Raw genomic sequence first — 54,862 nt, 5'->3', positions numbered from 1 at the left:
TGCTCGACGGCTGTGGGCTGCCGCTCGGCACCGACCTCGGGTGCGTGCACGGGACGGCCTGGTACGCGCGCTCGCTCGGGACGCGGTTGCTCGCGCGGATGCTGGACGGTCTCGGCCCGCAGGCCGGGCCGCCCGTGGCGCCGCCGGAAGGCGTGCACCGCCCGGCGCGGCGCCCGCTGGTGGCGCGGCTGGCCGGGGCCATCGCGGACGTGGCGGCCGCGCACCGGGCGAGCTGCGACCTGGGCGTCCCGACCACTCCGGCGGCGACGGTGCTGGCGGTGCGGGTCCGGGGCGACCTGGTGGACTACCTGGTGCTGGCCGACTCGACGATCCTGCTGGAGCGCGTCACCGGCGAGGTGGAGGAGATCACCGGCGGTCCCTATTACGCGGCGGCGGACCCGGGCGCGGCGGACGCGGCCATCACCGGCACGGTCCCGCTGGGGGAGCTGCGCCGGGTGCTGATGCTCACGGACGGCGCGACCCGGCTCGCCGACATGTTCGGCGCCACCGGCTGGGACGGCCTGGCGCGGCTGGCCGCCGAGCAGGGGCCCGGCGCGGTCGTCGAGCGGACGCGCGAGGTGGAACGCACCGACCCGCAGGGCCGGCGCTGGCCGCGCCACAAGATCCACGACGACGCGACGCTCGCGGTCTGCGCGTTCCCCGGCTCCTGAGCCCCGGCCGCGACGACGCGACGACGCGACGACGCCACGGTCGCCGTCTGCGCGTTCGACTCCCGCCGACGATCGCCGCAGACCCGAGTGGACTCCCGTGCGGTCAGGTACCGACCGCCCTGTGGCATTCCCGCGTGACCAGCATGCATATCGCCGTTCAGTGACGTCGAAAGAGTCATGCGGATGGGTGCCGCCGAACGATTCTGTGAAAATTGCGTTCACTCCGAAGATCTCCATCGATCTGTTGCGAAAGTGCTCGCCGGCAGGACAGTACCGAGCATGGATCGCATACGCGGCAGCGTGTGCGGCCAATCGATCTCTCAACCGGGAGGAACGTTGTCCACACGCCTGATGGCCCGCCGGATCGGTGTGGCCGCCGCCGGGGTGGCGGCGGTCTCGCTGCTGGCCCCGACCGCGGCCTATGCCGACGGCTCCAAGCGTGTCAAGTTCGACGTGCAGGCCAAGCTCGCGCACGGCGACCCGTATTCGTCGCGCGCCAAGGGAAAAGCCTGGTTCTATGACGGCCTCATCGGGGACCGCGCCGGATGGGACATCTACGTCTACGACCGCTCGAAGACCGGCAGATGGTGCGGAAAGGTCAAGGTGGTGGCCGATCTCCCCGCGCAGGTCGACGTGCAGTACAACGGCCCGAGGGTCTGCGGATACAACAAGAGCAAGCACTGGGTGGTGAACAAGACGACGGCGTGGACGCTGATCCGCGGTCTCAAGATCCAGCTCTGCGAGATCGAGCCGGTCAGCCAGGCCAACCAGAAGTGCGTGACCAAGAAGTATGTCAAGAACCCGTACTACTGAGCCGAGCTGAATCCGCGGATCACGAGCCGTTCGCGGGCGACCGGAAGCGGCTCTTGATGCGGAGAATCCTGCTTGCAGAGGCAGTGTGACAGGGCGATTCCGCCGAGTCACGGCGTGCCGTTGCCACCGCCGATGGCAACGGCACGCCCGCCGCCTCTTGGTGGTCCGGCTCGGTCGCTCTGCCGAAAGATCCCCATGCGTCGCGGACGTATGCCATCGGCGATATCCGGATGTCTTTTCCATCCCTTTGTGAGAGTTCTGTAAGGAGCTCTTTCCTGTGCCGCCTGTTCTGCAGGGCGTACTTGACGGCCTGGATCCTTTGGAACTGCTCGTCCGGGCCGCGGCGATCCGGGTGCCGGTGAGGTGGTCGGCCGGGGCGGAACGCGCCCGCGTCAGAGCCCGCGGAGGATGAAGGCGAAGAGCGCGTCGGCGAGCGCGGCGTTGGCGGTCTGCGGCATGTCGCGCAGAGGCCCGTGGTTGCGGAGCATCGCCATGCCGTGGACGCAGGACCATACGGTGAACTCGGCGTCCGGGCGCCGCTCGGCAGGAAGCGCGCCCGCGGTGACGAGCTCGTCGAGGACTCCGCTCAGCACCGACAGCGGCGTCCTGCCCTCCGCGTCGCCGTCGGACAGGCCCTCGGCGAACCTGAGGTGGCCGGGGACGGCGAAGACGGTGTCGAACAGGCCCGGCTCGGACGCCGCGAAGCCCAGATAGGCGGTGCCGACGGCGCCGAGCCGGGCGACCGCGCGGTCCTTGCTTCCCGGCCGGGCGGTCACCAGCCCCAGCTCGTGGTCCATCCGCTCGACGAGCGACCGCATCGCCTCGGCGCACACGGCGTTCAGGAGCGCGTCCCGGTCGGCGAAGTGCCGGTACGCGGCGTTGGGGGCGACGCCGACGATCCGGGTCGCCTCCCGCAGCGTCACCGCGCCGGGGCCGCCCGACCGGGCCAGCTCCACGCCCGCCCGGACGAGGCCCGACCGGACCACGCCCTTCGGCCGGCGGCCGCTCCGCCGCTCCGCGCCGGCCGCCGCGACGCCGTCCTCGCTCACGCTCCCGCCCCTCTCACCGTGGCCGAGCCCCTGCCGCTCGCCGCATTTAGTGGACGGTGTCCACATTGCGGCGTAAAGTGGACGGCGTCCACATAGATGGGAGCCGCCGTGACCACCCTCGACACCCTCCTCGACCGGAACCGCCGCTTCGCCGCCGCGGGCCCGCCCGCGGACCTGCCATTGTTCCCCAGGCTGAAGACGATCGTGATCTGCTGCGTCGACCCGCGCGCCGACCCGGCCGCCGTCCTCGGCCTCGGGCTCGGCGACGCCCTCGTCATCCGCAACCTCGGCGGCAGGTTCACGCCCGGCACCTTCCGGACGATGGCGGCGCTGCGGGCGATCGCCGAGGCCGAGGGCACCGATCCGGGGCCGGGATGGAACCTCGTCGTCCTGCACCACACCGACTGCGGGATGACCCGCCTCCGCGAGCACACCGGCCTGCTCGCGGACGTCTTCGGCGTCGACCCCGGCGACCTCGGCGGCAAGGCCGTCGGCGACCCGGTGGCCGCGGTGGCCGCCGACGTCGCGGCGATCAAGGCGAACCCGTTCCTGCCCGCCGCGTTCCAGGTGTCCGGCCTCGTCCACGACCTCGCCACCGGCCTGGTCGACGTCGTCGTGCCGCCGGCCCCCCTCCGGCCCGGGGCGGACGCCGCATGATCGCCGGGAAGTAGGGTGGCGCCGACCGAGGGAGAGGAGCCGCCGCATGCGGCTGGGCATCACCATGTTCGCGACCGACCTGACCATGCCGCCGCACGAGCTGGCCAGGGAGGCCGAGGCTCGCGGCTTCGCCTCGCTGTACGTCCCCGAGCACACCCACATCCCGGTGGCGCGCAAGACGCCGCCGCCGACCGGCGACACGGCCCTGGCCCCCGAGTACGCGCGCACGCTCGACCCGTTCGTGGCGCTCGCCGCGGCGGCGGCCGTGACCGAGCGGATCACCCTCGGCACCGGCATCATGCTGCCCGCCCAGCGCGAGCCGATCGTCACCGCGAAGGCCGTCGCGACGCTCGACCGGATCGCGGGCGGCCGGATCGCGCTCGGCGTCGGCTACGGCTGGAACGCCGAGGAGGGCGCCGACCACGGCGTCCCCTGGACGCGGCGGCGCGAGGTCGTGCGCGAGCACGTGCTGGCGATGCGCGAGCTGTGGACGCGGGACGAGGCGTCGTTCGAGGGCGAGTTCGTGAGCTTCGAGCCGAGCTGGTCGTGGCCGAAGCCCGCCGGCCGCGTCCCCGTGCTGCTCGGCGGCGCTCCCGGCCCGACGCTGTTCGCGCACATCGCCGAGTACGGGGACGGGTGGATGCCGATCGGCGGCGCGGGCATCCGCGAGGCGCTCCCGGACCTGCGCCGCGCCTGCGCCGACGCGGGGCGCGACATGGTCCCGGTCGTGCCGTTCGGGACCGTCCCGAGCGAGGAGAAGCTCGGCTACTACGCCTCGATCGGTATCGAGGAGGTCGTGCTGCGGGTCCCGGGAGGCGGCCGGGACGCGGTCCTGCCGGTCCTGGACGAGTACGCCCGCACCTACCTGTGACCCGGGGCCCCGGTCCCCGGGCCGCCGGCTAGCGGACCATCCGGAAGCAGAAGAAGGTCGGGAACCGGTAGAACTCGCCCTTGCCGGCCTTGACCGCCCCCAGGATCAGGAACACCCACTGGCCGATCAGCGCCTCCAGGTACGGGAAGACGATCGGGATCAGGAACGCGGGGGCCTTCGCGATGATCGCCGGCGGGACGCAGACCGCCATCACCGCCAGCAGATGGATCAGCAGCGTGATCTGCACGTTCAGCGCCTGCGCCGCGTGGAAGCGGACGAACGGCGACTCGCGCTTCTTCACCAGGTAGATGATCAGCGGGGCGAGGAACGAGATCACGAGCGTGCCGACGTAGGCGAAGATCGCCCAGGTGTTGTCGTCGTTGCGCGGCGGGGCGTACTGCGGCCCGTGCGGGACGCCCGGCGGCCCGTAGCCCCAGCGCGGGTCGTACGGTCCTCCGGGCGGGGGTCCCGGAGGCTGCCCGTACGGCTGCCCATAGGGCGGTGGCTGCTCGGTCACGGGGGTTTCCTTCGCGGCTGCGGGGGTCGTCGCATGAATCATAAAGTGCGCCGCCCTCGCCGCCCGCTGAACCGCGGCGAACCGCCCCCCGCGACGGCCGCCGCCGGAGCCCGTTCGCGGCCGGATCCGCCCGCTGGGCGGGACCCGCCGCACCGGGCATCCCGCCCCGCAACTTAGAATCTCGTTCGGCTCAGAAGGAGGCTGAATGAGCGGGGCGACCACCGAACGGCACATGCTCGGCGAGGACGAGGCGGCACCGCTGGCCGGGCTCGCCGCCCGGGTCCGCGAGCTGACCGAGGCGGCCGTCCTCACCGGCGTCGGCGCCGGCGAGGCGCGCGCCGTCGCGGACGAGATCGCCGCGCTCACCGAGCGGCTGCGGGCCGTGCGCCGCGACGCGCCGCCGTTCCTCGTCACCGACGGGCACCGCATGGACCGGCAGGGCGGCAACCCCGTCACCGGCGTCCTCAACCCCATCGCGCCGCCCGTCGACCTCGACGTCGCGCCCGACGGCATCGTCCGCGCCGAGTTCACCCTCACCGACGTCTACGAGGGGCCGCCGTCCTACGTGCACGGCGGCGTGTCGGCGATGGTCCTCGACCAGGCGCTCGGCATGGCCGCCGCGCAGACCGGCACCGGCGGGATGACCGCGACCCTCGAACTGCGCTACCGGCGGCCCACCCCGCTCGGCGTCCCGCTGACCGTCGAGGCCAAGGCCAGCCGCGTCGAGGGCCGCAAGATCTACGCGTCCGGGACGATCGCGGGCCCCGACGGCCGCGTCACCGTCGAGGCCACCGCGATGTTCGTCACGCCGCAGAACTTCCTGGTCCACCAGCGCTGAGCGCGGGCGGTCAGGCGGGCGCGCCCGCCTCCCGGACGGCCCGCGCCCGGGCCGGGTCCGGCAGCAGCGCGAGCGCGCCCAGCGTCAGCGCCGACGACACGACCATCGCGACCGCGATCGCCCACCAGCCGTAGTCGTGCAGCAGCCACATCGAATCTGCGCCACGACCACGGCGATGACCGCCACCGCGCTCGGCGAACAGCGGCGTGTCCATCACCCGGACCCGCACGAACAGCCCGCATCGGCCGCCTCATGGCTTCTCATCACGACACGGCCATCCACCACCCGATGGCCCTCGGCAGGACACCAGGATCCACCGGACAGGCTCTAGCGCTGCCCGCCATCTCTCTCGTGCCTGCGGCAACCAGCCTTGGGTGAGGTTTGAGGGGCCTCGGGTCTTCCCGTAGGCCACGCATCCCCGCCAGACGCCGGCGGCAACCTCGCCGCAGCCCGGTATCGGGCCCCGCCGGCATTGCCCCTAACGCCTCGAGCTGCATAAAAACATCAATCGACTCTTGCTGATATCTCAACTCGCTCTTATTCTGATCCCAATTGCTCGCTCTGCGAAGGAGATGCCCGTGCCTCCCAGTCACGATCCCCGACCGGCCGGCTGGCGGGTCGGCGCCGACATCGGCGGCACCTTCACCGACGTCATCGCCTTGGGCCCTGCCGGTGAGGTGGTCCCGATGAAGGTCCCGTCGACCCCGCCGGACTACGGGTCGGGCGTGGTGGGGGCGACCACCGCGGTTCTCGCGTCCGCCGCGGCCGCACCGGAGGACGTGATCGCGATGCTGCACGGCACGACCGTGGCCACCAACGCGATCCTGTCGATGAGCGGCGTCCGGACGGCCGTGGTCACCACGCGCGGTTTCCGGGACGTGCTGGAACTCGGCCGCCTGCGCCGGCCGGTGCTGTACGACCTGTCCTGGTCCAAGCCCGAGCCCCTCGCACGGCGCCGGAACCGGTACGAACTCGACCAGCGCATCACGGCAGCCGGGCGGCTCGAGCCCCCGGCCGGTGAGGACGAGGTTCGCGCGCTGGCCACGCGGCTGCGTTCGGACGGCATCGAGGCGGTGGCCGTGTGCCTGATCAACTCCTACGCCCGGCCTGACGAGGAGCGGCGGGTCGCCGATCTGCTGCGGGCTGCGCTGCCCGGCGTCTATGTCACGGCCTCGGTCGATGTCTCTCCGCAGCCGCAGGAGTTCGAGCGCACGAGCACGGCGGCGGTCAACGCCTACGTCGGTCCCGCCGTGCACGGCTATCTCACCCGTCTGGAGGCGGGGCTGCGGGCGGCGGGTGTGAGCGCCCCGTTGCTGGTGATGCAGTCCAGCGGGGGACTGCTCGACGCGGCGTCCGTCACGCAACGGCCGGTGCAGATCATCGAGTCCGGCCCCGCGGCCGGCGTCACCGCCGCGCAGAAGCTCGCGCAGATGATCGGCTTGTCCACGGTCGTGGCGTTCGACATGGGCGGGACCACGGCGAAGGCGTCGCTCATCGAGCACGGTGAGCCGTTCGTCTCGGCGGAGTACGAGGTGGGCGGGGGCATGAACGTCGCCCGTGGACTCGGGTCCGGTGCCGGTTATCCGGTGCGGGCGCCGTCGATCGACATCGCCGAGGTCGGCTCCGGTGGCGGCAGCATCATCTCCGTCGACGCGGCGGGCGCCCTGCACGTGGGGCCTGCCAGCGCGGGGTCACGCCCCGGCCCCGCCTGCTACGGGCAGGGCGGTGAGCTGCCGACGCTGACCGACGCGAACGTCACGCTGGGATACCTCAGCCCGAAGTCCCTCGCCGGGGGTCGCGTGGTGATCCACCCCGATCTCGCGGTGAAGGCGCTGTCGCCGGTCGCCGAGCGGCTCGGCGGCGACGTGCCGGGCACCGCTCGCGGCGCGTACCAGGTCGCCGTGTCGAGCATGACCACTGCGGTCAAAGCCGTGACCAGCGAACGCGGCCGTGATCCGCGCGAGGCGACCATGGTCGCGTTCGGCGGCGCCGGTCCGCTCTACGCGGCGGCACTGGCTCGTGAGCTGGGCATCTCCACCGTGATCGTGCCGGTGCACCCCGGGTTGTTCAGCAGCCTCGGTCTGCTCGTCGCCGACACCGAGCGCCACGAACTCGCGCCGTACCGGCCGGAGTTCGCCGAGGTGAGCGCGCTCGGCAGGGAGTTCGCGCGGCTCACCGCGAAGGTGACCGCCGAGCTGGGAGCGGACGCGATCGTGGACCGGCTGTTGGACATGCGCTACCGCGGTCAGCGGTTCGAGCTGCGCATCCGCGTGCCCGAAGGCGCCCTCACCGATGAGCTGCTCGCCGCGACGCGGGCGCGATTCCATGCCGAACACGAGCGCACCTACGGCCGGGCCGGTACGGACGAGCTGGTGGAGCTGGTCAACCTCCGGGTACGCGGCAGACTGCCCGCATCCGGGTCCATCGCGGACGTGCTGGGCCTTCCCATCACCGCGGGAGGCGAGCCGACCGTCCGTGAATGCCGGTTCGCGGAGACCGTACCCACGGTCGTCGTGGGGCGCGGCGACCTCGGCCCCGAGCCCCTCGACGGACCGTTGATCGTCGAGGACATGGACGCCACCACTCTCGTCCCCCCTGGCGCGCGAGTCCACCGCGACCGGTTCAACAACATCGTCATCACCTGGAGTGCCGAATGATCCGCGACGCCGTGACCTTCGAGGTCTTCCGCAACGCCGTCACGGGGCTCGCGGACGAGATGGCGATCACGATCCTGCGTACGGCGCACTCGCAGCTCGTCGCGTCCAGCATGGACTTCTCCGCCGCCCTCTGCGATGCGCGCGGAAGGGTGATCGCTCAGGCCAACACGCTGCCGGTGCACCTGGGCTCCATCCCGGACGCGATGGAGGCGATCTTCGACGAGTTCGGCGGCCGGATCCAGCCGGGCGACGTCTACCTGCTCAACGACCCGTCCCTGGGCGGCATGCACCTGCCGGACATCTTCGCGGTCGCTCCGGTGTTCGCGGGGGAGGCCCTGCTGGGGTTCTCGGTCACGGTCGTCAACCACACCGACGTCGGGGGCTGGGCGGCCGGCTCCATGGCCGTGCAGTCGAAGAGCATCTTCGCCGAAGGGGTCCAGATTCCCCCCTCGCGCCTGGTGGACGCCGGTGTCATGAACGAGACGTTCCTGCGGTTGATCCTGCGCAATGTCCGCGAGCCGGAGTTGCTGCGCGGCGACCTCGAATCCCAGATGGCGGCCTGCCACACCGGGGCCGAGGGCCTGCGCGCCCTCGCGGAACGGCATGGTGTGGAGGGACTCGCCGTCCTCATCGACGAACTGCTCGACTACGCCGAGACCCTGCTGCGCGCCGCACTCGCCGAAGCGGTCCCGGGCACCTACGAGTTCACCGACCACATCGACGACGACGGTCTCGGTTCGGGGCCCATCCCGATCCGGGTGAGGGCCACGCTCTCGGAGTCCGGGATAGAACTCGACTTCACCGGCTCCGCGCCGCAGGTCGACTCAGCCTTGAACGCGACGGCCTCGTTCACCCGCTCCGCCGCGTACGCCGCGCTGCAGGGAGTGCTCGCCGCCGACATCCCGGCCAACAGCGGCTTCTACCGGCCGTTCTCCTTCGTCATCCCCGAGGCCTCGATCCTCAACGGGCGACGGCCTGCCGCGCGCGGCGCCCGAGGCCTCGTCGGCTTCCGGATCATCGATGCGGTCCTCGGGGCGCTCGCCCCGGTGTTCCCCGACCGGGTGCCCGCCGCGGGTGACGGCGGACCCGATGGGATCGCGATCGGCCTCGTCGCCGACGGCGGGGAGTCCGTCGTGCTGTGGGACCCCCTGGCCGGAGCATGGGGCGCCCGGCCCGACCGCGACGGCGTCGACGGGATCAGCTCGCTGGGCGCCAATCTGACGAACACCCCCGTCGAGGAACTGGAACGCTCCGGACACCTCCGCATCGACGGATACGGATACCTGCCGGACTCCGGCGGAGCGGGCCGCTGGCGCGGGGGGCTGGCGACCTTCCGGGACATGACGCTGCTGGCGCCCGAGGCGAGCGTGCAGATCAGGTCCGACCGGCGCAAGTTCCTGCCGTACGGGCTGGACGGCGGTGCGCCGGGGACGCCCTCGCTCAACGCTCTCGACCACGGCGGACCCGGCGAACGTGTGCTCGAGTCCAAACCGCACTTCGTCATGACCGCCGGAACCCGCCACCGGCATGTGACCGCGGGCGGCGGCGGGCACGGCAGCCCGTTCGAGCGCGCCGTGGAGCGGGTCCGCGAGGACGTCCTCGACGGCAAGGTCACCCCCGAGGGCGCCGCACGGGACTACGGCGTCGTCATCACGGAGGCCGGCGTCATCGACGCGGCCGCCACCGCCGGACTGCGCGAGACGGCGCGCTCCGGGGCCCCATCCCTCCCGACCGACGGGACAGCCAGATGAGCGCGACCGCCTCCGAGCCCCAGACCACCGTGACGCCCCGGACGTGGCGCAAGGTCGGCATCCGGATCGTCCCCCTGATCGGCCTGGCCTACGTGGCCAGCTACATCGACCGCGCCAATGTCGGCTACATCGCCGCACCGATGAAGCGTGACCTGCACCTGTCCAGCAGCCAGATCGGCCTCGCCGCCGGGCTGTTCTTCATCGGCTATGTCCTCATCGAGGTGCCGAGCAACATGATGCTGGTCCGCTTCGGTGCGCGGAAGTGGATCGCCCGGATCATGATCACTTGGGGCCTGGTCACCGCCTCGACCGCGGCCGTGCACTCGGCGGCCACGCTGTACATCGCGCGGCTGCTGCTCGGGTTCGCCGAAGCCGGCCTGGCGGCCGGGATCCTGCTCTATCTGACGTTCTGGTTCCCCCGCCGCCAGCGTTCCTGGGCGTTGTCGGGCTTCTTCCTGATGACCCCGATCTCCGCGGTCATCGGTTCGCCGTTGGCCGCCGCTCTGCTCGCCTGGGGGCGGGACCTGTTCGGCGTGGCGGGCTGGCGGGCGCTGTTCCTCGTCGAGGGCGGCCTGACGGTCCTGGTCAGCATCCTGATCTTCGTCCTGCTGCCGGACCGCCCCCGGGACGCGCGCTGGCTCGACGACCGGGAGAAGGCCGCGATCGAGGAGACCCTGGCGACGGAGGCCGCCGAACACCGCACCCATGGCGCGCACACCGGGATGCGCCAGGCGCTGACCAGCGGCCGGGTGTGGGCGATGGCCGTGTCGTGGTTCGCGATCGCGTTCGGCCTCTACCCGCTGGCGTACTTCCTCCCTACGATGATCGCGTCCATCACGGACAGCATCGGCGGCGCGGGCGACGTCAGCAGTGTGCTGCTGTCCGCGATCCCGTACGCGGTGGCCGTGGTCGCGCTGCTCGCGTGGGCGCGCTTCGCCGCCCGGCGGTCGGCGGTCACGGCCACGGTCGTGCCGATGTCGCTCGGCGCGCTGGGCCTCATCCTGGCGACCTTCACCAGCAGCGGCCTCCTGTTCATCCTCGCGGTCTGCCTGAGCGTCGCCGGAATCATGACCGCGATGCCCCAGTTCTGGCGGATACCGGCCATCGGCCTGACCGGTGCCGCCGCGGCGTCCGGGATCGCGCTCATCAACTCCGTCAGCAACCTCAGCGGGTTCATCGGTCCCTACATCACCGGGAGCATCGAGGACGCGACCGGCAGCTTCACCTACGCGCTGCTGGCCATCGCGATCATCATGGTGGCCGGGATGACCGTCCTGCTGACCACGGGACGGCGGATGGAACGACTCGACGGGAGCCTGTCATGACCACAGCACTGATCATCGGAGACGTCCAACGGGGCATCACGACCGGCTACCCGTTCGCCCGGCGGGTCGTGCCGCCGCTCACGGATCTGCTCCCGCGCGCCCGCGCGGCCGGTGCGCTCGTCGCGTTCGTGCACTTCGCCTTCCGGCCCAATGGGGCCGACCTCCCGCCGGGCAATGCCATGTTCAGGTCGTTCTACGAGGCCGGGGACGCCTTCCTTGAGGGATCGGCCGGAGCGGAGATCGCTCTGCCGGTCGCCGAAGAGGACGTCGTCGTGCTCAAGCGCCGCGCCAGCGCGTTCGCCGGCACGGACCTCGACCTCGTGCTCCGCGCCGGCGGCGTCGACACGGTCGCGGTCGCGGGAGTCGCGACCAGCGCGATGGTCGCCGCGACGTGCTACGACGCGGCGGACCGCGGCTACCGGGTGACCGTCCTGCGCGACGGCTGCGCCGATGGCGACGCGGCGATGCACGACTTCTTCATGGACGCCGTGTTCCCCAGCCGGGGGTTCGAGGTCGTCACCTGCGCCGGCTGGCCAGAGGGACGGGAAGAGTGAGCGGCACGTTCCTGGAGCGGCTGCGCAGGGAGCTCGACGAGCGCCGAACGACGGCCGGCCTGCGCCGCGACCTGATGGTCTCGGGGCCCCAGGGACCGACCCTCGGCGTGGCCGGCGAGAACCTGGTGAACCTCGCGGCCAACGACTACCTCGGGCTCGCCGCCGACCCCGAGGTTCTGGAATCGGCCCGGCGGGCGTTGCGCGACATGGGGCTCGGGGTCACCGCGGGGCGCGTGCTCTGCGGCACCCGGGCGATTCACGCCGAGCTCGAGGCGGGTATCGCGGAGCTGGTGGGAGCCGAGGACGCCGTGCTCTACTCCTCGTGCTTCGATGCCAACCTCGGCGTCTTCGCCGCACTGCTCGGCCCGGACGATGCGGTCTTCAGCGACGCCCTCAACCACGCGAGCCTCATCGACGGCATCCGCCTGTCGCCCGCCCGGCGGTTCGTCTTCGTGCACGCGGACCTCGACGCGCTCGAGTGCCGGCTCGCCGGCAGCGCGGGCACCCGCAACCGGCTCATCGTCACCGACGGAGTGTTCAGCATGGACGGCGACGTCGCCGCGCTGCCTCGGCTCCGCGAGCTGGCGCGCCGCCACGACGCGGCCCTCATGGTCGACGATTCGCACGCGACCGGAGTGCTGGGCGCGACCGGTGCGGGTACGGCCGAGCACTTCGGGCTGCGCCGGGGCGCGGATGTGCTGACCGGGACGCTCGGCAAGGCCCTGGGCGCGGCGGGAGGCTTCGTCGCCGGGGACCGCGCGATCGTGGAGACGCTGCGTCAGGCGTCGCGCCCGTACATCTTCACGAACGCGATGGCCCCGCCGCTGGCCGCAGCGGCGCTGACCGCGATCCGCATCGCCCGGGAGCGCCCCGAACTGCGCGAGCGCCTCGCGGCCAACACCGCCTGGCTGCGCGGAGCGCTGCTCGACCTCGGTTACGACGTCCCGGCGGGCGAGCACCCGATCATCCCTGTGATGTTGCCGGGTGGCTCGGTGGCCGCCGACGTCGCCGGGGCGCTGCGGCGCGACGGCGTCCTGGCCTTCGCCCTCTCGCATCCGGTCGTCCCGGCCGGCGAGGAGCGGATCCGGGTGCAGGTCTCGGCGGCGCATACCGCCGACCAGCTCGAACGCGCGGTGACCGCGTTCGGTCGGGCCCGCGCCGTGCTGGCCGGCTCATGAGCGGTCGGGAGGGGTTCCGGGCGCCCACCACCGCCGACGGCCGCGAGTTCCAGGGCCGGGTCGCGATCGTGACCGGCGGCGCGAGCGGCATGGGCCTTGCGACCGTGCACGCGCTGGCGCGGCGCGGAGCGACCGTCGCGGTGTTCGACCTCACCGTACCCGGCGACGCGGAGCTGGCTTCGACGCTCGCGGTGCCGGCGGACCGCGTCCGGTCCTTCGCGGTGGACGTCACGAGCGCCGACCAGGTCGACCGGGCGTTCGCCGCGCTGCTCCAGGACGAATCGCGGCTGGACATCCTGGTCAATGCCGCGGGCATCGCACCGCCGACCGCGGCCGAGGACATCACCGAGGACGAGTGGGACCGTGTGCTCGCGGTCAACGTGGACGGGACGTTCCGCTGCTGCCGCCGAGCGCTCCCCGCGATGCGCAGCGGCGGCTGGGGACGGATCGTCAACTTCTCCTCCACGGCCGGCAAGACCGTCAGCACGGCCGGCGGCGCCCACTACACGGCGGCCAAGCACGGCGTGCTCGGACTCACCCGGCATCTGGCGAAGGACGCGGGCCCCGACGGGATCACCGTGAACGCCGTCTGCCCGGGCCTCATCGACACGCCGATGGCGCGCGGTCTGCTGCCCGAGGAAGCGCTCGACCGCGCCGCCCGGTCCTTCCCGGTGCCCCGGCTGGGGCGGCCCTGGGAGGTCGCGGAGCTCGTGGCGTTCCTCGCGTCCGAACGGGCCGCGTACATCACGGGCGCCGCCGTCGACATCAACGGCGGCGACTTGATCGTCTGAAGCGGCGGCACCCGGACGAGGTGCACGACCGTGAGGCGGCGGAGCGCAGCCGCCGAACGACCCTGGAACCACGAGAAGGTGAGCAGCCCTGTGAGCACAACGGTAGTCAGCACGATCCAGCACCGGATCGGCGGCCGGGAGACCGCCGGCGAGTCGCACCGCACCGCCCCGGTGTGGAACCCCGCGACCGGCGAGCACCAGGCCGACGTGCTGCTGGCCGAGGCCGCGGACGTCGACGCCGCGGTGGGCGCCGCGCGCGCCGCCCTGCAGGGCTGGGCGGACACGTCGGTCATGCATCGGTCGCGGCTGATGTTCGCCTTCCGCGGCCTCGTCGAGAGGCACCTCGACGATGTCGCGCGGATCGTCACCGCCGAGCACGGCAAGGTTCTGGAGGACGCCAGAGCCGAGGTCATCCGCGGCCTGGAGGTGATCGACTTCGCCTGCGGGATCCCGCAGTTGCTCAAGGGCGAGTACTCCGACCAGGTCTCGACTGGCGTCGACCTCTTCTCGTTCCGGCAGCCGCTCGGCGTCTGTGCCGGGATCACGCCGTTCAACTTCCCCGCGATGGTCCCGATGTGGATGCACCCGATCGCGATCGCGACCGGCAACACGTTCGTGCTCAAGCCCTCCGAACGCGACCCGTCGGCGGCGAACCTGGTCGCCGACCTCTATGCCGAGGCCGGCCTGCCGGACGGCGTCTTCAACGTCGTGCACGGCGACAAGGTCGCGGTCGACGCGATCCTCGACCATCCGGACATCGCGGCGGTCTCATTCGTCGGCTCCACACCGATCGCACGGTACGTGCACGACCGCGCGGCCGCGAGCGGCAAGCGCGTGCAGGCGCTCGGTGGGGCGAAGAACCATGCCGTCGTGCTGCCCGACGCCGATCTCGATCTCGCCGCCGGGCATCTGGTCGCGGCCGCCTACGGCTCGGCGGGCCAGCGCTGCATGGCGATCTCGGTCGCGGTGGCGGTCGGCGACGTCGCGGAGCCGCTCGTCGAGCGCCTGAGCGCGAAGGCGGCGGCGATCGAGGTCGGGCCGGGGCTGACGGCCGGGTCCGAGATGGGCCCGGTCGTGACCCCGGAGGCGCTCGAGCGCATCAGGGCCTCCATCGGTTCCGGCGTGGAGGCGGGCGCCCGGCTCGTGGTCGACGGGCGGGACATCGATGTCCAGGGCGATGGCTTCTTCGTCGGCCCGACGCTGTTCGACCGCGTCACGCCCGAGATGGACCTCTACCGGGACGAGATCTTCGGTCCCGTGCTCGTCGTCGTGCGCGTCGGCTCGCTGGAGGAGGCGATCGACCTGATCAACGACAACGCATGGGCCAACGGCACGGCCATCTTCACCTCCAGCGGCCGGGCGGCGCGCGTCTTCCAGCGCCGTGTGCAGGTCGGGATGGTCGGCGTCAACGTCCCGGTCCCGGTGCCCATGGCCTTCTACTCGTTCGGGGGCTGGAAGGAGTCGCTGTTCGGCGGCCATCACATCCACGGTCCCGAGGGCGTCGCGTTCTACACGCGCGGGAAGGTCGTCACGGGCCGCTGGCCCGAGGCGACCGCGGACGGCTCGCCCGGAGCGGGCGGGCTCCACTTCCCGACGGCGGACTGACGAGCCCCGGCCGCCGGCTCGACCGAGCGGATCGAGCCGGCGGCCACGTCACACCGTCCCGGCCGACGGGATCTCGATGTTCGCCCTGCTGACCGAGGTACTCCTCGCCAGAGACCGGAGCACGTCGCGGCGCACACGCTCGCATCGCCTGCGCGTCGCCTCGAGGGCGCCGTCCTCGTCTCGCGCGCGCACCCGCTCGAAGACGGCCTCCAGCTCCCCGGGCGGACTCGCGGTGTCGGGAGCGATCAACGAAGCCATCCGCAGGACCCGCTCCAACTCGTCGACCACGTCGACGACCGCCTTGCACAGGCGGTTGTTGCCGCTGAAGTTGGCGATGATGGCCTCGAACTCGATTCCGGCCCGCAGTGACTCCTCGAGTTCCACCTCGCCCTCCGCCAGCGCGAAAGGCACCTTGGACAGCACTTCGAGCCGCTCGAGCGCGGGTTTCTCGACACCGTGGCGCGCGGCGGCCGCCGCCGCCTCGCCGGACAGGAGCGTCCGCAAGGCACAGAGATCGTCGGTGTCCTGGAGCGTGACCGGGCTGACGACGTAGCCCGCCCGGGGAAGCGCCGTGACGAGACCGTCGCGCCGCAGTCGCGCGAGCGCTTCGCGCACCGGAGTCTTGCTGATCTGCCACTGCTGCGCGAGCGACGATTCGGTGAAGCTGCTGCCCGGCGGCAGTGTCAGATCGATGATCTGGCGCCTGATCGCCCGGTAGGCCTGGCCGGTCCGGTCGAGGGTGGCCTCTTCCCTGCCTGCGAGCAGCAGGGCCGGGACATGAGGCGTGCCGCTGATCACTGTATGAATATCGCTCACGTCGGCAAGCGTATCACTTCATAATATTGATACATCAACTCATCGCCATAGGGCGGTTGAGAGATATCAAGTATTGTAGCTGATATCTTAGTGTGCGATGCTGGCTCTATGCAGCGCAACAATTCGACCTGGGCCATCCCCGCCGTGAGCGACCTTCCGACCATGGGCGCAATGGCCGCACACGATCGCGCCAAGCGGAGTGCGCGCGGCGGCGTGCGAATGCTCCCCCTTGTGGGAGCCCCTGTCCTCCCCATGCCCGAGCACGTGCGGCAGGCGGTCGTGGACGCGATGGAACAGCCCGACCCGCGCGACGGCCGCGGTCTCCCGAGGCTCCGGGCGGCGATCGCCGCCGAACTCGGGCGCGAACACGGACTGAGCGTCGATCCCGACCGCCGTCTCCTGATCACCCACGGAGCAATGCACGGGCTCTCGCTCGTGCTCCGCACGGTGCTCGCACCGGGCGACGAGGTGATCGTGCCGACTCCCACCTTCTTCTTCGACGGCTCCATACGCGAGGCCGGCGCGACGCCCGCGTACGTCCCGTCCCGCGAATGCGATGGATGGGCACTCGACATCGAGGGAGTGGAGGCCGCCATCAGCCCGCGCAGCCGTGCCGTGCTCCTGTGCAATCCGAACAATCCGACCGGTCAGATGCCCGACGCCGCGACGATCGGAGCGGTCGTCGACATCGCGGCACGCCACGGGCTCCTGGTGATCTCCGACGACTCTTGGCGGCACTTCACCTTTGACGGCCGCCGATACCAGCCGGTGGAGGGCTTCGCCGATCGCTGGCCGCACATCGTCACGGTCATGAGTCTCAGCAAGTACTACGCGCTCGCGAGCTGGCGGATGGGCTATGTCCTGGCGTCGCCACCGGTCATCGACGCGCTCGAACGCCGCTTGCAATGGGAGGCGGTTTGCTGCGGCATCGTCCCGCAGAGCGCCGCGGCCGCCGCCCTTACCGGACCTCGCGACTGGCTCGACCAGGCACTCGCCACCTACCAGGCGAAGCGCGACCTCGTGTGCGACGGCATCGCCGCCGCCGGCCTCCCCGAGCCCGTGCGTCCCTTGGCCGGCGCCTTCCTGCTGGTCGACTGCGCGCAGCTGGGCGACACACCGGCGGAGGTCGACCGCGCCCTTCTGCGCCGAGGCATCGCGGCCGTCCGCGGCGCCGATATGCACGCCCCCGACACGCATGTCCGCCTCACCTTCGGTTCGGACGAGAAGGTGCTCGGCGAGATGCTCCACGGTCTTGCCCAAGCCCGCCGGGAGAGCGGCTCGACCTCATTTCGGGCCTTCTAGGGGGAGGTCTCGGCGACGACTCGGAGCAAAGGCCGATCACGGTCACCTCGATGGGGTCGCCGTTCCTCAGCAGGGTGCACCTGCAACCCGGCTCGTTACCTTGCGGCCAGGCCAGGACCGAAGCCGCCGCCCGGTGGCGCGGCGCCTACGGCAGTGAAGCGGGCGCTGAAAGAAGGACTTGGGGTTTAGGTGAGCGGCGCCGACAGGTCGCTGTCCGTCAAGGTGGTCCTGAGCCCAGTTGGTCGCGGCGGCGGGTCAGGTAGGCGGTCTCGGCGGTGTTGCCGGCCAGGTCGATGGCCTTGTCGTAGGCCGCGCGCGACTGCCGGCTCCGGCCCAGCCGGCGCAGCAGGTCGGCGCGGGTGGCGTGGTAGGCGTGATAGCCGGCGAGCTTGTCCTCGAGGCGGTCGACGATCGCCAGCGCCACCTGCGGGCCGTCGAGTTCGGCGACCGCGATGGCCCGGTTGAGGGCGATGATCGGCGAGGGGTCGAGGCGGACGAGCTGGTCGTAGAGCGCGAGGACCTGCGACCAGTCGGTGCCGCGGACGTCGCGGGCGGAGGTGTGCACGGCGTTGATCGCGGCGAGGATCTGGTAGCGGCCCGGAGCGACCCCGGCGGCGGCAGCGGCCAGGCGCTCGCGCACCAGCCGGTGGCCCTCGGCGATCAGCGCCGCGTCCCAGGCGCCGCGGTCCTGCTCGGCCAGGGGGACCAGTTCGCCGCCGGACGAGACCCGGGCGTTGCGGCGGGCCTCGGTGAGCAGCATCAGCGCCAGCAGCCCGGCCGCCTCCCCGTCGTCCGGCATCAGGGCGTGGACCAGGCGGGTGAGCCGGATCGCCTCGGCGGTCAGGTCGCGGCGCACCGGGTCGGTGCCCGGGCCGGTGGCCAGGTAGCCCTCGTTGAACACCAGGTAGAGCACGGCGAGCACGCCGGTGACGCGTGCCGGGAGATCCTCGGCGGACGGCACCTGGTAGGGGATGCGGGCCGCCTTGATCTTGGCCTTCGCGCGGGTGATCCGCCGCTCCATGGCGGTCTCGGCCACCAGGTGGGCGCGGGCGATCTCGGGGACGGTGAGGCCGCCGAGCATGCGCAGCGTCAGCGCCACGCGGGCCGGCATCGCCAGCGCGGGATGGCAGCAGGTGAAGATCAGCCGGAGCCGGTCGTCGTCGACGGCGCCCGCGGGCTCGGGCGGGGCGGTGTCCTGCACCATCCGGGCCTCCCTGTGCTTGCCGTCGCGCTTGCTCTCACGGCGGATCCGGTCGATGGCCTTGCGGCTCGCGGTGGTGGTCAGCCAGCCGCCGGGATTGGGCGGGACGCCGTCGGCCGGCCACCGCTCGACGGCGGTGGCGAACGCCTCGGCGGCCGCCTCCTCGGCGATGTCGAGGTCACCGAACCGCCTGGTCATGGCGGCGACCACCCGCGCCCACTCGTCTCGGTGGGCCCGGGCGACCGTCTCGCGGACGTCGAGCGCGCTCACCGGAACGGCCGCACCTCGATCTTCCGGTCGCAGACCTTCGACGCCTCGGTGGCGAGCTTGAGCGCCACGTCAAGGTCGGGCGCCTCCCACACCCAGACGCCGGCGAGGTACTCCTTGGACTCCAGGAACGGCCCGTCGGTGAACACCGGCTGCTCGCCCCGGTTGTCGACGACCGTGGCCGCGTCGGTGTCGGCGAGCCCGCCCGCGAAGACCCAGTGGCCCTCGGCGATCAGCCGTTCGTTGAACGCGCTGATGGCGGGCTGCCTGTCCGTGCTGCCGGGATCGCTCTTGTCATCGATCACGGAGACCAGGTACCGCATCTGAAGATCATCTCCTGTGGTGCCGCGAAGGCGTGGTCCGGTGGCCGGGGACGGCCGCCCGGTAGAGATGGATTGTCACGCAAGGCAGGTGGACCCGCCCAGCCCCGTCCACCCCGCGTTGCGGCGCCGGGGGGCACCCGAGCCGCCTCCGGCGGGCGGTCAGGCCGTGGTGGTGGCGGTTCGGCGGTCGAGGTCATTCCTCGATGGCGCCGCCCAGAGCACGCAGATGGGCGCGGAAGGTCAGTGAGGGATCCCGCTCGCGTTGGGCCAGGTAGTCGTCGAAGCGCAACTGGCTGCGAAGGGTGGTGCCGCCGCGGATCCGCTCGGCCTGGTGCCTCTCGGTGTCACGGATCGCCTCCGCGCGGGCGACGAGGTCGCCCGCCGCATCGGCGGGGAGGAAAAGGACGCCGTCGTCGTCGCCGACGACCAGGTCGCCGCGGTCGATCGTCCACTCGCCCACGGCGGCCGACGTCAGCGCCTCCGGGTGGCGCTCATCGAGCCGTTGCGGACCGGTCGGGAGGGCGCCGGTGCTGAACACCGGCAGGCCGATCGCGAGGAGGTCGGCGGTGTCGCGATGCAGGCCCCAGATCACCACTCCGGCCACCCCCGCGGCCCGGGCCTCCAGGACGGCCAGGTCACCGACGCATGCCTCGTCATCGCGCCCGCCGTTGTCGACCACGAGCACGTCGCCCGGGGTGGCGTGCCCGAACGCTTCGAAGAAGACGTCGACGCTGCCGGCATGGCGAGCGGGAAGGGCGCGGCCCGCGATCCGGGCGCCGGGTGTCATGGAACGCACCGACGGGGGCGCGCAGCGCACGGGCACGCCCAAGCGCAGGCACGCGTCGGCGAGGTGGGCACTGGTCAGCGCGGCGCAGCGGCGGGCGAACTCGTTGTCGTCCATCGGTCACCGCGGCCACAGGACGAGCTGGGTGCAGCGGAACACCGCGACCGTCCGGCCCTGGTCGTCGGTGACCGTGGCATCCCACAACTGCGTGGACCTGCCCCTGTGGACGGGCACGGCGCGGCAGCGCAGGACGCCTTCCCTCGCCGCGCCCAGGAAATTCGTCTTCAGCTCGACGGTGGTGAACCCGTCGGCCCCGGCGGGAAGCGCGGACATGCAGCCGTACCCGCACAACGTGTCGGCGAGTCCGATGAGCGCGGCGGCGTGCACGAACCCGTTGGGGGCGAACAGCTCAGGCCGGATGGGGAGTTCTCCCGACACCTCGCCGTCCGTGCAGGACGACACCCGCACGCCGAGATGGCCGGGCAGCATGCCCCCGCCGAGCGCGGTCAGGCCGTCCGGGTCCCGTGGCATGGTGGAGACCGTCAATGTCCCTCTCCTTCCTCCGGCCCGGTGGTGTTCCCGGCCTGGTGATCCGTTCTGTTCCGGCGCCGTCGCGGCCGGGCCGCGGCGTCCAGTAGCGGGGCGAGCTCGGCCGCGGCGGCGTCCAGCGGACCGAGGTCGCGGCGTGCGCGGGCCAGCACGATCGCGCCCTCCAGCGTGGAGAGCATGAGCAGTGCCAGCGAGTCGGAGCGCGCGGCGGGCACGCCCAACTCGATCAGCGCGGACGCGACGGAGGAGTGCCAGCCGTCGAACGCCCGGCTCACCGCGGCGCGCAGGTTCTCATTGATCGCCACCGTGTCCGCGGTGGCGGCCACCAGCGGGCAGCCGGCCGCGTAACCGGCCGAGCGGAACTGCCCGCGCCACTGGTCGACCATCGCGGTGAACAGGCCGCCGGGGGTGGGCGGATCGAGACGGTCGACGGCCCGGACCACCCGGCCCGACGCGTAGGCCGCCGCCCACAGCAGCGCCTCGGTGACCAGTTGCTCCTTCCCGTCCGGGAAGTAGTGCTGCAGCGACCCGCGCGGGGCGCCCGCCGCCGTCACCACCTCGCGCAGGCTGGTGCCGGACACCCCCTTGGTGCGGATCATCTCGGAGGCGGTGCGCACGATCCGCTCCCGCATCGAGGTCGGCCTCGGCGGGCCCTGTCCGGCATCAGTAGTCATGACAAGCGACATAATAGGAGAGGTGAGAAGGGAGGCCAAGTGTCGCCGGGTCAAGCTAATTTCCATGGAGTTCTCGCTCATCGGACTATGTCATCTGTCATGGTTGTGTCGGGCACCGGCCGGGAGTTCGCCCTTGCCGCCGAGTGGGGGACGGCGGCCGGAACGGACGCGCCGATGACCTCCCGGCTCCGCGTCACGGCCGTCGCCCGCAGCCGACCGCGTGTGCCCCGCACTCCCTGGCCGTGATCGGGTCGACCGTCGTGGAACCGCTGCGCACTCGCCCTCTCGATGAAGCCGACCTGCTGGCCAGGATGGAAAGGAACCTGGCCGAACACGCCTGTCACCTGCATCGGGGGATGAGGGGCGCCACCGTCGCGGAGCCCGGCGATCTGCTGATCGCCGACAGCGGGCTCGACGACGACACGTTCAACATCGTCGCCGCGGCCCGGTTCGGCCCCTCGTCCGCCGCGGCGCGCATCGCCGAGACCGTCCGGGCGGTCGCCGGCACCGGCCGCGGCTTCTCCTGGTGGGTGGGCCCGGCGTCGACGCCGCCGGATCTGAGCGCCCGCCTGTCGGCCGCCGGCCTGCCGGCGACCGAGCACGAGACGGCGATGTGGGCCGAGCTCGATGGCACCCTGCCCCTCCCTGGAGCGGAAGGACTGGAGATCCGGTCGGTGTCCACGCCGGATCGGCTCCGCGACTACGCCGAGGTCGTCGCCGCGAACTGGAGCCCGCCCAGCGGCACGGTGCGCCGCTTCTTCGCACAGGCGGCTCCGTCGGCACTCGCCGAGGACTGCCCCGCCCGTTACCTGGTCGGATACGCCGCGGGCCGTCCGGTGTGCTCGGCCGAGGTGTTCCACCACGCAGGCGTCGCCGGGATCTACAACATCGCCACCCTCGCCGGTCACCGCCGGCGCGGCTTCGGTGGAGCCGTCACCCTCGCCGCGCTCCACGCGGCCCGGGAACGCGGCCACGGCATCGCGGTCTTGCAGGCGTCCGAGGACGGCGCGCCCGTCTATCGCCGCCTGGGCTTCCGCTCCTGCGGCCGCTTCACCGAACATGCCGTCGATCCCCGGACGTCCGCTTCCCGCGCATGACCGATGGCCGGTGCGGGCGCTCCGTGCCGGCGTAGCAGCGGCGAGATGCTCGCCTCGCCGCCTCCGGGAGGGCGCCGGAGGCGGCGGCCATCCGGCATTTCGCACCGAAAGGCGCAAAAGATCGGCCGTTGAACGCCCGGTGGCGGCGGCCGGGGCCGGGGCGAAAATTCCGAGCATATCCCGCGCCCCGCGCGGGCCGACCCCCGGGGAAATACGGGGTTCGCGGCGGCCCATATCGCGATCTTCGTGCCGTGGACACCGAAACGCGCGATGCCGCATTCTGTGGTGAACCATCGTCGCCCGGCCGGCGTCCCATACGGTGGTTCGTCTTCACGCGGATGCGAGGTCCGGAGTTGATCGAGGCTTTTGTGCTCGGGGTGATCGGAAATGTCCTGAGCAATTACATCAGCGGTCTGCTGAGCAACAGGCAGACCGAACGGAACCGCGGGGAACTGGTGGCGCTCATCGAGAGCCGGATCAAGGAGAACCGGGCGCTGGAGAGCCGGCAGGCCATGGGCGTCGCGGTCCGCGAGCTCGACGCGGTGGTCGACAAGGACCGCGACCTGACCTGGCGGGACGACCGTCTGGTCATCCGGCCGTCCGGGCGGATCCGCAAGACGCTGCCCGAGCCGCAGGCGGCGCTGGAGGAACTCGTCAACAGCGTGACGGCCCGCCGCCGCGAACTGGGCCTGCCGCTCACCGGCGACGAGGCGGCCGCCGGTTCGGCGGGCGCGGCGGGGACCGTTTCCGGCGACGCGGCGGCCGTTTCCGGCGAGCGGGCGATGGCCGGTTCCGGCAACGCGCCCGCCGCCGGTGATCTGATTCCCGCGGACGAGTCGGCACCGGACGATTCCCGGCCCGATCTGCGCGCCGAGATTCTCGGGCTGCCGGCCGAGGTGCTGCGGGAGAAGGAACGGCGCCGGAGGGAATCGGGAACGTGACCGAATCGATCGCACGGCGTTTCTCCGACGTCGTCGGCCTGCATCTGATCGCCAATTTCCAGCCCGACGCGCGACCGGGCACCCCGCTGCTCCTGGGCGTCCAGGGGCCGCCGGGCGAGGGGAAGACCTATCAGGTCGAGCGCATCCTGGAGAACGCCGGAATCCACGCCGTCCTGCTGTCCGGCGGCGAGCTGGAGAGCCCGAACGCGGGGGCGCCCGCGGCCCGGATGCGGGCCGCCTACCTGGAGGCCGGCGGCTACGCCGAGGCGGGGACCCCGGCGGCGGTGCTGCTCAACGACGCCGACGCCGCGATCGGCAGCTGGGGCGAGCTGACGCAGTACACCGTCAACACCCAGAACCTGATCACCGAGCTGATGCACCTCGCCGACTACCCGACCCGGGTGGAGGGCAAGCGGATGCGCCGGGTCCCCATCATCCTGACCGGCAACGACTTCACCCGCCTGTACGCACCGCTGCGGCGCAGCGGCCGCATGCGGATCTTCAGCTGGCGCATGCAGCCCGCGGAGCGCGCGGCGGCGGTGCACTCGCTCTTCCCCTGGCTGAGCGGGGAGCAGGCCGCCGACCTCGTGGGCCGCTTCCCCGACGAACCGATCTCCTTCTGGGCGGCGGTGCGGCGCCGCATGGACGACACCGCGCTCACCACCGCCCTCTACCGGCACGGCCTCGGCGACCTCGCCAGGAGCCTGATCTCGCGCAGCCGGGTCAGAATCGACGACCGCCCGCACCCGGTCGAGGACATCCTCGCCGTGGCCACGGGCATGGCCGCCGACACGGCACACGACTTCCTCTCCTCCTAACCCCCAAGGAACACGCATGGTCATCGCCAGGACCGCGACGTACACGGCGACCTACGCCCGCGCCGAACTGATCAAAATGCAGGTCGAACGCGTCCTCTCGCGCAGCTCGCGGGACCGCGACTTCGTCCGCCGGCTTCTCCTCGGCGTCGACAGGCGCTGGATCAAGGAGATCTCCGTCTACGGCCTCGACGGCGACGGCGCGTGCCATGTCGAGCTGTTCATCAAGATCGACTGGGAGCGGAACGCGGTGCACATGTCGGCCGGCCGGGACATGGTCCAGGTCGACGCCGGCTGGGACGGCGGGGTCTCCACCGAGATCGACCTCGCGCTCCAGAAGTTCGAGCTCGTCACCCGCGAACTCGGGCTCCGCAAGGTCGTCCACTCCCGGTACGCCGCCGGCGTCGACCGGGCCACGGCCAACCGGGAGCTCGGCTTCCGCAACGCGGACCCCGTGCAGTGGCGCAGCGGCTTCTACGGCACCACGATGAGCATCCCCGAGCTGGACGAGGTCACCGTCGGCGTCAACCTGGCCGGGCAGGGCTGAGCGCTCCGCTCCACTCCGCTCGTCGCGCGCCGCCCGCGCGGTCCCGGCGCGCGACGAGCCGCGCGTATACCGGACGTGTACCGGCATCCGTCATCGTGCTCGCCGAGGCTCTGTCGGCGATCGGAGGAATGATGGACGGAGCGGCGACCACGATGATCCCTCCCGACGACGTGGCCGGCGCGGCCGCGCGGCACGGGCTCGGCGCGCTCTCCGACGTCCGGCGGGAGGTCACCGCGACGACCGCCGTCGTCCTCGGCGGCGCGACCGCGGCGGGATGCCTACTGCTCATGTGGCTGCTGTCCCTCGTCCCCGGCTCCACGGACGTCTTCTCCTGGGTCCACTCGCTGACCTACCCGATCCACTTCGTCCTGCTGATGGGCTTCCTCTGGGGGATCGTCTACGCGATCCGCGGCCTGACCGTCGGCTCCCGGGCGACGTACCTGTTCGACGGCGGCCTGGTCGCCAGGCGCCGCACCGGCCCGCTCGTGATCGCCTGGGGGGACCTCGCCGCGGTGAAGGCCGTCTACAAGCGCAAGCAGGGCGACGAGGGCAAGGTCGCCGGCTACAAGGTCGAGGGCCGCGACGGCACGACCATCCCCGTCCCGCTGCTGCTGACCGGCGGCAGGGACGCCTTCATCGACCGCATCATCGCCGAGGCGCGCTCGCACGGCCGCCCGGTCACCTGAGGGAGAGCACCATGACCGAGCCGCAGCCCGCCCCGCACTACCAGCAGCCCCCGCAACCGGCTCCGCACTACCAGCAGCCCCCGCAACCGGCTCCGCACTACCAGCAGCCCCCGCAACCGGCTCCGCACTACCAGCAGCCCCCGCAGCCCGCGCCGCAGTACCAGCAGCCGCCGCAGCCCGCGCCGCAAGACCGGCAACCGCCGCAGGACCAGCAGGTCCCGCATTACCAGCGGCCGGCGCAGGACGCCCCGCACTACCAGCAGGTCAGCGACGAGCAGCGGCGCATCTGGGACACCAAGGGCAAGCGCGGCATGGGCTTCGGCGCCGCGTGGTTCCTCGGCGGCCTGCTCATCACGCTGATCACCTACAGCAACGCCTCCGGCCCGAGCGGCGGCGTGTACGTCGTCGCCTGGGGCCCGATGCTCTACGGCGCGTACCGCCTCATCTCCGGCTACCTGATGGTCAAGAAGAGCCAGCAGTAGCGGTCGCGGACCGATGGCGGGCGGCCGGTGCACGGGCCGCCCGCCTTTCCGCGCACCCGCCCGGGGCCGTCTCCGCTCAGTACTCGTACACCTTGACCGCCGGCGGGCGCTGGCCCCAGGTCGCCACGATCGACGACGTGTGCTCGTCGGTGAGGAAGTCGACGCGCAGCCAGCCGTCCGCCTCCGTCACGCGCGTCTCGTATCCCGGGTTCGGCGTCGCCGACACCAGCTTCACGCGACCGCCCGTGAACGCCAGCGCCGCCTGCCCGCCGCGCGTCGCGAAACTGCGCACGTTGCCGGGCGGCTTCTGCTTGGACGGCTTCCCGGACGGCGACGGCGACGGGGAGGGAGACCTGCTGGGCGTCGGGCCCTGGTCCTCGCCCGTCGCCGGACGAGGCGCCGACGTCGGCGACCCGACGCTCGTCGGCGGACCCGGCAGCGTGGACGGGCTGCCGTGGATGACCGGCCCCGCGATCGGCGGCGGAGCCGACCGCTCCGACACCGCGCCGCGCACGACACCGCGCACCCCGAGCCAGGACAGCCCCACCGCCACCGCGGTCGCGACCGCCCACGGGGCAACATACGACATCGCCCGACGCATCGACACATGGTGGCATACGGTTCCGGCATGGCGAGTGTTCTGGTTGTCGAGGACGACGCGAACGTCCGTACCGCCTTGATCCGCGAACTCAGCGCGCGCTCGCACGTCGTGCGCAGCGTCGGCACCGCGATGGACGCGCTCCGCGAGGTCACCCAGTCGCCGCCGGACGTGGTCATCCTCGACCTCGGGCTGCCCGACCTCGACGGAGCCGAGGTGCTGAAGATGCTGCGCGGCGTGTCCGACGTCCCGGTCATCATCGCCACCGCCCGCGACGACGAGCCCGAGATCGTCCGGCTGCTCAACGCCGGCGCCGACGACTACCTCATCAAGCCGTTCTCCGCCGAGCACCTCAGCGCCCGGCTCGCCGCGGTGCTGCGCCGCTCCGCGCGGTCCGGGCCGTCCGCCGAGATCAGCGTCGGCGGGCTGCACATCGACCTCGACCGCCGCGAGGCGCGGCTGGACGGCGCGCCGCTGGAGCTGACCCGCCGCGAGTTCGACCTGCTCGCCTACCTCGCCGCCCGGCCCGGCCGCGTCGTCGCCCGCCGCGAGCTGCTCGCCGAGGTGTGGCGGCAGGCCTACGGCGACGACCAGACCATCGACGTGCACCTGTCCTGGCTGCGCCGCAAACTCGGCGAGACCGCGGCGAAACCCCGCTACCTGCACACCGTCCGGGGGGTCGGGGTCCGCCTGGCCGAGCCCGGCCCCCGCGCATGAGACGCACGCTGGTCCTGGTGTCCCTCGCGGTCACCTCGATGGTCGCGCTGGCCTTCCTCATCCCGCTCGCGCTGACCGTCCGGGAGATCGCCCGGGACCGGGCCCTGACCACCGCCGAGCGGCAGGCGAGCGCGCTCGGCCCCGTGCTCGTCGTCACCGAGGACCCGGCGGCCCTCGAACGCGCCGTCGCCAGCACCCAGGCCGGCGCCGCCGGACGCATGACCGTGCACATGCCGGACGGCACGCTCGTCCCGAAGCCCGGGACCGGCGACCCGTCGGCGGGTCCCGAGCAGCTCATGGAGGCGGGCCGCCGCGGCCGCTCCTACACCGCGCGCGTCTCCGGCGGGTACGCGCTGCTGCAGCCGGTGTCGCTGGACGCGGGCCGCACCGCCGTCATCGAGGTGTTCCTGCCCGACGGCGACCTCACCCGCGGGGTGTGGAAGGCGTGGCTGGTGATGACCGCCGTCGCCGCCGCGCTCGTCGCCGGGTCCGTCGCCGTCGCGGACCGGCTCGGCAACCGGATGATCCGCTCCACCCGCCGGCTCGCCGAGGCCGCCGCCGCGTTCGGCGACGGCGAGATGTCGGTCCGGATCGAACCGGACGGGCCGCCGGAGCTCGTCGAGGCCGGCCTCGCGTTCAACGCGATGGCGGACCACGTCGTCCAGCTGCTGTCCGCCGAACGGGAGATGGCCGCCGACCTGTCGCACCGGCTGCGCACCCCCCTCGCCGCGCTGCGGCTCAACGCCGAGGCGCTCGGGAAGGGACCCGTCCCCGACCAGACCCGCGAGGCCGTCGACCGCCTCGAACGCGAGGTCGACCAGATCATCCGGACGGTCCGGCGCCCCACCGGGCGCGGCAGCTGCGACGCGTCCAAGGTGCTCCGCGACCGCGTCGGGTTCTGGTCCGTGCTCGCCGAGGACGAGGGCCGCTCCTGCGAGCTGATCGGCGCCGAGGGCCCGGCGCCGCTGCCGCTGCCCGGCAGCGAACTGGCCGCCGCCGTCGACGCGCTGCTCGGCAACGTCTTCCGGCACACCGCCGAGGGCACCGGCTTCGTCGTCACCCTGCACCAGGGGCAGGGCGTCACCGGCATCCTCGTCGCCGACGGCGGACCCGGCATCGCCGACCCGGACGCCGCCCTCAAACGCGGCAGCAGCGGCGGCGGCTCCACCGGCCTCGGCCTCGACATCGCGCGCCGCGCCGCCGAGTCCACCGGCGGCTACCTGCGCATCCACCGCAGCGTCCTCGGCGGCGCGCAGGTCCAGATGTGGTTCCGCACCAAGTGGCTGCCCCCGGCCCGGCGCTCTCGCCGCCTCGTCCGGCGCCGCCACTCGCGCACCTGATCAGTCCCGCACGTGGTCGCCCGTCGTCCCGTCGAGCAGCTCCCGGAGGACGTCCATGTGCCCGGCGTGCCGCGCGGTCTCCTCGATCATGTGGATCAGCACCCAGCGCAGCGACACCGTCGGCCCGAACCAGGCCGTGCCCGTCGCGTCGAGGTCCAGCTCGTCGATCACCGCGTCCGCGCCGGCCCGCGCCCGCTCGTAGAACGCGAGGATCCCCTCGGTGGTCTCGTCCGCCTCGACCCGCAGGTCCATCTCCGGGTCGTCGTCGGCCAGCGGCAGCGGCTCGGTCTCCCGCCCGAACGTGTGGCAGAACCAGAAGTACTCCATGGCCGCGAGGTGCTTCGTCAGCCCGAGCAGGCTCGTGCCCGTCGGCGTCATCCGCCGCCGCGCCCGCTCCTCGTCGAGCCCGTCGAGCTTCCACGGCACCACGTCCCGATGCCGGTCGAGGCTCGCCCGCAGGCTTTCCTTCTCATCGCCGAGAAAAGGCACATCCTTCATCGCTGGACCGTACCAGCGCCGGGCCGGCGCCCGCCGGGACGGGCGCCGGCCTACCGCCTCAGTGGCAGTCGGAGTACCGGACGTACCACTTGCCGTTCCCGTCGCCGGTCTTGTAGTCGGCGATCCAGAACCTGTCGGGGAGCCGCACCCACAGGTACCCGTCCCTGCGCTGGACGGTGTCCCAGTCCGTGGTGACCTGGCTGTTGTGCGGGAGGATCCGGACGACCTTGTACTGCAGCCCGGGCCCCTCCCGCAGGTTCAGCCCGCCCGACGGGAGGACGCGCCCGTGGCACCACCGCTGCCGCAGCTCGTCCCGCACCATGAGCCGGTGCATCGCCTTCGCGGCGCCCTTGCGCCCGACCTTGATGCCACCCGTCCCGTGCCCTTCCTCGGCATCACGCGGCGGCTTCGCCCAGACGCCCAGTGCCGCCACCTGCTGGACGGGCAGCGCACCCTCCTGCGCCGGCCGCAGCGGCTGCTGCCGCTCCGCCGCGCCCGCGACCGCCCCGCCGCCGCTGAGCGCCGTCCCCGCCAGAGCAACGCCGGCCACCGCCGCGCCGCCCCTCACCCGTACACGCATCTGTCCCTCCAGTCCCGTACGAACGACACGCTCGAACGCTACTCAGCGTGACAGGTGAACAGCCCTGAGTAACAGCACCAATTGGCTCGCCTTCCCTTCCCACCCTTTCCATCCACCCCAGATAAGCCCTCCTCAGCCCTTCCCTAAGTGAGGCTTAAGGGGGTTCTGGGGTGGGCGGGGGCGGCTTAGCGTTGGGCTTGTTCACATCGGAAGACGGCGGAGGTGCACAGGCGGAGAGCAGAGCGAACGTCGACTGAGGTTCCTGTTTGAGACAGGTCTCTGGCCCGCACGGCCCCGTTACCCCGCTCTGGGGCCGTGCGGGCCAGAGGCCTTTCTCAGTCGCGGGGGAGGGCGCCCAGGAGGAGGAGGCGGAAGGCGTCCGCGGTGCCGGTGGCGGCGGTGTCGCCGGTGGCCAGGCGGCGGACGGCGAGGCCGTAGAGCATCGCGACGATCGCCGGGGCGTGGCGCTCCGCGTCGGGGATGCCGAGGGCGGTGAGGACGGCGGTGGCGAGCCGGTCGTAGGCCTCGACGGAGCGGGCCGAGGTGTCGCGGATGGCGGGGTCGCGGGCGGCGTGCAGGTGCAGTTCGAGGTTGGCGATCTGCTCGGGGCCGTAGGCGAAGTCGACGACGGCCTTCTCCACCAAGTCGGCGGCGTCGACGGGGGCGATGCCGGACTCGCGCAGGCCCTCGGCGTAGGCCGTGATGCGGGCGATCTCGGTGTCCACGAAGGCGCGCAGCGCCTCGCGGAGCAGCTCGTCCTGGCTGGGGAAGTGGTACGTGAGGGAGCCGAGGGAGACGCCGGCCGCGCGGGCGACCGCGCGGTTGGTCACGGCGCCGATGCCCTGCTCGCCGATCAGGCGGAGGGTGGCGTGGAGGATCTGGTCGCGGGCGCTCATTGCTGCACAGTCTTCCCCAAACACGGCGCGGACGCTATCGTTCGTTCGAACGAACGATACTCCGGAGGTGGGCGTGGAGCTGGGTCTGGCCGCTCAGGCGGACGCGCTGCGGAAAGGCGAGGTGTCCTCCGCGGAACTGGTGGAGGCGTCGCTGGACGGCATCCGGCGGCAGGAGTCCCTCGGGGCCTTCCGGGTCGTGCGGGAGGCCGCGGTGGAGGAGGCGCGGGAGGCCGACAAGCGGCTGGCGGAGGGGGAGCGGCTGCCGCTGCTCGGGGTGCCGGTCGCCATCAAGGACGACACCGACATCGAGGGGGAGACCACGCCGTTCGCGGTGGCCGGCGACCACCGGCCGGCCGTGCGGGACGGCGAGGTGGTCCGCAAGCTGCGGGCCGCCGGCGCGATCGTCGTGGGCAAGACGACGACGTGCGAGATCGGGCTGTGGCCGTTCAGCGAGTCGCCGGCGTACGGGGCCGCGCGGAACCCGTGGAACCCGAAGTACACGCCGGGCGGGTCGTCGGGCGGGTCCGCGGCGGCGGTGGCGGCGGGGATGGTCGCGGGGGCCGTGGGGTCCGACGGGGCGGGGTCGATCCGGATCCCCGCGGCGTGGACCGGCCTGGTCGGCATCAAGCCGCAGCGGGGGCGCGTTTCCGGTCATCCCCACACCGATCCCTTCAACGGGATCACCGTGTGGGGGCCGCTGGCGAGGAGCGTCAAGGACGCGGCGCTGCTGCTGGACGTGCTCTCGGGCAGCCATCCGGAGGACGCGTACCAGGTGGGGCGTCCGGTGCTGCCCTTCGTGCACGCGACGAGGCGGGAGCCGGGGCGGCTGCGCATCGCGGTGTCGTACCGGACGGCCTTCGGGGTGAGCGGGAAGCTCGATCCGGAGATCCGGGCGGCGGTCGAGCGCATCTCCCGGCGCCTGACCGAGCTGGGGCACAAGGTGTTCCCCGCGGATCCGGACTACGGCCTGGTCGGCCTCGGGCTGATCCCGCGCGGGACGGCCGGGGTCGCGGACTGGCTCGACTCGATCCCGAACGCGCGGCCGGAGGCGCGGACGGAGGCCGAGGCGCGGATCGGGCGCCTCGTCGGCAAGCGGCTGCTCCCGCTGGCCAGGAGGATGGACCCGTACCTGCAGAAGAAGGTCGGGCGCATCTTCCGGTTCGCCGACGTGGTGCTGACGCCGACGACCGCGCAGCCGCCGTTGAAGGTCGGTGCCTTCGACGGCGCCGGCTACCAGAAAACGCAGTCGGGCGTCGCCGCGGCGTGCCCGTATGCGTGGACGTGGAACGTGCTCGGGTGGCCCGGCGTGAACGTCCCGGCGGGCTTCACGAAGGACGGCCTGCCGATCGGGGCGCAGCTGCTCGGCCATGACTCCGACGAGGCGACGCTGATCTCGCTCGCGGCGCAGCTGGAGGTCGTCGAGCGGTGGACGGAGCGCCGTCCCCGATGAAGGCCCGCGTCGGGCCGCCGGTGCGGGGGTCCCGTCCGTCACCGGCGGCCCGGCGCGCTCAGTAGCCGGCGCCGGTCAGCAGGCCGCCGTCGACGAGGACCTCGCTGCCGGTGCAGTACGACGAGTCGTCCGACGCCAGGTAGACGACCAGGCCGGAGACTTCCCTGGTCTTGCCCATCCGGCCGAGGGGGAGCGCCTTCATCAGCGCGTCGGCGCTGTCGGCCTTGGCCGCGATGATGTCGTCCTGCATGAACAGCGGGGTGACGATGCCGCCGGGGTGGATGGAGTTGACGCGGATGCCGTACTCGCCGAGCTCGCGGGCCGCGGACTTGGTGAGGCCGCGGACGCCGAACTTGCTGGCGCTGTAGGCGGCGAGGCCGTCGGCGCCGACGAAGCCCTCGGTCGAGGAGACGTTGACGATCGAGCCGCCGCCGGCCTCGCGCATCGCGGCCGTCACCGACTTCACGCCGAGCCACTGGCCCATCAGGTTGACGTCGATGATCTGCCGGAACTCGTCCAGCGACATGTCCTCGATGGTCTTGTAGCGGATGATGCCGGCGTTGTTCACCAGGACGTTCAGCGCGCCGAACGCCGACGTCGCGGTGCCGACGGCGTTCTCCCAGTCGGCGGGCGACGTCACGTCCATGCGGACGAACCGGACGTCGTCCCCGAGCTCGGCGGCGAGCTTGCCGCCCTCCTCCTCCAGGACGTCGCCGAACACGACCTTCGCGCCCTCGGCGACGAAGCGCTTCACATGGGCCTTGCCCATGCCGCGCGCCCCACCGGTGATCAGCGCCACCTTGCCGTCAAGCTGCCCCATCAACGCTCCTCGCTCCCAGCGGCGACCGCGACCGCGGCGCCCCACCAAACTAGCGAACGCTTGGTTCGGCGAACAAGGCGGCCCGGAGCGGCGGGCGCCGGTCAGCGCGTGCGCAGCCCGTCGAACAGCAGCGCCAGCATCCGGTCGGCGTACCCGGCGGGGTCCTGGGCGCGCTCGGCCGCGACGCCGATCGCGTTGGTCAGCCGCAGCAGGTCGGCGGCATCGGCGTCCGCGCGGATCGCGCCCGCGCGCTGCGCCCGCTCCAGCAGCCCGCCGACCGCGTCGCGGATCGCGGCGGCCGCGGAGCCGAGCCGCGTCGCCGACCACCGCGGCGACATCGCCTCGATGAGCACGGTCGAGGTGCCGCGCGGCGTCATCGCGCCCGCCAGGTAGCCGCGCAGCCAGTCCGCCAGCGCCGCGTCCGCATCGGGCTCGCGCATCAGCGCGGCGGCGTGCGCGAGCAGCCCCTCGATCCGTTCCCGGAGCACCGCGTGCAGAAGGTCGTCGCGGGTGGGGAAGTGCCGGTACAGCGTCCCGGACCCGACGCCGGCGCGCCGGGCGATGTCGTCCAGGGACGCGCCCGTGCCGTGTTCCATGAAGGCCGCGCGGGCCGTGCTGATCAGTCGTTCGTAGTTGCGGCGGGCGTCCGCCCGCATCGGGCGCGGTTGCATGGGCACCGTCCAGCGGTGGCGCGGACGGCCGGACCGGCCGCCGCGTGTTACCGAAGAGCCTGCCATCTCCCCGCGCCGACGTCGAGGAAGGCGCCGTCTCGCCCCATCAGCCTCCGAGTGCGTCGCGGGACAGCCGGTCCGCCCGGCGAGTCGTCTCCGGAAGGCGGTACTCGGGCGTCACCGCGAGGACGTCGCGGCACGCCGAGTCGAGGTCGGTGCGGTGGCCGACCGACACGAACACCGGCTTCACGTCGTCGCGGGTCCGCAGCACCCGCCCGACCTCCTCGCCGCCGTCCACCAGCGGGCTCGCGTCGCCGCGCCGCCGTCCGGGCGGGTCGTAGGCGCCGACGAACGCGGTCTTGGCCACGCCGATCGTCGGCAGCCCGGTCAGCACCCCGAGATGGCACGCCAGCCCGAACCGGCGCGGGTGCGCGATCCCGAACCCGTCGCAGACGAGCAGGTCGGGCGTGGTCTCCAGGGCGCGGAGCGCGTCCAGCAGGGTGGGCAGCTCGCGGAACGCGAACAGGCCCGGGACGTAGGGGAACGCGGCCGTCCCGACGGCGACCGACTCCTCCACGACGTCGAGGGTCGCCGCGTCGAGGACGACCACCGCGGCGGCCAGCCGGGCCCCGGTCCCGCCGCCGTCGCCCGCGTACGAGACGTCCAGCCCGGCGACGGTGCGCGGGTTCGCCGGGCCGGGGACGCCGAGTTCGAGCATCGCGCGCAGCCGGTCCTGGATCGCCTCCGCCTCCTCGGGCGTCGACGGCCACGGGTGCAGGTCGCGTACCTCCATGAACCGGCACGCTACCGGCCCTCTGCGGCGCGGACGCGGGCGGCGGCTACGGTGAGGGCACGAGCGGCCGGAGCGGAGGACCGATGGACGGCATGACCCTCGACGGACGCACCGCCGTCGTCACCGGCGGCGCGGGCGGCATCGGCCGGGCGATCTGCGCCGACCTCGCCGCGCTCGGCGCCCGCGTCGTCGTCGCCGACCTCGACCTCGCCGCCGCCGAGGACGTCGCGGAGCGGACCGGCGGCGCCGCCGCCCGCGTCGACCTCACCGATCCGGCGTCCATCGACGCGTTCACGGCAAGCGCCGGGCCGGTGGACGTCCTCGTCCACAACGCGGGCGTCAGCATCGTCGAGCCGTTCGCCGACAGCGACCCGGCCGACTGGGACCTGATGTGGCGGGTCAACCTGCGCGCACCGATGCAGCTCACCCGCGCGCTGCTGCCCGGGATGACCGAGCGCGGGTGGGGCCGGCTGGTGTTCGTCTCCTCCGACGGCGCCCGCGCCGGCGCCGGCGGCGAGGGCGCTTACGCGGCCACCAAGTCCGGGCTGTTCGGGCTCGCCAAGTCCCTCGCCCGCGAGGCGGCGGGCGGCGGCGTCACGTCCAACGTGGTGTGCCCCGGGCCGACGGACACGCCGATGGTCCGGGCGGTGTCCGACCGGCACCCGGACCTGCTGGCGAAGCTCGCCAGGCAGATCCCGCTGCGCCGCATCGGCCGCCCGGACGACGTCGCCGGCCTGGTCGCGTTCCTGTGCACCGACCGCGCCGGCTACATCACCGGCCAGACCGTGTCCGTCAGCGGCGGCATCACCATGCAGTGACCCGGCCCGGCCGAAGCGGCGGGCGGGCGCGGCTCAGCCCAGGGAGGCGTACGCGGCCTCGGTGAGGCGGAACGCCCGCAGGTCGCCCGACACCTGCTCGCCCATCCGGTTCGGCAGGTACGCCAGCGCCAGCCCGGCGTCCGGGTCGCCGAGCCCGATCGAGCCGCCCGCGCCGGTGTGGCCGAACGCCGTCTCCCGCGCCGCCTTCGGGACGAAGAACGTCTGCGACGGGCGCATGAACCCGAGCCCGAACGAGCTCTCCACGATGAGCGTCCGGTCGGGGCCGGACACCCGGCGGCGCAACGCCTCGCGCAGCGTGTCCGGGCGCACGATCCGGCCCGCCACCAGATCGCGGTAGAACCCCGCGAACGCGGGCGCGGTCGCGAGCATCCCGGCGGACGGCCAGCCGGCGCGCAGCACCACCGGGTTGTTGTAGCCGCCCTTGCCCGGATGGGGGTTGTTCAGCGCCCGGTTCATCTGGCTCTGCGGGTCGCCGTAGGCCGCGGCGATCCGCTTGAGCACGTCGCCGGCCGCGGTCTTCGGACCGTCGGCCGCACCGGACACGCGGCCCCGCGCGGTCATCTTCGCCGCGCGTTCGATCACCTCGTCCGGCGCCCCGATCCACATGTCCAGGCCGCCGGTGAACTCCTTCTTCACGAACGCGCCGACCGGCGTGCCGGACAGCCGCCGGACGATCTCCCCGGCCAGCCAGCCGTAGGTCAGCGCGTGGTAGCCGTGCGTCTCGCCCGGCGTCCACTCCGGCGCCTGCGCGGCGAGCAGGTCCGCGAGGGCCTTCGGGTCCGCCGCCTCCTCGGCCGACACGGGACGGTCGAACGCGGGCAGCCCCGCCTGGTGCGACAGCAGGTGCGCCGCCGTCGCGGCGTCCTTGCCGTGCGCGCCGAACTCCGGCCACCACGCGGTGACGGGGCCGTCCACGTCGTAGGCGCCGCGCTCGGCGAGCAGCAGCGCCGCCGCGGCCGTCACCGCCTTGGTGCAGGAGAAGCCGAAGCACGGCGTGTCGGCGGCCCAGGCGCGCCCGGTCCGGTGGTCGGCGACGCCGCCCCACAGGTCCACGACCTTGCGGTCCCCGGCGTACACGGCGACGGCGGCGCCCAGCTCCCTGCCGTCGGCGAAATGCTGCTCGAACACCTCACGGACGGCGGCGAACGCCGGATCGCAGTGCCCCTGCACAGTGCTGCTCATGCCCGGTCCTCTCCACGGGGGTTTCTAGAATCATGCTCGAAGATTCCAGAAGTCCGGGCATCGGTCCCGCGTCATTCCCTCCGGACGGTCACCAGCGGTCGCGGTGCACCACGTCCTCGAACGCCCGCCGGGCCGGGTTCCGGACGGGCTTCAGCGGACGGCCCGCCGGGTACCCCAGCGCGACCAGGTAGGCGCAGTAGCGGTCGTCCGGCAGGCCGAGCACGCGGCGCGCCACCGACTGGTCCATCACCGTCGCGTGCCCGCTGCCGATCCCGAGGTCGACGGCCGCGAGCATCATGCTCAGCATCGCCTGCCCGAGGTCGAACCGCGCGGTCTCCCGCTCGGCGGGGTCGTCGTAGTCGCGCATGACCAGCGCTATCGTCGCCGCCGAACCGGGGACGTGCGCCGCGTACTCGCCCGCCGCGGCCAGCTCGGCGAGCCGATCCCGGTCCGTCACGACGACGAAGTCCCACGGCTGCCAGTTCTTGGACGACGGCGCCCGCCGCGCCGCCTCAAGGACGCGGTCGAGGTCGTCGGGCGGGATCGGGTCGTCGCGGTACTCCCGGACGTTGCGCCGGGACGTGATGGCGTTCCAGGTCTCCACGCGAGTGCGCTACCCTCCGCCCACCTCGGGAAACGGCCGGGTCGCCGACGGCGCGCGGCGGGGAGCGGCGCGGGTCAGGGCCAGCCCGCGCCGGGCACCTCGACATCCGCGGCGAGGAGGCGCCCGCTGCCAGGCCGCACCGGCTCCGGCTCGGTCATGCCCTGCCACTCCGCCGCCGTGATGAACAGCGTCGTCCCGCCGGGGCCGCCCAGCGCGCAGGCGAACGCGCCCCGGTCCACCTCGACCGCGTCCAGGACCGCGCCGCCCTCGGCGACGCGCACGCACCTCTCGTGCGGCACGTCCGCGTACCAGACGGCCCCCTCCGCGTCGGTGCAGATGCCGTCCGGCGTCCCGTCGCCGAGGTCGGCCCAGACGCGCCGGTCCGACAGTTCGCCGCCGGCGCCGATCGCGAACGCCACCAGCTCGCCGCGGTAGGAGTCGGCGACGATCAGCGTCGACCCGTCCGGGGTCACCGCCATCCCGTTGGGGAACGCGACGTCACCGGCGACCTCCCGGACCGTCCCGTCGGGCGCGGCCAGGAACACGGACCCGGGACGGAACTCCTCCCCGGCCATCGGGTCGAACCCGGCGCGGTTGACGTAGGCGTTGCCGCGGCCGTCCGCGACGATGTCGTTCCAGCCCGTCCGGCCGAGGTCCGCGTGCACGGTCCGCGTCCCGTCGCCGTCCTGCCGCAGCAGCCGCCCGCCGGGCGAATCGACCAGCAGCAGCTCGCCGTCCGGGAGCCACGCCGTGCACAGCGGCAGCGACTTCACCCGCGCGACCACCTCGCATCGCCCGTCCGGATCCGCGGCGAGGACCTCGCCCGCCGTCCAGTCGGAGAAGTACACCCGCCCGTCGTGCCACCGCGGCGACTCCACCAGCCCCCGCCCGCCGACCAGCGTCCGGATCTCCCGCATCGTCATCACCCTCGCCCCTCGTCGGGAACATTCCACCCTCTACACGAACGACCTCCGCCGGTATCGACAGCGTCGCGGCGGAGGTCGTCTCGGGTCGGGGGCGCGGGGACCGCTAGCGGATGTAGTGGTGGACGGGTTCGGTGACGGGCTCCTCCGCGGCGGACGCCGGCTTCGTGCGGCCGAACTCCAGCGTCAGCAGCGCCGCCGCCAGCCACACGATGTCGAACCACGACCGGAAGACGATGCTGCGCGGCTTGTAGGCGGGCCGGAACTTCTTGTCGAACAGGTACAGCGACTCGACCGCGATCAGCGGGTCCAGCAGGTGCAGGGCCTGGTAGCCGGCCTTCTCCAGCGCGCCGCGCTGCTCGGCGTCCAGCAGCTCGCGGAAGGCCGCGAAGTTCAGCGAGACGAGCGCGTGGCCGTGCTCGCCCGCGTACTCGATCATCTCGACGATCAGCCGCTCGTTGACGCCGTTCGGCCCGCCGGGGGAGCGCCGCATCGCGTCCAGGCTGATGCCCTCGCCCGCCGTCACGTACCGCTGGAAGGCGATCGGCTTCTTGTCCTCGTCGTAGGCGACCGCGACGACCGCGCCGGGGTGGTAGCCGGTGAGCAGCTCGTCGAGGTTCATCGAGAAGCCGCGCTCGGCGGCGCCGCCCAGCGAGCCGGACGCGACCTCCAGCAGCGCGGCGCGCAGGTCCGCGGACAGCTCGCGCTCGGGCAGGATCTCGGTGGTGACGCCGGCGTTGACGGTGCGCTTGACGGCCTGCCGGACGTTGCGCATCTGCCGGCCCGACAGCGTGAACTCCTCCGGCCGGACGACGACCTCGTCGCCGAAGCCGAACGAGCGCAGCGGGCCCCACTCCGGCAGCAGGTCGGCGCTCGCGCCGAGCACCGCGGGCCGCCAGCCGGTCCTGCGGCACAGCTCCAGGAACTCCGCGATGGCGGCGGCGTGCGACCTCGGGTCGCCGACGGGGTCGCCGCCCGCCACCGCGATGCCGAACAGCACCCGGTAGCCGATCGCGGCGCGCCCGTCCGGGCTGAACACGTACGCCTTGTCGCGGCGCAGCGCGAACGGGGCGAGGGTGTCCGAGCCGGGGTGCGCGACCAGGCCGGCGACGCGGCGCCGCTCGTCCTCGTCGCCGGGCGGCGGCGCGGGGTCGGGCGCCAGCAGCGTCATCACCAGGGCGAGCAGGCCCACCGCGCCGGCCAGGCCGAGCACGCCGGGCAGCCAGGACGCGCCGTCGATGCGCGCGCCGGTGGCGCCGAGGCCGCTCGCGACGACCCGCACGGACCGCACGGAGACACCGCCGACCAGCACCGACCCGACCACCGCGCCGATCACCAGGAGCGCGCCGGTCTTCACCGCGGTGCGGACCCGGTCGGGGTGCGGGCGGACGGGGAAGCGGTCGCGCTCCACCCAGAGCCCGACCAGGACGGCCGCGAGGAGCGGCACCCGCCACGGCGCGTCGTCGCCCGCCACGACGGCGAGCAGGCCGAGGACGACCAGCGCGACCAGGCCGTACCAGGCGGCCCGGCGGCGCAGCAGGACGCCGCGCGCGATCAGCAGGAGCACCAGCCCCAGGGAGACGGCGTGCGCGGGGGCGAGCGGTGTTCCGGTCACCACCGCCGACAGTCGGTCGAGCCAGTGCGGGGACCATGCCATGGCGGGCACGGCGATCAGGACGGCGACGAACGCGGCGACGAGCGCCAGCGGCCAGACGGGCAGGGGCTCGCCGCCGGCGCGTTCGGCCGATTTCGCTGCATGCACGAGAAGGACACCTCCGCTGAGCCCCAACCATGATCCTTTGGAACTCATTCCCCGGATCGGACGTTATCTTTGGCCGCTCATGGTCAGCGTCGTCCGGACACCTCCTATGACGTCGCGTTCGGCGACTCCGGCGGTCCTCGTCCCCACGACGGCCGTACCCGGCCACCCGAGGGGAAACTGGTTAGTCTCGTGAGGGTGAAGAGGCTCCTGCTCGTTCATCACACGCCCTCGCCGTCCGTCCAGGCGATGGTCGAGGCGGTGCGCGCGGGGGCGCGCACGGACGAGATCGAGGGCGTGGAGGTCGTCTCCCGTCCGGCGCTGACCGCCTCCGCCGTGGACGTCCTCGAGGCGGACGGCTACCTCCTCGGCTCCCCTGTGAACCTCGGTTATCTCTCCGGGGCGCTCAAGCACTTCTTCGACCAGATTTATTACCCGTGCTTGGACGAGACAATCCGCCGGCCGTTCGGGGCGTTCCTGCACGGGAACAACGACGCCGCCGGGGCGCTGCGCGCGCTGGAGTCCATCACGACGGGGCTGAAGTGGAGGGCGGTCCAGCCGCCGGTGGTGGTGATGGGGGAGCCGGGCAAGGCCGACCTGGAGGCGTGCTGGGAGCTCGGCGCGGTGGCGGCCGCGGAGCTCGGGACCGTTTGAGCCCGCCGCTTCTCGGTAGCGTGCCCGCATGAGCGGTTTCCGTCACGTGGTGATGTTCAGGTGGGCCGAGGGCACGACCATCGGCCAGCAGGAGGAGGTCGCGGCGAAGCTGCGCGAGCTGACCGGGGTCATCCCGGAGATCCGCGGGTACAGCGTCGGCCTCGACGCGGGCGTGAACCCGGGGTCCTACGAGTTCGTCGTGGTCGCCGACTTCGCGGGCAAGGACGACTACCTGGTGTACCGCGACCATCCGGCGCACCGGGCGGTGATCGACGAGTTCATCACGCCGATCGTCGCGGAGCGGGCCGCCATCCAGTACGAGACCTGACGCGCGCCGGGCCGGGACCGGGGCGGCGCGATGTGCGCTGTCCCACACAACGCTTACCGAGCAAGCGCTTGTGTCGAAGCACATTTCAGGTTAGTTTCACAAAACGCCCGCCGGGAACGGATCGCGCCCCGTTCCCGGCGGACGGCCTACGCCCGCCCTCCTCCGTCCTCCGGCGGCGCCCTCGTGGGAACGGTCCGATTCCTCCCGCGGCCCGAATCGTCGTACGGTTGCGCCGTCGCATCCGGGCCGGACGGGGGCCCGGCGGACGGGGGAGCAGGCGTGATCACAGTGGTGCTGGCCGACGACCAGTCGCTGGTGCGGGCCGGGTTCCGGATGCTGCTGTCCGGCGAGGACGGCATCGAGGTCGTGGGCGAGGCCGAGGACGGCGACGCGGCGGTGGAGCTGGCCCGCCGGCTGCGGCCCGACGTCGTCCTCATGGACCTGCGGATGCCCGGCACCGACGGGCTCGCCGCCACCCGCCGGATCGCCTCCGACCCCGCGCTCGACGACGTGCGCGTCCTCGCCCTCACCACCTACACCGACGACGAGCACATCTACCTGGCGCTGCGCGCCGGAGCGGCCGGCTTCCTCGTCAAGGACATGGAGCCCGTGGAACTGGTGAACGCCGTCCGGGTGGTCGCGGGCGGCGAGTCGCTGCTCGCCCCCGCCGTCACCCGCGCCGTCATCGAGGGCTTCGTCGGCGGCCGTCCCGGACCCGCCCCCGCCGCCGTCGGCCGGCTCGAGAGCCTCACCGGCCGGGAGCGGGAGGTCGTGCGGCTGGTCGGGCGGGGGCTGTCCAACGCCGAGATCGCGAGCGCCCTCGCGGTCAGCCCCCTCACCGCCAAGACGCACGTCAGCCGGGCCATGAGCAAGCTCGGGGTGCGCGACCGGGCCCGGCTGGTGGTCCTCGCCTACGAGTCGGGGCTGGTCACCCCCGGGTCCGCGAGTTGAGGATCTCGTCGCGGAGCTGCTGCGGAGTGGGGGCCTCCAAAAGCCGCGGACCGTCCCGCAGCGGGACCAGGGCCCACCAGGACCCGGTCGCCTCGCCGAACCAGACGCGCACGCCCGGGAACTGCTCCTGCAGGCCGCGCGCCGTGGCGGCGCGGAACGCCGCCGGCGTGGGCTCGTCCCGGCCGGCGCCCTGTGGAGCCGTCATGCCGCCCTCCCCCCGATGATCTCCTCAGTAACAGCGTCCCCACGGACCAATGCGTCACCCCTACTCGGCAAATTGTGACTAAGCACACTATGGAGGTTCGGGGGGCCCAACGGTGGGATACCGCGCCGGATGTACTCCTGCGGAAGTAGCGGGCCTCCCGGAAGACGCCGCCCGCCCGACGACGCGGACCGGGTGCGCGAGCCACGCTTTCGGGAACGACGTGTTCTCTACCCGCGGACTCCCGCGAAGGTGGTTCCCATGAAACTGGCCAGGCTCGCCCGGGTCTGCTATCGGAGGCGATGGCTCGTCGTCGCCGCCTGGATCGTCGGCGCGCTCGCCGTGCTGGTCCTCGGCTACGGCTTCGCCGTCAAGCCGCTCAACGACTTCACCGGAGGCTCCTCCCATTCCGCGACCGCGAAGAAGCTGCTCGACGAGCACTTCCCCAAGCGCAGCGGCGACACGATCACGCTCGCCGTGCGGGCGGACGCCGGAGTGCGCTCGGCCGCCGCGAAGGAGCGGGTGACCCGGGCCATCGACCGGCTCGGCAGGACACCGCACGTCGCCTCCGTCACCTCGCCCTATGACGTCCCCGGCCAGATCTCCAAGGACGGCCGGACGGCGTTCGCCACCGCGAACCTCGACGTCCCCACCAACGACGTGCCCACCACGGACGTCACCAAGCTCATCGACGACGTCCGCAGCGACTCCGGGCCCGTCCGGATCGAGCTCGGCGGCGCCGCGATCGACAACGCCGAGACCGCGGAAGGCGGGTCGTCGGAGGGGATCGGCGTGCTCGCCGCCATCGTCATCCTGCTGATCGCGTTCGGCTCGGTGCTGGCGATGGGACTGCCGATCGTGACCGCGCTGTTCGGCATCGGCTCCGGGCTCGGGCTCATCGCGCTGATCGCGCACCTGCTGCCCGCGCCGTCGTTCGGGCCCATCGTCGCCGCGCTCCTCGGCATCGGCGTCGGCATCGACTACGCGCTGTTCATCGTCACCCGCTACCGGGAGGAGCTCGCCGCCGGGAAGGAACCGGAGGAGGCGACCGTCACCGCCGTCACCACGGCCGGACGCGCCGTCCTGTTCGCCGGCAGCACCGTCGTGATCGCCCTGATGGGCCTGTTCGTCATGCAGCAGAAGCTGTTCAACGCCGTCGCCGTCGCCGCCGGCGTGGCGGTGCTGATGACGATGCTCGCCGCCGTCACCCTGCTGCCCGCGCTGCTCGGCTTCACCGGCCGGGCCATCGACCGGCTCCGCGTGCCGGGCCTCGGCCGGGCCCGCCGCCCCCTCGCCGAACGCTGGGCCCGGGTCGTCCAGACCCACCCGGTCGTCACCGGGCTGGCCGCGGCGGCCCTGCTGCTCGTCCTCGCGGTGCCGGCGCTGTCGATGCGGCTCAGCCTGCCCGACTCCAGCACCCAGCCGCACGACACCAGCGGCTACGCCGCGAACCAGATCATGGCCGAGGGCTTCGGGCCCGGCACCGCCGCGCCGCTGGTCATCGTCACCCGGGGCGGGAACCCGGCGCCGGTCGCCGCGGCCGTCGGCGCCGCACCGGGCGTCGCGGCCGTCCAGCCGCCGCGCACCAGCCCCGACGGGGCCGTCTCGCTGATCATGGCGTTCCCGACCACCGGCGCGCAGGACGAGGCCACCCCGCGGCTGGTGCACCGGCTCCGCGACGACGTGCTGCCCCGCGTCACCCGCGGCACGGACCTGCGCGCCTACGTCGGCGGCCAGAACGCGGCGTCCATCGACTTCGCCGACGACGTGCAGAACCGGCTGCCGCTGCTCATCGCGATCGTGGTGGGGCTGTCGCTGCTGCTCCTCGTCGCGCTCGTCCGCTCGCTCACCGTGGCGCTGCAGGCCGCGCTGATGAACCTGCTGTCGATCGCCGCCGCCTACGGGGTGCTGACCGCCGTCGTGCAGTGGGGCTGGGCGGGCAAGGCGCTCGGCTTCCCCACCTCGATGCCGGTCACCACCTGGGTGCCGCTGATGATGTTCCCGATCCTGTTCGGGCTGTCCATGGACTACGAGGTGTTCCTCGTGTCGCGGATCCGCGAGTCGCACGAGGCGGGCGTGCCCACCCGGGAGGCCGTCGCGCGCGGCCTCGCCGGCACCGCGCGGGTCATCACCGCCGCCGCCGCGATCATGGTGATGGTGTTCCTGTCGGTGCTGCTCGGCGCGAACGTCGCCGTCAAGCAGATCGGCCTCGGCCTCGGCGTCGCCATCCTGATCGACGCGACCGTCGTGCGGATGGTGCTCGTCCCCGCCCTGATGGAGCTGTTCGGCGAGAAGAACTGGTGGCTGCCCGGACCGATCGCGCGGCTGCTGCCGCGCCGCCGCCTCGAGAGCGCGCCGGAGCGCCCGGGCGTGCCGGTACGGGGATAGCGGGCCCCGCCCGCCGGCGGGGGACGGCGGGCGCCGGGCCTGCGGGCCGCAGGCGTCCGCCCGGGGGCTAGTGGGTGTTGATCCCGTCGAACATGACCTTGATGTAGTGCTCGCCGAGGCTCTGGGCGTCGAGCCGTCCGCCCGGCTTGAACCAGCGGACGGCCACCCAGATGGTGTCGCGGATCATCCGGTAGGTCAGCTTCGGGTCGAGGTCCTCGCGGAACAGCCCCTGCTCCTGGCCGGCCGCGATGGTCTCGACCCACATCTTCTCCACCTCGTCCTCGGACTTGGTGAGGTAGGCGAAGCGGTCCATGCCCTGGAGGTAGTTCCAGTCGTTCTGCATGACCGTGATCGCGGCGCGGTGCGGCTCGAGGCTGTTGAACGCGATGCGGACGAGCCCGGCGATCGTCTCCCGCGGGTCGCGGCCCGCGTCGATCTCGGCCCGGTAGGCGGCCATGATCTCGTCGAAGAAGCCGGTCAGGATCTCGTCCACGATCGACTCCTTGGAGTCGAAGTGGTGGTAGAGGCTGCCGGACAGGATGCCGGCCTCGTCGGCGATGTTGCGGACCGTGGTGGCCTGGAAGCCCTTCTCCGCGAACAGGTCCGCGGCCAGCCTGACCAGGTGCTCGCGGCGCTCCGACGCCAGGGCCGGCGAGCCCTTGCCGCGGCGGCGCGCGCCGCCCTCGCCGGCGGCCCGGGGCCTCGCCCGCCCGGAATTCGCGCTCGTGGTCGTCACCCTCTCATTATGCCGTGCGCGCCCAACCGCTTGCTCAGTCCGCGCGTCAACGGCAGTTTACGGTGTGCCCAAGCGCTTGTTCCATCACCCGGGGCTCCCGCGTCGCGACGCGGCGCGACGTCCGCCGCCCCGCGACGCCCGCACCGGGCCGCCCCGCATACCCTCGGACCATGCCCGATGTGATCGTCTTCGACCTGTTCGGCGTCATCGCCCGCACCCAGACCCCCGAGGCCGTGCGGGAGATCGAGGAGATCGCCGGGGTCTCCGGCGCCCCGTTCTGGGACGCGTACTGGGCGCTGCGCCCCGCCTACGACGCCGGCCAGGAGAGCGCCGCCTACTGGGCGGACGTCGCCGCCGCCCTCGGCACCGCGTTCCCCGACGTGCCCGCGCTGATCGACGCCGACCTGCGCAGCTGGACCAACGCCGACGAGCGCATGGTCGCCCTCGTGCACGAGCTGGCCGACGGCGGGCGCACCCTGGGCCTGCTCTCCAACATCATCGCCGACCTCGTCCCCCGCTTCGAGGCGCGGCACGGGAGCTGGCTGTCCCGGTTCGACGCGCTCACCTACTCGTGCGCCATCGGCGTCGCCAAGCCCGACCCGCGGGCCTACCGCATCTGCGCCGAGCGCCTCGGCGTGAAGCCAGCCGACGTCCTGTTCATCGACGACACCGAGCGCAACGTCCTCGCCGCCCGCGAGACCGGCATGGCCGCCGAGGTCTTCACCGGCCCCGACCAGATCCGCGCCCTTCTCGGCTAGAGGCGCACGACGAGCTTGCCGGTCGCCTCGTCGGCCTCCATGTACCGGTGCGCGTCGGCGATCTCGTCCAGCGCGAAGACCCGGTCGACGTTCGGCCGGAACCGGCCGCTCCCGACCTCGTCCACGAGCCGCTGGAGCGTCGCGGCGCCCGCCGCGCCCTGCACGTCGTCGCTGTGGAACACGGTGAGCCGCGTCCCGCTCCGCATCGCCTGCATCGGCTCGAACTCGGGAAGCACCCACGCGCCGCCCAGGATGCCCGTCATGCACACCGTGCCGCCCTTGCGGACGAGGCCGAGCGAGTCCACGAGAGTGGACGCGCCGACGAGTTCGAGCACGTGGTCCGGGCCGTCCGGGACGATCGCCCGCACCCCGTCCGCGATGCCGCCGTCGTCCAGGACGACGTGGTCGGCGCCCGCCGCCTCCAGCGCCTCGACCTTGCCGGGGTTGCGAGTCGTCGCGATCGTCCGCAGGCCGAGCCCCCTGGCGAGCGACAGCGCCGCCATGCCGACCGACGACGTCCCGCCCCGCACCAGCAGCGTCCCGCCGTCCGCGCCCAGCGCGTCCAGCGACCCCTGGGCGGTGAGGTAGGTCTCGGGCAGCGCCGCGAAGACCTCCCAGTCCAGCTCGGTCGTGACGGGGATCAGCAGGTCGTCGGGGAGCAGCGCGTACTCGGCGTAGCCGCCGTCGAACGCGCGCCCCATCTCGCCCATGACCGCCGCGACCCGCGTCCCCGGCGCGAGCACCCCGCCCGCGGCGACCTCCCCGACGCACTCGATCCCGAGCACGCGCGGGAACCGCACGCCGGGGGAGTGCCCCTGCCGGGTGAACATCTCCGACCGGTTCAGCCCGAACGCCCTGACCTTCACCAGCGTCCACTCCGGCCGCGGCTCCGGAACCGGCACCTCGCGCACCCGCAGCACGTCCGGCGGCCCCGGCCGCTCCGCGACGGCCGCCCGCATCATGATCGACTCCACCCCGAGAACAACTACCCGCCCCACCGGGATCATCCCGGCCGGCCGCGCATGGGACGGGAGCTCCCGGGCACTGGTGCCCGCAGAGCGTCTGGACGTAGTGTCCAATAGGGGCGGGGGCGCGTTGGAACCCTGGGGGTGACGGTATGCGCGCTTCTCGGACGCGGGGCCGGGTGCCGGTGCGGGCGGCGGTGCAGCGGTGGCGGGTGCTGCTCGACCTGTGGCTCATCGCGAGGCCCGCGATCTGGCTCGTCTCGCTCGTGCCGTTCTACGTCGGGCACCTGCTCGCGACGCGGTGGCTGATCGCGGGCCAGGACGCGTGCGTGCCGATGAGCGGACGGTGCCTGGACGCGGCCGCGCCTGTGCTGACCGGGCTCGTCGTGTGGGGGCCGCTGGTCTGGCTGGCAGTGCTGGCCATCAACGACGCCTTCGACCTGGACGGCGACCTGAGGAATCCGCGCAAGGACGACGCGCCGCTGGTCGACGGGCGGCTGAGCGTGCACGGCGCGCTGGTCGCGGCGCACGTCACCGCGGCGGCGGCGCTGCTCGTCGCGCTGACGGTGCGGCCGGCGTTCGCGCTGGTCACGCTCGGGTTCCTGGTGCTCGGCTGGCTGTACAGCGTGCCGCCGGTCCGGCTGAAGGACCGGCCGGGGTTCGACGTGGCGACCAACGCGGCCGGCGTCGGCGGCCTCGCGCTGCTGGCCGGCTGGACGGTCGTGCGTCCCATCGAGGGCTTCCCGTGGGTGATGGCCGTCGAGGGCGTCCTGGTCGCGACCGCCCTGTACGTCCCGACGACCGTCACCGACTACAAGGCCGACCTCGCCAGCGGGTACCGGACCATCGCCGTGCGGCTTGGCCCGCGCGGCGCGTACCGGATCGGGCTCGCCGCGTGGACGGCGTCGTGCGCGCTCGCGGTGACGCTGGCCGCGACCGGGCACGTGTTCCCGCACCGGACGCTGTGGACGCAGGCCGTGTCCGCGCCGGTGCTGGTCTGGGCGTACCACCGCTTCCTCGGCCGGGCGCGCGAACCGGGGGAGGTGCTGCACGGCATCATCGTCGCGAGCTGGATGTTCCTCGTCCCGTACCTGGTGTTCGCGCTGATGTACGCGCGGGTGCTCTGAGCGGTCAGGCGGGCGGGGGCGGGAGCTCGCCGCCGGCCTCGGCGGCCCTCGCGAGCCGCTCGCGCAGCGTCCGGACGAGCGCGTCGCCCTGCTCGGTGAGCCGCTCGATCGCGGGCAGCGCCAGGTCGTCGCGGACGGTGTCGGCGAGCAGCTCGTCGTACTCGTGCGCCTTCGCCGCGAGGGACTCCAGGTGGCGGTGCGCGGCCAGGGCCTCGTCGGCGGCGCGGGCGCGTTCGGCGTACCGTTCGAGGGCCTCGATCCGGCGCGTCACCGCCTCGACGGAGATGTCGAGCTTCTCGCGGAGCGGCCGCAGCGCCGCCTCCACCTCGGGCAGCGGCGCCGCCTCCGCCATCTCCTCCTGCTCCCTGCGCAGCTTCGACTGCCGCGCCAGGACCTGCGCGATCTCCCACTCCTGCCGGGGCAGGGTGACCGCGTTGTCGACCGTGTCCAGCAGCCCCTCCCGGTTGACCTGCGAGTCGCGGACGGCGTCGACCGCGGCCTGCAGGCGGACGAGCAGCGCGCGGCCCGGCCCGTCGAAGTCCTCGGGGGTGAGGTAGCGGTGCCGGCGGCGCTCCAGCTCGCGGGCGCGCCGCAGGTCCAGCGAGACCGACGGGGTGCCGAGCGCGACCAGGACCGCGAGCATGCCGAGCCCGATCAGCCACAGCGAGCCGAGCAGCGGCGAGCCGAGCAGGCCGAGCCCGAGGACGGTCAGCGGCGCCAGCCACAGCAGCGGGCGGCGGCGCGCCACGAGCGTGTCGAGCTCGGCGCGCAGCGCGGGGTCGGCGACCGGGCGCGGCTCGGCCGCCGGGCCCTCCCCGGCGCGGCGCGGCGGGGCGATCCGCCGCCAGTACGCGCCGACGTGGGTCTCGAACGCGAAGTCGGTCGGCTCGATCTCGACCTCGGTGCCGCCGGCGGGCAGCGGCCACATGCCGACCGGGTCGCCCCCGCCGGGGCCGGTGAAGCGGACCCACCAGCCGCCCGCGGCGTCGTCGCACCGGTACCGCCCCGGGGCGACGTCGATGCCGACGAAGAACGTACCGACTCCGGGGATGGACTCGTTCCACGCGCCACTGGTCACCGGCGACCTCCGACCCGACCTCTCGCCGTGCCCCTCGCCCCCCTCCGGCGAGGGCCGTCCCACCGTGCTGCGCCCGCGACAGGACCGACGCCCGGGAGACGACAACAGTTGCATTACCCACATCGTCCCCGGGAAAGCGGCGTCACGGACATCGGAACCGGTTTGGAATACTCCATGGGTGCGACCTGCTTACGACCCTCTCGACGACCCGCCCTGGGCGATGCAACTGGTGGTACGTGCGGAAAAGGCCGATCCGCCCACTCACGGCGCGGTCTGCGAGGCCGCGGCGACCGCCGTCGTCCGGCTGCTCACCGACCCGCGCGCCACCGAGCCCGACGGGGAATGGCGGCACGCGGTGCACGAATGGGAGTCGCGGCGGATCCGGAAGGTGACGCGGCGCGCGCGCGGAGTGCGATGGCCGGAGGCGCAGGCGCTGCCGGGCGTGACGGTCGAGCGCGCGGGCGCGCAGGTGCGGGCGTTCCCGCCGGGCCCGGTCGCGGACGTCCCGCCGGAACTGGCGAAGCTCCAGGTGGCCGGGCTCGACCTCGCGGAAGCCGAGGAGCCGCCGCCTCCGCCCGCCCCGCCGTACGCCGCGCTCGCCCTGAACCCCGATGTGACGATGACGACCGGCAAGGCGGCGGCGCAGAGCGGGCACGCCGCGCAGATGCTGCTGCGGCAGGGCCGGCGCAAGGACGTCGCGGCGTGGATCGAGGCGGGCGCGCCCGTCCACCTGGTCCGGGACGTCGCGTGGGCGCGCTGCGTCAAGGAGGCGGCCGTCGCGGTCCGCGACGGCGGCTTCACCGAGGTGCCGCCGGGGACGATGACGGCCATCGCGTGGATCGTCCGCTGACGTCCGGACCCTCCCGTGCCGTCCGGGCGCGCCGGGGCGCGCCCGGATCAGCGGCGCGGCAGCCGGTTGAGCGCGGCGAGCGCGAACTCCTGCGTCCGGGTGAGCCGCCGCGGCTCGCCCTCCCCGCCGGGCGCGCCGCCGTCCTGCCCGGGGCCGGCCGGCGCGGGCGACGCGGCCGAGGCGCGGACCGCCGCGCCGCTGCCGACCTGCGCCTTCGCGCTCAGCCCGTACGAGACGAACAGCAGCACCACGAAGCCCGCGAGGTAGAGCAGGTGCTCCAGGAGCCCGCCCAGGCGGCCGTCGAACACGTCCAGGACCGCGAACACCGCGAAGCCCGCCATCCAGCCGGCCAGCGCCGGGACGAACCACACGTCGCGGCGGCGGACGAGTCCCGCGGCGGCCACCGCGACGAGCACGGCCTCGGCCGCCTTCGCCAGGATCAGCAGCGTGCCCGCGTTCCCCGAGCCGAAGTAGTCGCCGAGTTCCTTGCGCCGGTCGCTCCACAGCAGCGCCGCGCCGGCCAGGCCGGTCACCCCGTACGCGATGAGGAAGACCCCGACCGCGTAGTGCATCCGGTGCCAGGTGCCCCCCGGGGAGGGCGGAGTGGTCCCCTCCGCCGGGCGCCGCTCGGGCAGCCGCTGGTCGGGCCGGGTCCACTCCGGGTTCGCGCCCGCGCTCGCCATCGCCATACGCCCCAACTTCCCCCTTCGAGTGCCATGCGCAACATATCCCGGATGCCGTTCGCGGCCGCCGGGCACCGCGCCCTTTGCGACGCTCGCCGCGCCGCCGGAGTTCGCGCCGCACCCGCACCGACCGGGCCGAAGTGCTTGCACCCGCGCCGGGGAAGGGGGAGGGTGAGATCTCGTCGGGCCGCGCGGAGTCCACGGGGAAGACAAGGATGACGCCTGACGATACGGGAACCGCCGCGCCCGCTCGGACGCGGATCGAATATCTGGAAGAGCTGGGCGGCGAGCTGGTCGAACGCGGCCTTCGGGTGCGGCTCACGCTGCCTCGGGGCCAGTCGCCCAGCCTGCACGTGATGAATCCGGACGCCTCCGCCCTGACGGAGAACATCCTCGCGGAGCGGGGCGCCGACGGATGGTGGTACTGGTGGTCGTGGGCGGAGCGCATCGCTCCCGCCGACGACGTCGCCGCCGCGGCCGACCGGGTCGCGCTGGTCCTCTCGGTCCACTGACCCGCCCGCCGGGCGGGGACGTCCCGGGGCCGCACCGGCCGCCGGACGCATTGCCGCCCGTCCCGGGACCGCGGCGCCCGCGGTCACGCCGACGCGGGACGGGCGGGTCCCATCGGAGCACGACGGCACCGTGATCATGCGGCGGCTCCCGGCACGAACCGGGACCGCGATCGCGTGATCACGGCCTTCGCCGCGCCCGCCGTTCCCCGCACGCCTAGCTTCGCCCCATCACGCCGTGCCCGCGCCGTTCCCTGCCCCGCCACGCTTCGCCGCATCACGCCGCGCCCTGTGCGCCGAACGTCGCCCCACCACGCCGCGCCCGCGCCGGGCGTGCTCGCCGAGGTTTCGGACGGCTTCGCGCCGCGGGTTGACCGCGGGTCCGGGTGAATGTTGACCCGCCGAACATATGCCGCGCGCGGCCCCGGAACGCCCTGACCTCCGGTTCCGCCGCCCCGATCAGCGCCCTCCCTCGTTTCCCCCGTGTTGATCTCGCGTTACGGGATTGTTACTGCCCACAACAAATTAGCCGGGCGAGAGGTCTGGCGTTCCGGACGAGCCGGACATAAGTTGCGGGACACAACATTCACGCCGGTGGAGGTGCGACCGCGCTCGCCGGCGCTGCGAACCCTCGGCCGCGCCATGCGGCCACCCCCAAGAAAGGACCCGGGCAATGCGCAAGGGGATCCTCAGCTTCATGGCCCTCTCGGCGGCCGCGGCGCTCACCCTGTCCGCGTGCGGGGACGACAACGGCGGCGGCGACAAGGGCTCCGGCTCCGGCTCCGGCGCGGTGAAGGGCAAGGTCGGCGTGATCCTGCCCGACACCACCTCGTCCGTCCGCTACGAGAGCTTCGACCGCCCCTACCTCGAGCAGGCGTTCAAGACGGCCGGCGTCCAGTACGACATCCAGAACGCCGAGGGCTCGACCCAGCGGTTCCAGACGATCGCCGACCAGATGATCACCAGCGGCGTCACCGTGCTGATCGTGGACGGCATCGACTCCAACTCCGCCGGCGCCGTCCAGCGCAAGGCGCAGTCCCAGGGCGTCAAGACGATCGACTACGACCGGCTCACCCTCGGCGGCGTCTCCGACTACTACGTCTCCTTCGACAACGTGAAGGTCGGCGAGGAGCTCGGCAAGGGCCTGCAGAAGTGCCTCGGCGGCAAGAGCGCCAACATCGCCTACCTGAACGGCTCGCCGACCGACAACAACGCGACGCTGTTCGCCAAGGGCGCGCACAACATCCTCGACCAGGTGTCGACCTACAAGAAGGTCGCCGAGCAGGCCGTCCCGGACTGGAAGCCGGACAAGGCCGCGACGATCTTCGAGCAGATGTACACCGAGCAGCACGGCAAGATCGACGGCGTGCTGGCCGCCAACGACGGCCTCGGCAACGCCGCGATCTCCATCCTGAAGAAGAACCAGCAGGCCGGCAAGGTCGCGGTCACCGGCCAGGACGCCACCCTCCAGGGACTGCAGAACATCCTGGACGGCACCCAGTGCATGACCGTGTACAAGCCCGTCAAGCAGGAGGCCGACGCGGTCGCCAAGCTCGCCGTCGCCCTCATCAAGGGCCAGAAGGGCGAGACCAACGGCACCACCAACGACCCGCAGGGCAAGCGCGACGTCCCCTCGGTGCTGCTGAACCCGATCGGCATCTTCAAGGACAACGTCAAGCAGGTCACCGACGACCAGTTCGTCAAGGCCGCCGACCTGTGCAAGGGCGCCTACGCGGCCAAGTGCAAGGACGCCGGCATCCAGTGACCTCGCACTGACCCCGTCGATGTCGCCCGGGGAAGCGGGGGGTCGCACCCCCCGGGCGGTACTGACCCTCGTGGCGGGCCCCACCCGCTGAGGACGCCCCGGGAGCCCGGAACCCCGGGACGTCCACGGGGCCCGCCACGGGCCCGCGCCAACCCCCGGAAGGAAACGGGCCCGCGCTACCCCTGGAAGGAATCACGTGGCAGAAAACGGAGACCCCGTCCTCCGCCTGACCGGGCTCAACAAGAGCTTCGGCGCCGTCCATGTGCTGCACGACGTGGACTTCGCCGTGCGGCTGGGCGAGGTGATGGCCCTCGTCGGCGACAACGGCGCGGGCAAGTCCACCCTCATCAAGTGCATCGCCGGCATCTACCCGATCGACTCGGGGAAGATCGAGTTCGACGGCCGCGAGGTGACCGTCGACGGTCCGCGCGCCGCGGCCGACCTCGGCATCGAGGTCGTCTACCAGGACCTCGCGCTCGCCGACAACCTCGACATCGTGCAGAACATGTTCCTCGGCCGCGAGCGCCGCCGGGGCATCGTGCTGGACGAGGCGTCCATGGAGGAGGCGGCCCGGCAGACCCTCGCCCGGCTGTCCGTCCGCACCGTCAAGTCGGTGCGCCAGCAGGTCGCCAGCCTGTCCGGCGGGCAGCGGCAGACCGTCGCGATCGCCAAGGCGGCGCTCTGGGAGTCCAAGGTCGTCATCCTGGACGAGCCGACCGCCGCGCTCGGCGTCGCGCAGACCCGGCAGGTGCTCGACCTCGTCCGGCGGCTCGCCGACACCGGGCACGCCGTCGTGCTCATCTCGCACAACATGAACGACGTGTTCGAGGTGGCCGACCGCATCACCGCGCTCTACCTTGGCCGGGTCGCCGCGGACGTGGCACGCTCCGAGGTCACCCACGGCCAGGTCGTGGAGCTCATCACCGCCGGCCGTTCCGGTGATCTCGGCCTCGCGCCGCAGACCGCCGCCGAGAGCATCTGAAAGGGGGACCGAGGTGTCCACCGAACTCCCCGAGGGCAAGGAGGCCGCCGTGAAGCTGGCGGACTCGGACTTCGCCGCCGACCGCCGCGAGCACGACGTGCGCTCGGCGCTACTGGACTACTGGGGCCGCATCCGGGCCGGTGAGCTGGGCGCGCTGCCCGCCATCCTCGGCCTCGCCGCGCTCATCGTCCTGTTCTTCGCGCTGCGGCCCAACACCTTCCTCAGCAACCAGAACATCGCGAACCTCTGTACGCAGGCGCTGCCCATCGTGATCCTCGCGATGGGCCTGGTCTTCGTCCTGCTGCTGGGCGAGATCGACCTGTCCGCCGGTGTCGCGAGCGGCGTCTGCGCCGCCGTGATGGCCAAGCTGATCGCCGACAGCGGCCAGCCCTGGTACGTCGCGGTGATCTCCGCGCTGGCGGTCGGCGTCGTCATCGGCACCGCGATCGGCTGGCTGGTCGCGGTCGTGCGCATCCCGTCGTTCGTCGTGTCGCTGGCGTTCTTCCTCGGCATCCAGGGCATCACGCTGAAGCTGATCGGCGACGGCGGCACGGTGCCGGTCCGCGACGACTTCATCGTGGCGCTGGCCAACAAGAACATGCCGATCTGGCTCGGCTGGACGCTCGCCGCGGTCTGCGCGGCCGGCTACGCCGGGACGCAGCTGCTGCGCTGGCGCCGCCAGCAGGCCCGCAACCTGCACTCCCGGCCGGTCGAGCTGGTGATCGCCCAGTCGGTCGTGGTCGCCGCGGCGCTGCTGCTCGGCACCTACCTGCTCAGCCAGGACCGCGCAGCCAGCCCGCTGATCTTCCTCGGCGGCGTGCCGTGGGGCGTCCCGCTGGTCGGCGTGCTGCTCATCGTCTGCACGTTCGTGCTGGCCCGCACCCCGTACGGCCGGCACATCTACGCGGTCGGCGGCAACGCCGAGGCGGCCCGCCGCGCGGGCATCAACGTCACCCGGATCCGGATCTCGGTGTTCATCATCGCGTCCGGGTTCGCGGCGGTCAGCGGCATCGTCGCCGCGTCCCGGCTGAACTCGGTCACCCCCGACGCCGGCGGCGGCAACACCCTGCTGTACGCGGTCGGCGCCGCGGTCATCGGCGGGACGAGCCTGTTCGGCGGGCGCGGCAAGGCCCGCGACGCGGTCCTCGGCGGCCTGGTCATCGCCATCATCGACAACGGTCTCGGGCTGCTCGGCACGAAGGCGTACCTGAGCTTCCTCATCACCGGGATCGTGCTGCTGTTCGCGGCGAGCATCGACGCCCTGGCGCGGCGCCGCCGCAGCAACACCGGCCGGTGACCCCGTGCCGGCCCTGCCCCTGAAGGCCGGGACCCCGTGAACGCGGGAGACGCCCGGGGGCCGGCGGCGCGCGGCGCCCGGCCCCGGGCCCAGCCGGACGGTGGCCCCCAGCCCCCCCACCCCCTTGCCCCCGTCGGCCCCCGGGCGCCCGGGGACAC

59 protein-coding genes (1 of these 59 cut by a window edge) are annotated in these 54,862 nt (G+C 72.9%); 34 read left to right on the top strand and 25 right to left on the bottom strand.

Features of this window, described 5'->3' with window-relative positions; all coding sequences use genetic code 11:
• A protein-coding gene (locus ABT299_RS26295) for a protein phosphatase 2C domain-containing protein (RefSeq protein WP_500252339.1) crosses the window boundary here: on the top strand, positions 1 to 671 show its 3' portion. Its footprint begins 85 nt before the window's first position; the window shows 671 of its 756 coding nt (coding positions 86-756); its start codon lies beyond the left edge, outside the window; its stop codon occupies positions 669 to 671.
• A gap of 336 nt (positions 672 to 1,007) precedes the next feature.
• A complete protein-coding gene (locus ABT299_RS26290; protein ID WP_190868621.1) occupies positions 1,008 to 1,484 on the top strand; it encodes a hypothetical protein in 477 nt (158 codons plus the stop codon).
• 392 nt (positions 1,485 to 1,876) lie between these two features.
• On the opposite strand, the gene ABT299_RS26285 is transcribed toward ABT299_RS26290, so the two are convergent.
• A complete protein-coding gene (locus tag ABT299_RS26285; RefSeq protein WP_500252338.1) occupies positions 1,877 to 2,533 on the bottom strand; it encodes a TetR/AcrR family transcriptional regulator in 657 nt (218 codons plus the stop codon).
• A 108-nt stretch (positions 2,534 to 2,641) separates the two neighbouring features.
• Here ABT299_RS26285 and ABT299_RS26280 point away from each other — a divergent pair, with 108 nt between their 5' ends.
• Positions 2,642 to 3,190 (top strand): carbonic anhydrase, encoded by a 549-nt coding sequence (locus ABT299_RS26280; protein ID WP_500252337.1) that lies wholly within the window; start codon positions 2,642 to 2,644, stop codon positions 3,188 to 3,190.
• Positions 3,191 to 3,236: 46 nt separating this feature from the next.
• On the top strand, positions 3,237 to 4,061 hold the full coding sequence (locus ABT299_RS26275; protein WP_500252336.1) for a TIGR03619 family F420-dependent LLM class oxidoreductase: 825 nt from the start codon (positions 3,237 to 3,239) through the stop codon (positions 4,059 to 4,061).
• 28 nt (positions 4,062 to 4,089) lie between these two features.
• On the opposite strand, the gene ABT299_RS26270 is transcribed toward ABT299_RS26275, so the two are convergent.
• Positions 4,090 to 4,578, bottom strand: coding sequence for a DUF4870 domain-containing protein (locus tag ABT299_RS26270; RefSeq protein ID WP_347256990.1), 489 nt, complete (start codon positions 4,576 to 4,578; stop codon positions 4,090 to 4,092).
• Positions 4,579 to 4,783: 205 nt separating this feature from the next.
• Between ABT299_RS26270 and ABT299_RS26265 the strand changes: the two genes are divergently transcribed.
• Positions 4,784 to 5,416, top strand: coding sequence for a PaaI family thioesterase (locus ABT299_RS26265; RefSeq protein WP_190864652.1), 633 nt, complete (start codon positions 4,784 to 4,786; stop codon positions 5,414 to 5,416).
• Between the two features lie 10 nt (positions 5,417 to 5,426).
• Here ABT299_RS26265 and ABT299_RS26260 read toward each other — a convergent pair whose 3' ends face one another.
• Positions 5,427 to 5,567: a hypothetical protein gene (locus ABT299_RS26260; protein WP_500252335.1), complete on the bottom strand. Its 141-nt coding sequence runs from the start codon at positions 5,565 to 5,567 to the stop codon at positions 5,427 to 5,429.
• Between the two features lie 364 nt (positions 5,568 to 5,931).
• Between ABT299_RS26260 and ABT299_RS26255 the strand changes: the two genes are divergently transcribed.
• The 7 genes from ABT299_RS26255 to ABT299_RS26225 all read left to right on the top strand — a co-directional run bounded on the left by ABT299_RS26255 (position 5,932) and on the right by ABT299_RS26225 (position 15,277).
• The gene (locus ABT299_RS26255) at positions 5,932 to 8,073 is read left to right on the top strand and encodes a hydantoinase/oxoprolinase family protein (protein WP_500252334.1); all 2,142 of its coding nucleotides are present in this window, start codon (positions 5,932 to 5,934) and stop codon (positions 8,071 to 8,073) included.
• Positions 8,070 to 9,824: a hydantoinase B/oxoprolinase family protein gene (locus tag ABT299_RS26250; protein ID WP_500252333.1), complete on the top strand. Its 1,755-nt coding sequence runs from the start codon at positions 8,070 to 8,072 to the stop codon at positions 9,822 to 9,824. Before ABT299_RS26255 ends, ABT299_RS26250 begins: the two co-directional genes overlap by 4 nt.
• Positions 9,821 to 11,149 carry an MFS transporter gene (locus ABT299_RS26245; protein ID WP_500252332.1) on the top strand — a complete coding sequence of 443 codons (1,329 nt, stop codon included), beginning with the start codon at positions 9,821 to 9,823 and terminating at the stop codon, positions 11,147 to 11,149. The genes ABT299_RS26250 and ABT299_RS26245 overlap by 4 nt, the downstream gene beginning before the upstream one ends.
• Positions 11,146 to 11,703, top strand: a complete 558-nt coding sequence (locus ABT299_RS26240) for a cysteine hydrolase family protein (protein ID WP_500252331.1) — start codon at positions 11,146 to 11,148, stop codon at positions 11,701 to 11,703. The genes ABT299_RS26245 and ABT299_RS26240 overlap by 4 nt, the downstream gene beginning before the upstream one ends.
• Positions 11,700 to 12,881 (top strand): glycine C-acetyltransferase, encoded by a 1,182-nt coding sequence (locus tag ABT299_RS26235; protein WP_500252330.1) that lies wholly within the window; start codon positions 11,700 to 11,702, stop codon positions 12,879 to 12,881. The genes ABT299_RS26240 and ABT299_RS26235 overlap by 4 nt, the downstream gene beginning before the upstream one ends.
• The gene (locus ABT299_RS26230; RefSeq protein ID WP_500252329.1) at positions 12,878 to 13,672 is read left to right on the top strand and encodes an SDR family NAD(P)-dependent oxidoreductase; all 795 of its coding nucleotides are present in this window, start codon (positions 12,878 to 12,880) and stop codon (positions 13,670 to 13,672) included. The genes ABT299_RS26235 and ABT299_RS26230 overlap by 4 nt, the downstream gene beginning before the upstream one ends.
• Before the next feature lie 90 nt (positions 13,673 to 13,762).
• Positions 13,763 to 15,277, top strand: coding sequence for a CoA-acylating methylmalonate-semialdehyde dehydrogenase (locus tag ABT299_RS26225; RefSeq protein ID WP_500252328.1), 1,515 nt, complete (start codon positions 13,763 to 13,765; stop codon positions 15,275 to 15,277).
• A 48-nt stretch (positions 15,278 to 15,325) separates the two neighbouring features.
• Here ABT299_RS26225 and ABT299_RS26220 read toward each other — a convergent pair whose 3' ends face one another.
• Entirely contained in the window at positions 15,326 to 16,093 is a 768-nt protein-coding gene (locus ABT299_RS26220; RefSeq protein WP_500252327.1) for a GntR family transcriptional regulator, read from the bottom strand.
• Positions 16,094 to 16,201: 108 nt separating this feature from the next.
• On the opposite strand from ABT299_RS26220, the gene ABT299_RS26215 reads away from it, so the two are divergent.
• Positions 16,202 to 17,395, top strand: a complete 1,194-nt coding sequence (locus ABT299_RS26215; RefSeq protein ID WP_500252326.1) for a pyridoxal phosphate-dependent aminotransferase — start codon at positions 16,202 to 16,204, stop codon at positions 17,393 to 17,395.
• Between the two features lie 217 nt (positions 17,396 to 17,612).
• Here the strand turns inward: ABT299_RS26215 and ABT299_RS26210 are convergent, their stop codons facing one another.
• The 5 genes from ABT299_RS26210 to ABT299_RS26190 all read right to left on the bottom strand — a co-directional run bounded on the left by ABT299_RS26210 (position 17,613) and on the right by ABT299_RS26190 (position 21,193).
• A complete protein-coding gene (locus tag ABT299_RS26210) occupies positions 17,613 to 18,866 on the bottom strand; it encodes an RNA polymerase sigma factor (RefSeq protein WP_500252325.1) in 1,254 nt (417 codons plus the stop codon).
• Positions 18,863 to 19,186 carry a YciI family protein gene (locus ABT299_RS26205; RefSeq protein ID WP_500252324.1) on the bottom strand — a complete coding sequence of 108 codons (324 nt, stop codon included), beginning with the start codon at positions 19,184 to 19,186 and terminating at the stop codon, positions 18,863 to 18,865. Before ABT299_RS26205 ends, ABT299_RS26210 begins: the two co-directional genes overlap by 4 nt.
• A gap of 193 nt (positions 19,187 to 19,379) precedes the next feature.
• On the bottom strand, positions 19,380 to 20,087 hold the full coding sequence (locus tag ABT299_RS26200; RefSeq protein WP_500252323.1) for an RraA family protein: 708 nt from the start codon (positions 20,085 to 20,087) through the stop codon (positions 19,380 to 19,382).
• Between the two features lie 3 nt (positions 20,088 to 20,090).
• Positions 20,091 to 20,516, bottom strand: coding sequence for a PaaI family thioesterase (locus ABT299_RS26195; protein WP_500252322.1), 426 nt, complete (start codon positions 20,514 to 20,516; stop codon positions 20,091 to 20,093).
• Positions 20,513 to 21,193 (bottom strand): TetR/AcrR family transcriptional regulator, encoded by a 681-nt coding sequence (locus tag ABT299_RS26190; RefSeq protein ID WP_387027412.1) that lies wholly within the window; start codon positions 21,191 to 21,193, stop codon positions 20,513 to 20,515. Before ABT299_RS26190 ends, ABT299_RS26195 begins: the two co-directional genes overlap by 4 nt.
• 356 nt (positions 21,194 to 21,549) lie before the next feature.
• Between ABT299_RS26190 and ABT299_RS26185 the strand changes: the two genes are divergently transcribed.
• The 6 genes from ABT299_RS26185 to ABT299_RS26160 all read left to right on the top strand — a co-directional run bounded on the left by ABT299_RS26185 (position 21,550) and on the right by ABT299_RS26160 (position 25,761).
• Positions 21,550 to 22,290, top strand: coding sequence for a GNAT family N-acetyltransferase (locus ABT299_RS26185; protein WP_387027413.1), 741 nt, complete (start codon positions 21,550 to 21,552; stop codon positions 22,288 to 22,290).
• 251 nt (positions 22,291 to 22,541) lie between these two features.
• Positions 22,542 to 23,231, top strand: coding sequence for a hypothetical protein (locus tag ABT299_RS26180; RefSeq protein ID WP_190864664.1), 690 nt, complete (start codon positions 22,542 to 22,544; stop codon positions 23,229 to 23,231).
• Positions 23,228 to 24,049 (top strand): AAA family ATPase, encoded by an 822-nt coding sequence (locus tag ABT299_RS26175; protein ID WP_190864666.1) that lies wholly within the window; start codon positions 23,228 to 23,230, stop codon positions 24,047 to 24,049. Before ABT299_RS26180 ends, ABT299_RS26175 begins: the two co-directional genes overlap by 4 nt.
• Positions 24,050 to 24,065: 16 nt before the next feature.
• On the top strand, positions 24,066 to 24,593 hold the full coding sequence (locus tag ABT299_RS26170; protein ID WP_500252321.1) for a hypothetical protein: 528 nt from the start codon (positions 24,066 to 24,068) through the stop codon (positions 24,591 to 24,593).
• Positions 24,594 to 24,745: 152 nt separating this feature from the next.
• Positions 24,746 to 25,279, top strand: coding sequence for a hypothetical protein (locus ABT299_RS26165; protein ID WP_387027415.1), 534 nt, complete (start codon positions 24,746 to 24,748; stop codon positions 25,277 to 25,279).
• An 11-nt stretch (positions 25,280 to 25,290) separates the two neighbouring features.
• Positions 25,291 to 25,761: a hypothetical protein gene (locus tag ABT299_RS26160; RefSeq protein WP_500252320.1), complete on the top strand. Its 471-nt coding sequence runs from the start codon at positions 25,291 to 25,293 to the stop codon at positions 25,759 to 25,761.
• A gap of 76 nt (positions 25,762 to 25,837) precedes the next feature.
• Here the strand turns inward: ABT299_RS26160 and ABT299_RS26155 are convergent, their stop codons facing one another.
• The gene (locus tag ABT299_RS26155; RefSeq protein WP_500252319.1) at positions 25,838 to 26,350 is read right to left on the bottom strand and encodes a hypothetical protein; all 513 of its coding nucleotides are present in this window, start codon (positions 26,348 to 26,350) and stop codon (positions 25,838 to 25,840) included.
• A 39-nt stretch (positions 26,351 to 26,389) separates the two neighbouring features.
• Between ABT299_RS26155 and ABT299_RS26150 the strand changes: the two genes are divergently transcribed.
• Entirely contained in the window at positions 26,390 to 27,076 is a 687-nt protein-coding gene (locus tag ABT299_RS26150; protein WP_190864676.1) for a response regulator transcription factor, read from the top strand.
• The gene (locus ABT299_RS26145; protein WP_190864678.1) at positions 27,073 to 28,416 is read left to right on the top strand and encodes a sensor histidine kinase; all 1,344 of its coding nucleotides are present in this window, start codon (positions 27,073 to 27,075) and stop codon (positions 28,414 to 28,416) included. Before ABT299_RS26150 ends, ABT299_RS26145 begins: the two co-directional genes overlap by 4 nt.
• Here the strand turns inward: ABT299_RS26145 and ABT299_RS26140 are convergent, their stop codons facing one another.
• The 3 genes from ABT299_RS26140 to ABT299_RS26130 form a co-directional block, all read right to left on the bottom strand.
• Entirely contained in the window at positions 28,417 to 28,914 is a 498-nt protein-coding gene (locus tag ABT299_RS26140; protein WP_500252318.1) for a DinB family protein, read from the bottom strand.
• Between the two features lie 58 nt (positions 28,915 to 28,972).
• On the bottom strand, positions 28,973 to 29,494 hold the full coding sequence (locus ABT299_RS26135; RefSeq protein WP_387027423.1) for an SH3 domain-containing protein: 522 nt from the start codon (positions 29,492 to 29,494) through the stop codon (positions 28,973 to 28,975).
• A 335-nt stretch (positions 29,495 to 29,829) separates the two neighbouring features.
• Positions 29,830 to 30,390 (bottom strand): TetR/AcrR family transcriptional regulator, encoded by a 561-nt coding sequence (locus ABT299_RS26130; protein ID WP_190864706.1) that lies wholly within the window; start codon positions 30,388 to 30,390, stop codon positions 29,830 to 29,832.
• Positions 30,391 to 30,457: 67 nt separating this feature from the next.
• Between ABT299_RS26130 and ABT299_RS26125 the strand changes: the two genes are divergently transcribed.
• A complete protein-coding gene (locus ABT299_RS26125) occupies positions 30,458 to 31,840 on the top strand; it encodes an amidase (protein ID WP_500252317.1) in 1,383 nt (460 codons plus the stop codon).
• Between the two features lie 58 nt (positions 31,841 to 31,898).
• Here ABT299_RS26125 and ABT299_RS26120 read toward each other — a convergent pair whose 3' ends face one another.
• From ABT299_RS26120 to nfi, 3 genes are all read right to left on the bottom strand, one after another.
• Positions 31,899 to 32,660 carry a glucose 1-dehydrogenase gene (locus tag ABT299_RS26120; RefSeq protein ID WP_190864710.1) on the bottom strand — a complete coding sequence of 254 codons (762 nt, stop codon included), beginning with the start codon at positions 32,658 to 32,660 and terminating at the stop codon, positions 31,899 to 31,901.
• Positions 32,661 to 32,761: 101 nt separating this feature from the next.
• Complete coding sequence (locus ABT299_RS26115) at positions 32,762 to 33,331, bottom strand: TetR/AcrR family transcriptional regulator (RefSeq protein ID WP_433139491.1); 570 nt, start codon at positions 33,329 to 33,331, stop codon at positions 32,762 to 32,764.
• Positions 33,332 to 33,437: 106 nt separating this feature from the next.
• Positions 33,438 to 34,124, bottom strand: coding sequence for a deoxyribonuclease V (gene nfi / locus ABT299_RS26110; RefSeq protein ID WP_500252316.1), 687 nt, complete (start codon positions 34,122 to 34,124; stop codon positions 33,438 to 33,440).
• An 83-nt stretch (positions 34,125 to 34,207) separates the two neighbouring features.
• Between nfi and ABT299_RS26105 the strand changes: the two genes are divergently transcribed.
• Positions 34,208 to 34,942 (top strand): SDR family NAD(P)-dependent oxidoreductase, encoded by a 735-nt coding sequence (locus tag ABT299_RS26105; protein ID WP_500252315.1) that lies wholly within the window; start codon positions 34,208 to 34,210, stop codon positions 34,940 to 34,942.
• Between the two features lie 33 nt (positions 34,943 to 34,975).
• On the opposite strand, the gene ABT299_RS26100 is transcribed toward ABT299_RS26105, so the two are convergent.
• The 4 genes from ABT299_RS26100 to ABT299_RS26085 form a co-directional block, all read right to left on the bottom strand.
• Positions 34,976 to 36,145 carry a serine hydrolase domain-containing protein gene (locus ABT299_RS26100; RefSeq protein WP_387027434.1) on the bottom strand — a complete coding sequence of 390 codons (1,170 nt, stop codon included), beginning with the start codon at positions 36,143 to 36,145 and terminating at the stop codon, positions 34,976 to 34,978.
• 88 nt (positions 36,146 to 36,233) lie between these two features.
• The gene (locus ABT299_RS26095) at positions 36,234 to 36,749 is read right to left on the bottom strand and encodes a nitroreductase family protein (protein WP_500252314.1); all 516 of its coding nucleotides are present in this window, start codon (positions 36,747 to 36,749) and stop codon (positions 36,234 to 36,236) included.
• 74 nt (positions 36,750 to 36,823) lie between these two features.
• Positions 36,824 to 37,672, bottom strand: a complete 849-nt coding sequence (locus tag ABT299_RS26090; protein WP_500252313.1) for an SMP-30/gluconolactonase/LRE family protein — start codon at positions 37,670 to 37,672, stop codon at positions 36,824 to 36,826.
• Positions 37,673 to 37,778: 106 nt separating this feature from the next.
• Positions 37,779 to 39,434 (bottom strand): phosphatidylglycerol lysyltransferase domain-containing protein, encoded by a 1,656-nt coding sequence (locus ABT299_RS26085; protein ID WP_190864721.1) that lies wholly within the window; start codon positions 39,432 to 39,434, stop codon positions 37,779 to 37,781.
• A 195-nt stretch (positions 39,435 to 39,629) separates the two neighbouring features.
• Here ABT299_RS26085 and ABT299_RS26080 point away from each other — a divergent pair, with 195 nt between their 5' ends.
• The 3 genes from ABT299_RS26080 to ABT299_RS26070 all read left to right on the top strand — a co-directional run bounded on the left by ABT299_RS26080 (position 39,630) and on the right by ABT299_RS26070 (position 41,364).
• A complete protein-coding gene (locus ABT299_RS26080; RefSeq protein ID WP_433238710.1) occupies positions 39,630 to 40,085 on the top strand; it encodes a flavodoxin family protein in 456 nt (151 codons plus the stop codon).
• A 28-nt stretch (positions 40,086 to 40,113) separates the two neighbouring features.
• A complete protein-coding gene (locus ABT299_RS26075; protein ID WP_190864725.1) occupies positions 40,114 to 40,413 on the top strand; it encodes a Dabb family protein in 300 nt (99 codons plus the stop codon).
• A 279-nt stretch (positions 40,414 to 40,692) separates the two neighbouring features.
• Positions 40,693 to 41,364: a response regulator transcription factor gene (locus ABT299_RS26070; protein ID WP_500252312.1), complete on the top strand. Its 672-nt coding sequence runs from the start codon at positions 40,693 to 40,695 to the stop codon at positions 41,362 to 41,364.
• Here the strand turns inward: ABT299_RS26070 and ABT299_RS26065 are convergent.
• Positions 41,342 to 41,569 (bottom strand): hypothetical protein, encoded by a 228-nt coding sequence (locus ABT299_RS26065; protein ID WP_190864729.1) that lies wholly within the window; start codon positions 41,567 to 41,569, stop codon positions 41,342 to 41,344. The genes ABT299_RS26070 and ABT299_RS26065 overlap by 23 nt on opposite strands.
• Positions 41,570 to 41,827: 258 nt before the next feature.
• Between ABT299_RS26065 and ABT299_RS26060 the strand changes: the two genes are divergently transcribed.
• A complete protein-coding gene (locus tag ABT299_RS26060; protein ID WP_500252311.1) occupies positions 41,828 to 43,954 on the top strand; it encodes an MMPL family transporter in 2,127 nt (708 codons plus the stop codon).
• A 67-nt stretch (positions 43,955 to 44,021) separates the two neighbouring features.
• Here the strand turns inward: ABT299_RS26060 and ABT299_RS26055 are convergent, their stop codons facing one another.
• Positions 44,022 to 44,690 carry a TetR-type transcription factor C-terminal domain-containing protein gene (locus tag ABT299_RS26055; RefSeq protein ID WP_190864733.1) on the bottom strand — a complete coding sequence of 223 codons (669 nt, stop codon included), beginning with the start codon at positions 44,688 to 44,690 and terminating at the stop codon, positions 44,022 to 44,024.
• Between the two features lie 170 nt (positions 44,691 to 44,860).
• On the opposite strand from ABT299_RS26055, the gene ABT299_RS26050 reads away from it, so the two are divergent.
• A complete protein-coding gene (locus tag ABT299_RS26050) occupies positions 44,861 to 45,448 on the top strand; it encodes an HAD family hydrolase (RefSeq protein WP_387027445.1) in 588 nt (195 codons plus the stop codon).
• On the opposite strand, the gene ABT299_RS26045 is transcribed toward ABT299_RS26050, so the two are convergent.
• Positions 45,445 to 46,410, bottom strand: a complete 966-nt coding sequence (locus ABT299_RS26045) for a zinc-binding dehydrogenase (protein WP_500252310.1) — start codon at positions 46,408 to 46,410, stop codon at positions 45,445 to 45,447. The two genes, ABT299_RS26050 and ABT299_RS26045, sit on opposite strands and share 4 nt — an antisense overlap.
• Positions 46,411 to 46,565: 155 nt before the next feature.
• Between ABT299_RS26045 and ABT299_RS26040 the strand changes: the two genes are divergently transcribed.
• Complete coding sequence (locus ABT299_RS26040) at positions 46,566 to 47,540, top strand: UbiA family prenyltransferase (protein ID WP_500252309.1); 975 nt, start codon at positions 46,566 to 46,568, stop codon at positions 47,538 to 47,540.
• Between the two features lie 4 nt (positions 47,541 to 47,544).
• On the opposite strand, the gene ABT299_RS26035 is transcribed toward ABT299_RS26040, so the two are convergent.
• Positions 47,545 to 48,618 (bottom strand): Rv1352/Rv1906c domain-containing protein, encoded by a 1,074-nt coding sequence (locus ABT299_RS26035; protein WP_500252308.1) that lies wholly within the window; start codon positions 48,616 to 48,618, stop codon positions 47,545 to 47,547.
• A 178-nt stretch (positions 48,619 to 48,796) separates the two neighbouring features.
• Here ABT299_RS26035 and ABT299_RS26030 point away from each other — a divergent pair, with 178 nt between their 5' ends.
• The gene (locus ABT299_RS26030) at positions 48,797 to 49,468 is read left to right on the top strand and encodes a peptidyl-tRNA hydrolase (RefSeq protein WP_500252307.1); all 672 of its coding nucleotides are present in this window, start codon (positions 48,797 to 48,799) and stop codon (positions 49,466 to 49,468) included.
• Positions 49,469 to 49,515: 47 nt separating this feature from the next.
• Here ABT299_RS26030 and ABT299_RS26025 read toward each other — a convergent pair whose 3' ends face one another.
• Positions 49,516 to 50,157: a hypothetical protein gene (locus tag ABT299_RS26025; protein ID WP_500252306.1), complete on the bottom strand. Its 642-nt coding sequence runs from the start codon at positions 50,155 to 50,157 to the stop codon at positions 49,516 to 49,518.
• A gap of 209 nt (positions 50,158 to 50,366) precedes the next feature.
• Here ABT299_RS26025 and ABT299_RS26020 point away from each other — a divergent pair, with 209 nt between their 5' ends.
• From ABT299_RS26020 to ABT299_RS26005, 4 genes are all read left to right on the top strand, one after another.
• Entirely contained in the window at positions 50,367 to 50,663 is a 297-nt protein-coding gene (locus ABT299_RS26020) for a hypothetical protein (protein ID WP_190864745.1), read from the top strand.
• A gap of 670 nt (positions 50,664 to 51,333) precedes the next feature.
• Positions 51,334 to 52,425, top strand: a complete 1,092-nt coding sequence (locus ABT299_RS26015; protein WP_190864747.1) for a sugar ABC transporter substrate-binding protein — start codon at positions 51,334 to 51,336, stop codon at positions 52,423 to 52,425.
• Positions 52,426 to 52,621: 196 nt separating this feature from the next.
• Positions 52,622 to 53,407: an ATP-binding cassette domain-containing protein gene (locus ABT299_RS26010; protein WP_190864749.1), complete on the top strand. Its 786-nt coding sequence runs from the start codon at positions 52,622 to 52,624 to the stop codon at positions 53,405 to 53,407.
• A gap of 13 nt (positions 53,408 to 53,420) precedes the next feature.
• Positions 53,421 to 54,704 carry an ABC transporter permease subunit gene (locus tag ABT299_RS26005; protein ID WP_190864751.1) on the top strand — a complete coding sequence of 428 codons (1,284 nt, stop codon included), beginning with the start codon at positions 53,421 to 53,423 and terminating at the stop codon, positions 54,702 to 54,704.
• Positions 54,705 to 54,862: the final 158 nt, after the last annotated feature.

It is taken from the genome of Spirillospora sp. NPDC000708 (assembly GCF_040299565.1).
Classification (GTDB): Bacteria; Actinomycetota; Actinomycetes; order Streptosporangiales; family Streptosporangiaceae; genus Spirillospora.
Note: the sequence above shows the minus strand (reverse complement) of the source record. Positions and strands in the feature narration are given on the sequence as shown.

Bases quoted from the DNA above. Each gene is read 5' to 3' on its own strand.
- ABT299_RS26275 (WP_500252336.1), top strand. From the start codon at position 3,237: ATGCGGCTGGGCATCACCATGTTCGCGACCGACCTGACCATGCCGCCG.
- ABT299_RS26265 (WP_190864652.1), top strand. From the start codon at position 4,784: ATGAGCGGGGCGACCACCGAACGGCACATGCTCGGCGAGGACGAGGCG.
- ABT299_RS26260 (WP_500252335.1), bottom strand. From the start codon at position 5,567: ATGTGGCTGCTGCACGACTACGGCTGGTGGGCGATCGCGGTCGCGATG.
- ABT299_RS26250 (WP_500252333.1), top strand. From the start codon at position 8,070: ATGATCCGCGACGCCGTGACCTTCGAGGTCTTCCGCAACGCCGTCACG.
- ABT299_RS26245 (WP_500252332.1), top strand. From the start codon at position 9,821: ATGAGCGCGACCGCCTCCGAGCCCCAGACCACCGTGACGCCCCGGACG.
- ABT299_RS26240 (WP_500252331.1), top strand. From the start codon at position 11,146: ATGACCACAGCACTGATCATCGGAGACGTCCAACGGGGCATCACGACC.
- ABT299_RS26230 (WP_500252329.1), top strand. From the start codon at position 12,878: ATGAGCGGTCGGGAGGGGTTCCGGGCGCCCACCACCGCCGACGGCCGC.
- ABT299_RS26215 (WP_500252326.1), top strand. From the start codon at position 16,202: ATGCAGCGCAACAATTCGACCTGGGCCATCCCCGCCGTGAGCGACCTT.
- ABT299_RS26205 (WP_500252324.1), bottom strand. From the start codon at position 19,186: ATGCGGTACCTGGTCTCCGTGATCGATGACAAGAGCGATCCCGGCAGC.
- ABT299_RS26200 (WP_500252323.1), bottom strand. From the start codon at position 20,087: ATGGACGACAACGAGTTCGCCCGCCGCTGCGCCGCGCTGACCAGTGCC.
- ABT299_RS26190 (WP_387027412.1), bottom strand. From the start codon at position 21,193: ATGACTACTGATGCCGGACAGGGCCCGCCGAGGCCGACCTCGATGCGG.
- ABT299_RS26185 (WP_387027413.1), top strand. From the start codon at position 21,550: ATGAGGGGCGCCACCGTCGCGGAGCCCGGCGATCTGCTGATCGCCGAC.
- ABT299_RS26170 (WP_500252321.1), top strand. From the start codon at position 24,066: ATGGTCATCGCCAGGACCGCGACGTACACGGCGACCTACGCCCGCGCC.
- ABT299_RS26165 (WP_387027415.1), top strand. From the start codon at position 24,746: ATGATCCCTCCCGACGACGTGGCCGGCGCGGCCGCGCGGCACGGGCTC.
- ABT299_RS26160 (WP_500252320.1), top strand. From the start codon at position 25,291: ATGACCGAGCCGCAGCCCGCCCCGCACTACCAGCAGCCCCCGCAACCG.
- ABT299_RS26155 (WP_500252319.1), bottom strand. From the start codon at position 26,350: ATGTCGTATGTTGCCCCGTGGGCGGTCGCGACCGCGGTGGCGGTGGGG.
- ABT299_RS26150 (WP_190864676.1), top strand. From the start codon at position 26,390: ATGGCGAGTGTTCTGGTTGTCGAGGACGACGCGAACGTCCGTACCGCC.
- ABT299_RS26145 (WP_190864678.1), top strand. From the start codon at position 27,073: ATGAGACGCACGCTGGTCCTGGTGTCCCTCGCGGTCACCTCGATGGTC.
- ABT299_RS26140 (WP_500252318.1), bottom strand. From the start codon at position 28,914: ATGAAGGATGTGCCTTTTCTCGGCGATGAGAAGGAAAGCCTGCGGGCG.
- ABT299_RS26135 (WP_387027423.1), bottom strand. From the start codon at position 29,494: ATGCGTGTACGGGTGAGGGGCGGCGCGGCGGTGGCCGGCGTTGCTCTG.
- ABT299_RS26130 (WP_190864706.1), bottom strand. From the start codon at position 30,390: ATGAGCGCCCGCGACCAGATCCTCCACGCCACCCTCCGCCTGATCGGC.
- ABT299_RS26120 (WP_190864710.1), bottom strand. From the start codon at position 32,660: ATGGGGCAGCTTGACGGCAAGGTGGCGCTGATCACCGGTGGGGCGCGC.
- ABT299_RS26115 (WP_433139491.1), bottom strand. From the start codon at position 33,331: ATGCAACCGCGCCCGATGCGGGCGGACGCCCGCCGCAACTACGAACGA.
- nfi (WP_500252316.1), bottom strand. From the start codon at position 34,124: ATGGAGGTACGCGACCTGCACCCGTGGCCGTCGACGCCCGAGGAGGCG.
- ABT299_RS26105 (WP_500252315.1), top strand. From the start codon at position 34,208: ATGGACGGCATGACCCTCGACGGACGCACCGCCGTCGTCACCGGCGGC.
- ABT299_RS26100 (WP_387027434.1), bottom strand. From the start codon at position 36,145: ATGAGCAGCACTGTGCAGGGGCACTGCGATCCGGCGTTCGCCGCCGTC.
- ABT299_RS26090 (WP_500252313.1), bottom strand. From the start codon at position 37,672: ATGACGATGCGGGAGATCCGGACGCTGGTCGGCGGGCGGGGGCTGGTG.
- ABT299_RS26075 (WP_190864725.1), top strand. From the start codon at position 40,114: ATGAGCGGTTTCCGTCACGTGGTGATGTTCAGGTGGGCCGAGGGCACG.
- ABT299_RS26065 (WP_190864729.1), bottom strand. From the start codon at position 41,569: ATGACGGCTCCACAGGGCGCCGGCCGGGACGAGCCCACGCCGGCGGCG.
- ABT299_RS26060 (WP_500252311.1), top strand. From the start codon at position 41,828: ATGAAACTGGCCAGGCTCGCCCGGGTCTGCTATCGGAGGCGATGGCTC.
- ABT299_RS26050 (WP_387027445.1), top strand. From the start codon at position 44,861: ATGCCCGATGTGATCGTCTTCGACCTGTTCGGCGTCATCGCCCGCACC.
- ABT299_RS26045 (WP_500252310.1), bottom strand. From the start codon at position 46,410: ATGATGCGGGCGGCCGTCGCGGAGCGGCCGGGGCCGCCGGACGTGCTG.
- ABT299_RS26040 (WP_500252309.1), top strand. From the start codon at position 46,566: ATGCGCGCTTCTCGGACGCGGGGCCGGGTGCCGGTGCGGGCGGCGGTG.
- ABT299_RS26025 (WP_500252306.1), bottom strand. From the start codon at position 50,157: ATGGCGATGGCGAGCGCGGGCGCGAACCCGGAGTGGACCCGGCCCGAC.
- ABT299_RS26020 (WP_190864745.1), top strand. From the start codon at position 50,367: ATGACGCCTGACGATACGGGAACCGCCGCGCCCGCTCGGACGCGGATC.
- ABT299_RS26015 (WP_190864747.1), top strand. From the start codon at position 51,334: ATGCGCAAGGGGATCCTCAGCTTCATGGCCCTCTCGGCGGCCGCGGCG.